Below are 57,671 nucleotides of genomic sequence, written 5' to 3'. Positions count from 1 at the left end.
CTTTCCTTGGTCTCACGACATCCCTCCTCGGGAAGAATTATGCGTCTTGAAACACATCTAAACGATCGATAACGTCCGCGTCAATACTGTGGTAAACTTTTCCGCTATGCGGAAAACTAAAGTCGTCCATCTGGTCCCCTTCGTGCCGGATCCTGCGGATGACACAACTGAGCGAGGGCATAACGCCATGAAAGAAATGAATTATCCGACCATCCAGCACCTCATCGGACGGGACTGGATCGCTTCTCCCACGCCGGAGGATCGTGCAGTCATAAACCCTGCAAACGGGCAAACTATCGGACAGATTCCGCAGGCTAGCGCCGCAGATCTGGACCATGCGGTTCACTCGGCCGAATCAGCTTTTCGCCGATGGAAAAACAGCTCTCCCATGGAACGAAGTGCAATTTTGCGACGGTTTGCCGACCTGCTGCGCCAAAATGACAGACTGATCGCTGGCTGGATCACTCTCGATGAAGGCAAGCCGCTGGCTGAGGCCTTGGCTGAGGTCCGCGCCTCAGCTGACCACGTCGACTGGCACGCCGAGGAATGTCGGCGCATTTATGGGCGCATCATTCCATCGCGCAGCCCGGGGGTACAGCAGCTTGTCGTGCGCGAACCGATAGGCGTCTGCCTTGCCATCACGCCTTGGAATTTTCCGCTGAGCCAAGCGGTACGCAAGGTCGCGGCGGCGCTTGCGTCAGGTTGCACGATGATCTTGAAAGCCCCGGCAGAGGCTCCGGCGGGCTGCATGGCAATTGCGCGCTATCTGCTGGATGCAGGCTTGCCCGAAGGCTGTCTGAACCTTGTCTGGGGTAATGCGGCCTTCATTTCGGAAACTCTTATTGCGCGCCCCGAGGTGCGCAAGATCACCTTCACCGGTTCGGTCGAGGTGGGCAAGCATCTGGCAGAATTGGCTGGCCGCCACATGAAGCGGGCGACGATGGAACTCGGCGGTCACGCGCCCGTATTGGTGTTCGACGACGCCGATGCCACGGCCGCGGCGCGCGCCTTGGCGGGCAACAAGCTGCGCAATGCAGGCCAGGTGTGCATCGCCCCAACCCGGTTTTACGTACAACAAGGCATCTACGACCGATTTCTGTCCGAGCTAGTTTCAGCATTTGAGAGCGTAAAGGTGGGCGATGGTTTAACCGAGGGCACACAGATGGGGCCATTGTGTCATCGCGGACGCGTGAATGCGATGGAAAAGCTCGTCGAGGATGCCCGCGAAAACGGCGCACGGGTGTTGACGGGAGGCAAAAGGCTTGGAAATCATGGTAACTTCTATGCCCCGACAATCGTCGATACGCCCAACGACGACATTGACTTGATGCGCGAAGAACCCTTCGGCCCGATTGCTGTCGTCTCGTCTTTTCGTGACATAGAGGACGGACTGTCGCGGGCCAACGGGCTACCCTTCGGGCTGGCGTCCTATGTCTTTACCAATTCGTTAGAGCGTGCAGATAAAGCAGCTGCGGGTTTGCAGGCAGGTATGGTAAGCATCAACCAGTTCGGCCTCGCTCTGCCCGAGACTCCGTTTGGAGGCGTGAGAGACAGCGGCTATGGGACTGAAGGCGGGACGGAAACCTTCGAAGGCTATCTCATTACCAAATTTATCTCGCGCAATCGCGCGCCAGTGCTGTGAGGATGCCCATGCCTGTTGAATTAAGCTTCTCAAATGACGCAGCAATTCTGACCATAGACAATTCGCCGCTTAACCTAATCAACGCGGAGGTTCGGGCTGGAATACAACACTGTATCTTCAAAGTCCTCGAAACTGGGGCTACCAGGCTGATTATCACCGGCACAGGAACGACCTTCGTCGCGGGCGCGGATGCGAAGGAATTCGGTAAGTTGCCTGTTGATCCACAACTAAATGATGTGCTGATGCAACTTGCACACCTCCCGATTCCTACTATCGCAGCAATCAACGGGGCTGCGCTTGGTGGGGGACTAGAGATTGCTCTGGCTTGCTGCTATCGCATCGCCTCAACTTCTGCCAAACTGGGCTTGCCAGAGGTAAACTTGGGGATCGTGCCTGGCGCAGGGGGAACCCAAAGACTGCCGCGACTTATCGGTATTGAAGCTGCGCTTGACATGATTGTCACCGGGAAGGCTGTTTCCGCCGAGCAGGCACTGAAAATGGGACTGATCCAGCTGCTAGCCGATGACCCGCTTGGCGCGGCCATAGCTCTCGATGACGATGTACTTGAGGCGGCACAGGCACCCGACAATCTTCCTTCACCAAAGCCAAACCACGTCGCAGCGGAAGTCGCCCGAGCGCATGTAGCGCGGCGTATGCCTGGCCAGAATGCCCCGCAGGTTGCGGTGAACCTAGTCGCGACCAGTGCGACGACGCCGCTGCACGACGCACTAGCCAGCGAGCGCTCTGCGTTTTTGGACCTTCGTACCTCGGATCAGGCGCGGGCCCTTAGGCACGTTTTCTTCACCGAGCGTACCGCAACCAACAAGGGGCGCGCCTACCCCCGACCTTCCCGAGATGCTGAAACCGCCATCGTGGTCGGTGGTGGCAATATGGGCGCAGCTATTGCGTACACGCTGGCGACCGCAGGGATCTCGGTGACTGTCGTCGAACGTAGTGCCTCGTCCGCCGAGTGGGCCAGTAAAAACCTGCAAAAGCTGATTGATCAGGGTATCAGTCGCGGTATTCTGTCCGTCGATGCGGCAAAGACGGTTGAAGACCGGCTGGTTACGGTCTCAGGCTATGACGCTCTGCCACCAACCGATCTAGCAATCGAGGCGGCCTTCGAGGATTTTGCGGTTAAGACCGCGATCCTGACCGAACTCGAAGGCGCACTGCCACCCGAGACCATCATTGCCACAAACACATCCTATCTCGATGTAAATCGGCTCTCTGATGGGTTGAAACACCCGGCACGCTTTGTAGGGATGCATTTCTTCAGTCCTGCGCATATTATGAAACTTCTGGAAGTCGTCAGGAGCGACCGAACGTCAGACGGAACATTAGGTGCAGCACTTGTGCTGGCGCACAGGCTTGGTAAAATCCCGGTACTGTCTGGTGTTTGCGATGGCTTCATCGGAAACCGAATTTTGTCGAGCTACCGTCGCGCCGCTAATCGCCTTCTGGTGGAGGGGGCTAATGTCGACGAGATCGACGCGGCTATGCGCGGATTCGGTATGGCGATGGGTCCATATGCTGCACAGGACATGTCGGGGCTGGACATCGCCTACGCGAATATCCGTCGCAAGGCAGTTGCCGAAGGGAACTGCTGTGGTCACGTGCCCTTGGTCGAGCGGCTGGTCGAAAAGCACAAACGCCTAGGACGCAAATCGGGCGCCGGATGGTACGACTATGGGCCAGACGGCAAACCCTCACATTCGGAGCTGGTCGCTAGCGAAATACTCCGTGTCTCAGAAGAAATGAACTTCACTCGCCGCGAGTTCTCAGCTGACGAAATCGTAGAAAGGCTCTTGCTCACAATGGTGGCGGAAGCCTGCGATATCCTTGACGAAGGCGTAGCAGAAAAACCGCAAGACATCGACCTAGTAATGATTCACGGCTACGGATTTCCCCGCTGGCGGGGAGGCCTGATGCACCACGCCAAAAATATCGGCAAGGATCGGTTGACCGCGCTGTTTAGCGCGCTTGTCAAAGAGGACCCTTGCGACTGGAGGGTGCCTCGTTATTTAGAAAGGGTTTTCGCGACCTGACGGTCAAAGTCCCGCGCCATAAGGCGCTGCCCCAGCAACTTAACACAGTGCATCTTCGTCTCGACGCGGCTTAGGCGGTGATGGTCTTCCAAGACTTTGCGTTCTTACCTGGTGGGATAACGGCGTGGACGCCACGGTCCGCAATCGCGTCCTGGCATTTTCGTGTGTCATACGCACCGTCAGCCGTGACACTGCTGGTCTGCCGGGATCTGTTCAAGAAGGTTGGGTAACACTGGAGCGTCACCGATGTGGCTCCCGGTGATCTGAACAGCGCGCACTTCCAACGTTTGCTCGTCGATCCCGAGGTGGATCTTGCGCCAGACCCGTCGCTTGGGGCCGCCATGCTTGCGGGCATGCCACTCACCTTCAAGCTTGATCCCCGTGCTGTCCACCAACAAGTGCAACGGCCCTTTGGAGCCGCGATACGGGATGTTCACGGCCAGGGTCTTCTGGCGCCGGGACAGGGTGCTGAAGTCGAGCACCGTCCAGTCGAGACCGATCAGCCGCAACAGGCTCTCGACGAACCCGGTCGCCTGTCGCAAGGCCATGCCGAACAGGACCTTCATCGAAAGACAGGTCTGGGTCGCGGCGTCGCTGTAACTCTTCTGCCTGTCGGCACGGCCTCCCAGCTCATCTCGGGGTCAAACCAGATCGTCAGCGAGCCACGGCGCTTGAGCGCTTCGTTATAAGCGGGCCAGTTCATGGTCTTGTATGTCGGGGTTGTCGGTCTGCTCATGCACCTCAGCTACCACGCTGGATTCATAAGATGAGTCCGACACGGGATTTGTGCATGCATGCCCCCATTGGTGCAAGTGATTTTTTGAACGGCGCGAGCGTGTGATCGGGTGCGGTCATGTATCAGGCCTCTGTGTGCGGCGCTGATGTAACCGCGGGCCGGTATGGCGATGCGCGGACCAGAGGCATATCAACAAACCGAGCTCGGTGGCTCCTGCACAAATGCTGCTTTCTCTGACCCGGATCTGATCGATCCTTTGCCCTTACTTTTCAGTGACCTCCTCACACTCCCAACTTACCGGGACGTCGTGGCATGCCGTCTTCGCTATGCCATCGCCGCCACCGGATTCCGGTAATCCTCTTGTTTCATTATGATGGCCCAGAGGCCACGCGCCATCTTGTTGGCCAGCGCAATCGCGGCGACCCATGCGCGGCTTGCGGGTTAGTAGGCGTTTCAGCCAGCCATTATTCGGTGTGTCAAACCGCTCGACAGCCTGGAGGACAGCCATAGCGCCAGAGACCAAGAGTGTCCGGAGTCGCGCTGTCGCATCTTCGAGGTCTTCCCGAGCCGGGCTTTGCCGCCCGTCGAGTGCTGCTTCGGCACAAGCCCAAGCCAGGCGGCAAAATCGCACCCGCGCCGGAAGGTGGCCAGGTCACGGGCAAATGTCTCGATCGCAAGCGCCGTGACAGGAACCACGCCCGGCATGGTTTGTGTTCGGCGCACCAAGTCGGCTTTCTTGGCGGCACATCGCATCTTCGCGTCAAGCTCTGCAACACGCGTATTCAGCCCCTCAATCTGCCCCAGATACATCCGGCCGAGGTCACGAACCTCAGCATGCAGCGCGGTGTCATCACCTGCGATTGCGTCCGCGAGTCGCTTGAGATGGGCAGGCCCGCGGGCCGCGACCAATCCGTGTTCGGCGAGGTGGCCGCGTAAAGCGTTGATCATCTGGGGGCGCTGGCCGACAAACATCTGCCGCGTGCGAAACAGCATGGCACGGGCCTGCTGATCTTCCGTCTTCACTGCGAAAAAGCGCATGGTTGGACGCAATGCAGCCTCCAAGATGGCCTCTGCATCGGTCGCATCATTCTTCTGGCGTTTGACGAACGGCTTCACATAGACCGGCGGTATCAACCGCACGTCGCACCCCAGCTTCTCAAATTCGCGGCCCCAGCCATACGCCGTGGCCACGCCTCCATGGCGATCATGCATTTGGGTTGCTGTGCCACGAACGCGAGAAACTGGCCTCGTGAAAGCTTTTTGCGAAACGCGACTGACCCATCATTGTACGCACCATGCAACTGGATAACGCGCTTTGCCAAGTCGACACCGATAATTTTAATTTCGGACATAGATGCTCCTTCCTTCTGTGATGGCTTTTAACGCTCATCATAGTGGCACATTGCGATGCCGTCGGGAGGGGGTATCCACGCCATCAACAGAGCCTAGTAACGGGCATATCTGCCTCACGACAGGCTGAGCACGATCATACTATTTCCAAAGCAGGATTGTTCAATACATGGCGCATTTTTCGCCCTTACTCTGAGATAATTGGCGTATGCCGTTGACCGTTTGACGTCTTCGAGATTGGCGACGTCAGTTGGTGGCTTTGCCAAATGTTATGCTTGGGAGGATAAACATGGAAATCAGTAGAGAAGCGGATACGCTGCGGGCGCTTTATCAGAATTGGACCGATCAGATGGTCGAGAACCCAGACCTGACGATCGCGAACCTGCGCAGCATGTTCGATGAATGGGGGCAGCCCGCACTAGAGCCGGAAAACGTTAGCTACAAAAGCGATCATGTCGGAGGAGTTGAGGCTATCTGGGCCCTACCAGCCGGGGCAGATACCTCGCGTGTAATTGTTTACACTCATGGTGGCGGCTTTGCCGTCGGCTCAGCCGATAGTCATCGAAAAATGGCAGGGCACCTCGCTAAGGTGCTTGGGGTTACGTCGGTGATCCTGCACTATCGGCGCGCACCCGAGCACCCATTTCCGGCGCAGATCGAAGATGCAGTAGCCGCATACAAAGCGCTGCTGGATAAGGGTTTCAAGGCAAGAAATATTCTGACGGCTGGCGACAGTGCTGGCGGCAATCTTGCCATCGCCAGCGTGCTGAAGTTACGCGAACTTGGGTTGCCACTGCCCGGAGCGGTCATCGCCTATTCGCCCTGGCTCGACATGGCGATGCGCGGGGAAACACTGGAAACCAACGCGGAAACCGATGCGCTAGTCGGCAAACCGATCCTCGAAGCGATGGCGGGGATGTTCCTCGGTGAAGGCACGGATCCGCTTAATCCGTTGGCCAACCCGCTGGAGAACGATTTCACCGGTTACCCGCCGCTCTATATCAATGCCGGAGGGGCCGAGACGCTTAAGAGCGATGCCGAACGGTTGCACGAAAAGGCCAAGGCACAGGGCGTAAACGTGACCCTGTCTATCGTCGAAGGCATGCAGCATGTCTTTCCCGCGCTTTCGGGACGCGCGCCCGAGGCAAACGAGGAACTTGGTCGCATCGCCGCATGGTATCGGGCCCTCTGAGACCTGTACTCGCACTGCATTGCGGTGCGGTGCGAGACAAACCCCTACGAAACATTCATCTAGCATCTCACCCGCAATCTGCGGGGCGGAGCGGTCTTACTCTGGGAGGAGTGATATGAACATTCAGACTGAGAATACTAAAACGGTCGGAGCGGATTTTGACGCAGTCGTCATTGGCGCGGGCTTCGGCGGGCTTTACGCTGTCCACAAACTTCGCAACGAGCAGGGACTGAACGTCCGGGGCTATGACAGCGCCAGTGACGTTGGCGGCACCTGGTGGTGGAACCGATATCCCGGTGCGCTGTCAGACACGGAAAGCTATGTCTATCGCTATTCTTTTGACAAAGAGTTGCTTCGAAAAGGCCGCTGGAAAACCCGGTATCTGACCCAGCCCGAGATCCTCGAATACATGAACGAGGTAGCGGATCATCTCGATCTTCGACGCAGCTACAAGTTCGACACCAAAGTGGATGGCGCGCACTATAATGAAAAAACCGGTCTCTGGAACGTGATCACTGATAGTGGTGAGACAGTTACCGCAAAATACCTTGTCACTGGCCTCGGTCTCTTGTCCGCAACGAATGTTCCAAAATTCAAGGGCATCGATGATTTCAAAGGCCGTATCTTACACACAGGTGCCTGGCCCGAGGGAGTGGACTTGAGCAACAAACGCGTGGGCATTATCGGCACCGGCTCGACGGGTGTTCAGGTTATCACTGCAACGGCACCAATTGCAAAACACCTGACTGTTTTTCAGCGCTCTGCACAATATGTCGTGCCGATTGGGAACACCCCGCAAGACGATGCTACCATCGCCGAGCAAAAGGCGAACTACGATAATATCTGGAATCAAGTGAAGAATTCTGTTGTGGCCTTCGGCTTCGAAGAAAGCGCCGAACCCGCCGAAACCGCCTCGCCCGAGGAACGGGAGCGGGTCTTCGAAGCCGCCTGGCAGCGCGGCGGTGGTTTCTATTTCATGTTTGGCACCTTTTGCGATATTGCGACCAGCCAAGTGGCCAATGATGCGGCCGCTGACTTCATCAAGGGCAAGATCAAGCAAATCGTGAAGGACCCCAAGGTCGCAGAGAAACTGACGCCGAAGGACCTTTACGCCAAGCGCCCGCTTTGCGGAAACAACTATTACGAGGTCTACAACCGAGACAACGTGACCCTCGCCGACGTGAAGGCCGATCCGATCGCAGAGTTCACTCCGAACGGCATTCGTCTCGAAAGCGGCGAGGAGCATGAGCTTGACATCGTAATCTTTGCCACTGGTTTCGATGCGGTCGACGGCAATTACGTCAAAATGGACCTCCGCGGACGCGGAGGCGTGACCATGCGCGACACTTGGAAGGAAGGCCCACTCGGTTACCTCGGCATGATGGAGGTAGACTTCCCTAACTTCTTCATGATCCTTGGCCCTAATGGCCCCTTCACTAACCTGCCCCCCAGCATTGAGACGCAAGTTGAATGGATCGCTGACACGATTTGCGCAATGGAAGAAGAGGGGGTTCAAAGTGTGGAGCCAACCGTGGAGGCGCGCGACGCTTGGGTTGGCACCTGCCGTGAAATCGCCGACATGACACTCTTCCCCAAAGCTGAAAGCTGGATCTTCGGCGCAAATATCCCCGGAAAGAAGAATGCGGTGATGTTCTACATGGCCGGGATTGGCAATTATCGCAATGCCATTAGTGCGGTTAAGGAGGAAGGTTATACATCCCTGATCCGCGACCGCACTGCCGAGAAGGTGTAAAGAATTCCGTCGGGCATTAAGAAAACCCGGCGGAAACAATTAAATTTGTTCATGAACACTCAGGAGAGAACTATGGGACGGGTATCCGGAAAAGTCGCACTGGTAACAGGTGGCGCCATGGGCATGGGAAAAGCCCATTGTGAAACGCTGGCACGTGAAGGCGCGCATGTATTTGTAACCGACCGTGATACGGAAGCGGGTGAAAGCGTAGTAAAAGGTATCATTGGAGCCGGAGGGAAGGCGGAATTCATTCAGCATGACGTGACGCTTGAAGAAGATTGGAAGAATGTCATCTCCACGGTGCAATCAAGTGCTGGTCGACTTGATGTGCTAGTGAACAACGCTGGCATTCTCATTCTGAAGCCGCTCCACGAAACCTCGCCTGACGAATTTGACATGACGATCAACGTCAATGTACGCGGTGTTTATCTCGGTATCCGAGCCGCGGTTCCATTGATGAAAGAGACCGAAAAAGCATCAATTATCAATATTTCTTCAATCTATGGGATTGTTGGTGCCGCTTCGGCGGGAGCCTACATTGGATCCAAAGGCGCCGTACGGATGTTGACCAAATCCTGCGCAGTCGACCTGGCCGAAAGTGGCATACGTGTCAATTCGATCCATCCCGGTGTCATCGATACTCCCATGACAAAAGATCTGCTACACGCCGACGAAGAGACCCGGCAGGCAATTCTGGGGGCCACGCTGCTCAAGCGGCCAAGCAAACCTGAAGAGGTTTCGAATGCGGTCCTGTTCCTCGCATCGGATGAGTCATCGTTCGTTCACGGAGCAGAGATTGTAGTAGATGGCGGTTATACTGCGAATTGACAGAGACACATCCCAAGTAACGGCCTGGAACCCGGGCCGTTACTGCCATTGCAAATTTCCAAGACGATAAACGCCAATGAAAATAATTGCACCTATAAAACACCTAATTGATTACAACGTGAAGGTTCGCGTTAAGGCGGACGGTAGCGGAGTTGGTCTCGCGAATGTGAAGATGTCGATGAACCCGTTCGACGAGATTGCGGTTGAAGAGGCGATCCGTCTGAAGGAAGCGGGCAAGGCGGACGAGCTTGTCGTCGTGTCGATCGGCGTGAAACAGGCGCAGGAAACGCTGCGCACGGCGCTGGCGATGGGCGCGGACCGGGCGATCCTCGTCGTGGCCGCCGACGACGTGCACCAAGATATCGAGCCGCTGGCGGTGGCCAAGATCCTAAAGGCCGTGATCGACGCCGAGGCGCCGGGCCTGGTGATCGCGGGCAAACAGGCGATCGACAACGACATGAACGCGACCGGCCAGATGCTGGCGGCGCTGCTGGGCTGGGGTCAGGCGACCTATGCCTCTGAGGTTGCGATCGAGGGCGAGCATGCCGTCGTGACCCGCGAAGTGGACGGCGGTCTGCAGACCATCAAGGTGAAGCTGCCGGCGATCGTCACCGCCGACCTGCGCCTGAACGAGCCGCGCTACGCCTCGCTGCCCAACATCATGAAAGCCAAGAAGAAACCGCTGGACGAAAAGACCGCCGCCGATTTCGGCGTCGATGTCACGCCGCGCCTGACCGTCGTCAAGACGGCAGAGCCCGCCGCGCGTTCGGCCGGGGAAATGGTTGGCTCGGTCGACGAGCTGGTGTCGAAGCTGAAAGAAAAGGGGATCGTGTAATGGCTGTTCTTCTCCTTGCAGAAATCGCCGGTGGTGCACTGGCGCTGGACGCCACCGCCAAGGCGGTGACCGCTGCCAAATCGCTGGGCGATGTGACCGTTCTGGTTGCGGGCCCCGCTGCCGCAGGCGAGGCCGCGTCGAAGATCGACGGCGTGGCAAAGGTTCTGGTGGCGGATGACGCCGCCTATGCCAACGGCCTGGCCGAGCCGGTCGCCGATCTGGTGGTCAGCCTGGCAGGCAATTATGAACATATCGTTGCTCCGTCCACGGCGAGCGCGAAAAACATCCTGCCGCGCGTCGCGGCGCTGCTGGACGTGATGGTTTTGTCGGACGTCACCGCCATCGTGGACGGGTCCACGTTCGAACGCCCGATCTACGCGGGCAACGCGATTCAGACGGTAAAGTCCAACGATTCCAAGAAGGTACTGACCGTCCGCACCACCGCCTTCGACGCGGCTGGCCAGGGTGGTTCGGCCGCCGTCGAGGCCATCGCAGCGGCCGGCAACGCGGGCCTGAGCGCCTGGGTCGAGGACAAGGTCGCGGCGTCGGATCGTCCGGAACTGACCTCGGCCAAGATCGTGGTCTCGGGCGGTCGCGGCGTCGGTTCCGAGGAGAACTTCGCGATCATCGAGGGCCTGGCCGACAAGCTGGGCGCGGCGGTCGGCGCCTCGCGCGCGGCGGTGGATAGCGGGTTCGCACCGAACGACTGGCAGGTCGGCCAGACCGGCAAGGTCGTGGCGCCCGAGCTGTACATCGCGGTCGGGATTTCCGGGGCAATTCAACACCTTGCAGGCATGAAGGACAGCAAGGTCATCGTCGCCATCAACAAGGATGAAGAGGCCCAGATCTTCCAGGTCGCCGACTACGGCCTGGTCGCAGACCTGCTCGACGCCGTCCCGGATATGACAAAGGCACTCTAAGAATGACAAACGTCTACATCTGCGATTACATCCGCACACCAATTGGTCGCTATGGCGGCGCGCTTTCTTCTGTGCGAGCCGACGATCTTGGTGCAATCCCACTCAGGGCCCTGGCCAGCCGAAACCCGAAGCTAGATCTAGCGGCCATTGACGAAGTGATTTTCGGCTGCGCCAACCAGGCGGGCGAGGACAACCGCAACGTCGCACGCATGTCGCTGCTACTCGCGGGATTTCCGGATTGTGTCCCTGGCACGACGATGAACCGGTTGTGCGGATCGGGTATGGACGCCGTAATCACAGCCGCCCGCGCGATCAAAGCTGGAGAAGCCGATCTCATTGTTGCTGGCGGTGTGGAAAGCATGTCTCGTGCTCCGTTTGTGATGCCAAAAGCTACAACTGCATTCTCGCGCGAAAATTCTGCTGAAGACACCACCATCGGCTGGCGCTTCGTCAATAAACAGATGAAGAGTCAATACGGCGTCGACAGCATGCCTGAAACGGCCGAAAACGTAGCGGAAGACTTCAGCATCAACCGCGCCGACCAAGATGCCTTCGCCATGCGTTCGCAGCGAAAGGCGAGAGATGCCATGGCGAACGGTCGTTTGGCCCGTGAAATTGTCCCGGTAGAGATTCCTCAGCGAAAGGGGGAGCCAAAGATCGTCGTACAGGATGAACACCCTCGCGCGGGTACGACTTTGGAAGCGCTCGCCCAACTGAAAACTTTCGTAAAAGCGGACGGCACTGTAACCGCTGGGAATTCTTCGGGCGTGAACGATGGTGCCGCAGCATTGATCCTTGCCACCAGCGACGTCGCAAAAAAATTTGGCCTCACACCGATCGCAAGGGTCTTGGGCGGCGCAACCGCGGGCGTCGCACCGCGCATCATGGGTTTCGGGCCGGCACCGGCGTCGGAAAAGCTGATGGCGCGACTTGGACTGAAACAAGAAGACTTCTCGGTAATCGAACTTAACGAAGCCTTTGCTTCGCAGGGTCTGGCCACACTACGGCACCTGGGGATCGCGGATGATGACGCCCGCGTGAACCCGAACGGCGGCGCTATTGCTCTCGGCCATCCGCTTGGCATGTCAGGTGCCCGCATCACTGGTTCAGCGATGCTGGACCTCAAACCTGGAGAAAAGTCGTTATCGACCATGTGTATTGGCGTGGGACAGGGGATTGCAATCGCGCTCGAAGCTGTCTGAGGTGCCGCGACAACCACAAAACTAACATAAGTTCTCTTATGGGATTTTTGGCCAACCCAAAATTTCCGGTAGAATTAGTCCTCTACAGCCTCCCTGTTGTCGCCTTTCAAATTTTCCCCGGGAGCGACCGACTAGCGGCACCGGTAATGCCGGTGCCGCCCTTTTCCGAAAGAACGATTGAACGGCCCAGAATGTTTGCGAGACGGATCATCCCGTGACCTGCGTATCGGCAGGCATCCCATTTCGGCGACCTCGCGCCGCTACAAGATTTCTTCTCTGCACTTCCGAATGTAACATATATCGCGTGGCGATATTTCGCGCAGCGTGTCCGTTTCGCGGGCATGAACTTGCGGGACCGTGTAGCACTGAACATCCAGGACTTGAGACGCGCCCGCGGCCTCAGCCAAGAGGAGCTTGCTCATCGGGCCGACGTGAGCCGCGGCCATATGGGCAAGGTCGAGAACGCCAAGTTCGCCGCCTCCCTCGACCTTCTCGAACGTATCGCCAAAGCGCTGAACGTAGATCCAAAAGAGCTCTTCACAAAACGCTAGCCATTATTTGCCAGCTCCTGATGCGTCCTGGAGTGGAACGTCTCAAGAGGTAGTCAAATGGAGTGCAGAGAGTTCAATGGGTAAGAAGAAGACAGGCTGGCCCTTCCAAGACGGGTTTCTGAACGATGGTGCGCAGGAGATTCACCTGTTCACCGATTACCGTTGGAATGATGGCTCGGTGAGCCGTCGTTGGCATGTTGATCCAGAACGCTATGACACAGATCTTGCCGACCTTCGCCCGTTCTCCCTGAAGGCATCGGACAGTTCGGATCAGTAGGAAAACCACTCCGAATGACCCATGTTGCCCTCGTAGTCGCCGTATTCGACCATGATGCTGCGGGAGTAGAAGTGCCAGAGGCCACCACCGCTTGGGTAGGCAATCTCCTGACCGCTTTCCGAGATGAATGTCGCGGGCCAGGGCGTGTGGGATCCGTAAACCCGCTGGATGTAGCGGCAGGTCCGGTTTTCGCGATCGCAAGAACGTATCGACCAGTCCCATTGACGCGGCTCGTCACGCGGCTCGTAGGAGCGCCCGGTGAACCAGATCACATGAGTCCGGTTCAGCCATTCGTATTCAGGTAGGTTGGTGTCGAGTTCGCCCTCTCCACCCGGTCCGCCCAGCTCGACCGGCACGTGAGCGAAGGTACAGACCCCGAAGGGCGGCAGGCTGGGCCAGGGCGTGATGCGGCGGATCATGGTGCGATAGGCCCGTGCGCAGACAGCGCTCGGCGGGAAACCTCCCGCCATGCAGAGCATGATAGCGCAGTCGATATCATAGGCCTGCGCCTTCTCAGGGGCTCCGAACACCGCCATCGCCCCCATCGCCGCTGCCATCGCCTGTCGATTCATGTCGCTCTCCCGCAAAAGTTGCGGCAACTATCGTGCAATATGTTTTTTTCCGCAATATGTTGTATTGACTCCATATGACTTTATGGCCTTAGTGTCGTGAAGTAGAAGGGCTCTCGTGGGGAGAGTCCGAACATGCCGATAGCGCGCAACCAGATCCTGATCACCATCGATGGTGTCAAAGACCTTTTTGAAAAGGGCATCGCGTTCCGCTGCCGGTATGAACTCGTGGGGTTCACGGACGATGGCAAGCCGCGCTACCAGTGCATCTACCTGCGCGAGGGCGAGCCGGAAGCCATTCTGGTCTCGACCCGGATCACCCCGCACGGGCCAGAGCCGCGGTATTTCAACATATGGCCGGGCCTCTTCAAACATCATCTCGAGTTCGGTGACGGGCGCGATCTGCGCTTTGGCCCTGACTACAGCATTACCCTCGAGGAGCGCGGCTGACGTCATCGCCTTCGGTCGCGACGGCACAGCCCGGACGTCTGGCTGGACCTTCTACGGAGACCGACCTGCTTGGGCAGGGCTGGATGGTGACGCTGAGGCCGGGGTCGTATTGGCGTCTCGGGATGCCACCCCTCCTTCGGGTCGAGACGACATCCTCGACCTGATCCGCAGGACTGCTGCCCGCCACCAGAGCAACCATGCGCTCCGGAAGGTGGGTCTTGATGCAGGCCACTGGCTCGTCCTGTTCCGCGCCCTTATCGAGGCCGAGAGCAGCTACAACCCGACCGCCGTGAGCCCCAAAGGCGCCTATGGGCTCGGCCAGCTGATGCCAGACACGGCCCGCAGCCTCGGGGTCGATCCGCGCGATCCCTCTCAGAACCTCGATGGCGCCGCACGCTATCTGCTCGCGCAGATCGCCACGTTCAAGGACATCGATCTGGCGCTCGCAGCCTATAACGCCGGCCCGCACCGCGTGGTCGAGCATTCCGGCATTCCACCCTTCACCGAGACCCGCGACTACATCGCGCGCATCCACCGGATCCGGTCCCGACTCGCGGCTACACCTGTTTCCTCGCCGGACATCCGCGTCGCAGCCCGGGTGCCTGCGCGCGCTCCGGTCCTCATCGATCTTCAGTAAAACAAGGGAACTTCGCATGCTCAGACATCGCCTCAGCCGCCTCTTGCCCGTCGCCACAACCCTGGCAGCTTTCGCAACGCCCGCTTTCGCGCAGGACTTGTCACCGATCCAGACCATGCTGGAAACCGTCGAGGCCGCGCTGACCGGTCCGATCGGGATCGCGGTCGCCACGCTCGCGGTCATCGGCACCGGCTTCATGTGCATGATGGGGCGGCTGAACTGGGGCTGGTTCGCCTCGGTCATCATCGGGATCGTGCTGATCTTCTCGGCCGGCACCATCGTCGACGGCTTCTCCTGAGGTTGGAGAATAGAGTTGGCAGAACGATCCCCCCTTTTTCTGGGCCTCGCCCGACCGCCCAAGTATCTGGGCCTCCCTGTCGGATACCTCGTGGTACTGGCGACCGGGGTCGTTCTGCCGTTCATCTGGACCAAGTCGATGGTGTTCTTCCTGATCGGCCTTGTCGCCTATCCGATCCTCTGGTTCGTCGCTGACCGCGAGCCGCATTTCTTCGAAGTGCTGCGCGTCTCCTATGGATCAGTGCGCCCGACGAAGAACCGGGCCCTGCACGGAGGCGACAGCTTTGGCGCTTGATGCGGGCACTCTTTCCACTCACGGAACCGCTCTGCTTCAGGCTGGCGGCGGGGCGTTCGCGCGGGAGAGCTATCTCGCGGAGCATCTGCCGTATTTTGCGCTCGCGGAAGACGATGTCATGGTCCTGCGCGAAGGCGACCTCTTGGCGACCCTGCGCCTTGATGGTCTGAATCCGATGACCTCTGAGGACGCCCGGCTCGACGCGCTCAAACGCGCGGTCGCGGCCATCGTCGCCCAGACTGGCAGTGCCTTCGGCTTCTACATTCACCGGATCTCCGTGCCGCAGGATCTCGGGATGCGCCCCATCGAGGGAGACAGTTTCGCAGCCGCGATCGACGCGCGCTGGCAGGCCCATGTCAAAGACCTCTGCCCCGCCAAGCGCCAGCTCTATCTCAGCGTGATCCGGCGCCCCGACATTTCGGCTCGTATTCCGCTCCTCCGCGCGCTGGCCCGCAAGGCCTGGGTCAAGGACCGCGCGACGCGCCTGCAGGAGCTGAACGAGGTCATGGGCTTCTTCGAGGTGGCGCTTGCCTCGGCCAATCCCGTGAGGCTCACAAAGTCGGGCGGGGAGTGGCTGGGCTACCTCAACACACTGAACGCAGGCAGCTTCTCCCCGATCTCCTTCGGGCAAAGCACCCTGCCCCTCTCGCACACGCTCAGCAACTGCCGCGCGACCTTCGACGGCGACGTGGTCACCCTGACCGACGCCGTGACCGGCCAGGTCAAATACGGCGCTCTCTTCTCGATGAAGACTTATCCGGCGCTTACAGACGTCACGCTGCTCGACGCGCTCGACCTGCCGCTCGACATCGTACTGACGAACTCCTTCAGCCCGATCCCGAACAACATCATGGCTGAGCGCATCCAAAGGATCATCCGCCAGATGCATGCCTCCGACGATGCCGCCGTTTCCCTGCGCGAGCAACTCGGGCAAGCCGCCGACGATCAGGAAGCAGGCCGCATCGCCTTTGGCGACCATCACCTCTCGATCGCCGTCTATGCACCAGACCGCGACACGCTCGAACGGGCCGCCGCCCAGATCAAGCGCGTGGGCCAGGAGATCATGTCGGTGATCGTGCGCGAGAATATGGCATTGAAAGCCACCTACTTCGCGCAGTCCCCCGGCAACTTCGGCTACCGGGCGCGGAAGACGCCGATCTCCTCGATCAACTTCGCGGATTTCGCGGCACTTCACGGCAGCGTCGAAGGGCGCGGGCCGGATCAGTCGCCTTGGGGTCAGACCATTTCGGTCCTGCCGACGGTCGGCACCTCGGGTTATCGCTTCAATTTCCACGAGGCGGGCAGCCCGGGCAAGGAACCGACCGTCGGCCACACCCTCGTTCTGGGACGCACCGGCACCGGCAAGACGCTCACCACCGCCTTCCTCGCGGCGCAGGCGCAACGGGTCGGCGCGCGGCTCTTCTTCTTCGACAAGGATCGCGGCCTCGAGATGGCCGTGCGCGCCCTCGGAGGCCGCTACAACGAAATCCGGGCCGGTGTTCCCACGGGGCTGAACCCGCTTGCGACCGAGACCGATGAGCGTGGCCGCGCCTGGCTCTCGGACTGGCTTGCGACCCTTCTCACGCGCAATGGCACGCTCTCGGGCGAGCAATCCCGCCATATCCAGAGTGCCGTCGGGCAGAACGCCGATGCGGGCGCGGCGCTGCAACGCTTCGTTAGTTTCGAGACGCTGTTTCAATCGCTTGATGATGATGGCGAGTTGCAAAGCCGCGTCGCCGAATGGGCGCCGGGTGGGCGCTACGGTTGGGTCTTTGACGAGCCGGAACAGGGTGCCGGGCTTGAACTGGCCTCCGACATCATCGGCTTCGACATGACCGAAATCCTCGACATGACCACCGAGCGCATGGCGGTGCTCTCCTATATCTTCCGCCAGATTGAACGCGTGGTCGAGGACCGCCGCCCCACCATCATCGTCCTCGACGAAGCCTGGAAGCTCTTGGACGATCCCTACTTTGGGGCGCGACTCGAAAACTGGCTGGTGACGCTGCGCAAGATGAACTGCGTCGTCATCATGATGACGCAATATCCAAGCCAGCTGCGCGACAGCCGCGTCGGCAAGACCATCGTCGAGACAGTACCGACCCAGATCCTCTTCCCGAACGACCGCGCCACAATCTCGGATTACGATTTCCTCCGCGTGAACGCCAAAGAGGCGGCCCTTCTCGTCCAGCCCACCATCGGCCAGCGCATCGCGCTTGTGCGCTCGGCGGGCGACAGCGTCTTCGTCGACGCCGATCTCTCCGCGCTTGGAGACCTCCTTCCCATCCTTGGCGGCGGTGCCACCGGCGAGGCCCGCGTGCCTGCCGATTGGCGCGCCAATCCCGATTTCTGGAGACATGTGATATGAGTTCAAAACCCCTCCTGGCGCTTTGCGCTGCCGCAAGCCTGCTGTCGGCTTGCGAAAAGTACACCGAGAAAACCTCGCCCTGCTTCGGTCGCAATGGCGAGCCGCAGGTGACCCGGTCCGCGCTTTCCTTCTCGACCATGGGCGCAGCGGTTCAGGAGACGGACAAGCCCGACTGCACCTTCGAGCCCCTGCCCCGTCCGGAATGAACCGCGCCGCGATCATATCCGCCGGGCTTTGCCTCGGCCTCGGTACCCTGCCCGCGCATGCCCAAGGGGTTCCGACGCAGGACAATTCCGCGATCGGCCGCGCCATCGCACGGGTGACGGCATTGGCCGAGGATCTGGGCGTGCAGCAGGACAAGGACCGCACCGAGTCCACGCTGGCCGACGTCCAGGCCGACCAACTGCGCGTCCTCGAGGAGATGACCGCCGCGATCACCGGCCCCGGCTTCGATATCCGCGCGCTCGAGGGCAATGCGGATTTCGGGGTGGCGGCGGTCTACCCGAACACCGATGCGAGTCCGATGGTGAGCCGCCTTTTTGGCGAGGGCCGCGAGACCGTCGAGATGATGATCGTCGAGGTCGCGGGCGAGTTCGCAGGCGCGCCGGGTGTGGCCCGCGCCGGCCTCTCCGCCACCCAGTGGCGCTGCCTCTTCCAGGCCCTGATCAAGCAGGAGAGCCGCTTCAACGTCGCCGCCGAAAGCCCGGTCGGCGCCTATGGGCTGACCCAGCTCATGCCTGGAACCGCGTCTGACCTCGGCGTCGATCGCTATGATGTGAAGGACAACCTGCGCGGCGGCGCGCGTTACATCACCACGCAGTTGGGCCGCTTCGGCAACATCCCCCATGCGCTTGCGGCCTATAACGCCGGACCGGGCCGGGTCATCGAATATGGCGGCGTGCCGCCCTTTGCCGAAACCCAGGGCTACGTGCGCAACATCTCGAAGTTCTACAACGAATACCTGGCTGTCGTTGGCGGCGCCGACGCGCTCGGGACGCTCTCGCCCTCGGATTTTGCACTGGCCGAATATGCCAGCATCTCCGAGGCAGGCGTCTATTACGCCGCCGATAGTTCGGCAACGACCGAGCAAGTGATCAACCGCCTCCGCGCGATCATCCTGCAGATCGATGCGCAGCCCAATGCCAAGGCGGCCTGGGAACTCAACACCTACGCCAAGGCCGAGATCGCCCGCATTCTCAATCTTCGTGTCCGGCTGATGGCCGCCAACCAGCAGCGCGAGGCAGCCTACGCGCAGCACCTCGTCGCCGACCGATTGGCCGAGCGCGACTTCATGCAAATGGGAGTTCCCGAATGAGACAGCTTCTCCTGACCGCCGCCGCGGTCACCGCGCTCGGGCTCAGCGGGCCCGCCACGGCTCAGGGCGTGCCGACCTTCGATGGCTCGCAGCTTGGCCAACTCGTCGCCCAGCTCGAACACATGGCTGAGGATCTAAATGTCCAGATGCAGCAACTCGCCACCATGCGGCTGGAACTGGAAACCCAGCTGTCGCAGCTCACAAACCTTGAGGCGCAACTGACCTCGCTGATCGAGGGCAGCGGGTTGGGCGAGCTCTTCGCAACAGTCGAGGAATTCCGCGCGCTGCGCGGCAAGCTCGTGGCTCCTCTCAACACCGCGCAGTCCTTGGCCAGCGGCGATTTCCTCAGCGGCTTCAATCCCGGTGCGGAACTCTCGGCCTCCGTCGAGCGCGTGCTGTCGGGCAGCGGCTTCACCTCGGAGCGCCTGAGCACGCTCTCGGGATCGGATCAGCCCGCCGACAACCGCATAGCCGCCTCCGCCGGAGCCAGCGCCATGCTGTCCGTCGCCGCGCAGGAAAGCCACGAGGAGGCAGGCCAAAGCCTCGAGCGGCTCGAGACCATGGTCGGGCTCATCGATGATCAGGACGGTCTAAAGGCCGCTGTCGATCTCAACACCCGCGTCACCGCCGAGCTCGGCATCATCCTGACCCAAATCTGGCGGCTGGAAGCGGCGCAAGGCGTCAGTGCCGGCCAGCTTGGCGTCGTCGATGCCGCGACCCTCGCGGATGAGCGCAAATTCCGCTCGATGGCGGTGGACCCATGAGGCAAACCATGACTCACAGCTTGGCATCAATTCGGTCTCTTTGCTTCGCCGCACTTGTCGTGAGTACCCTGCCCAGTGTTGCGTTGGCCCAGACCCCGAGCACAGATCCCTCCGGCGACACGACCTTCAACTCGATGGCCATCGCGCGGGACCAGGCCGACGCATGCCGGGTCCCGAAACCGCCCATCGATCTGGCCGAGACCGCATACCTTCGCAATGGTTACCGCGCGATTCTGCGTATCCTGATCGCTGAAGAGGCGCTCGCCTCGGAGAGCTGTACCTGCCTGCTGGGCGACTTCACCTGGGACCAAGCGCTTGACGCCATGCCCCGGTTCCAGACCTCGGACAACCCGCGTCTGCCGTTCAAGGTGCTCGATCTCTACGCGCAGGCCGACGCGCTCGAGGCTCAGGTCGTGGAGGTCTGTGCGGAATAGATGGGAGTAATTCGCGACATACTGGGACAGGTCGACGCCGCGGTAGACACTGTGGCGCAGGACGGCTTTGTCTCTTCGGCAGGCGCTGTCGGCGACGTGATCTCGGCCGGGGCCGCGCTCCTCGTCGTGCTCCTCGGGATCAACGCGGTCATGCAACTCCGCCCCCTGCCCTTCGGCACCGGCTTTGCCTTCGGGATGAAGGTGGCGCTCGTGGGCATATTCGCGCAGAGTTGGGATAATTTCAGCGTCATCTATGACATCGTCACGCGCGTGCCCGACTCCGTCGGGGCCTCGATCCTCGCGCTCACCGGCTCGGGCGATGAGGCCGGGGTCTATGAGAGCCTCGACAACATGGTCGCCCGCATCACCGCCTATGGCGACACGATCGGCGACCGGGCGGGCTGGGTCTTCGGGGCGGTCCTGGGCGCGATCTTCTTCGTCCTTTCAGCCGTCTTTGCCGCCGTCACCGCCGGGATCATCGCCTTCGCCCGCATTGTGTTCGCGCTGATGATCGTGATCGCCCCCTTCATGATCGTGACTTCGCTGTTCAAACCAACCCAGTCGCTTTTTGAGGCCTGGACCCGCGCCACCATCGGCTATGCGCTCATGCCGGTCGCCGCCGCCGGGGCCGCAGGCATCATTGTCGCCATCGCCGAGGCCATCGGGGACGCCTCCGCCGATCCGGGTGATGTCGAGACCGTCAGCCTCATCCTGCCCTTCCTCGTCATCCTGATCCTCAGCGCCGGGATCATGGCCTCGGTCCCCTACATCGCCTCCAACCTCACCGGCGTCGTGGGCATTGCCTCCAACGCCGTGGGTCTGACCGGCCTCGCGCGTCAGGGCTTCGTGAACACGCGCCAGTATGGCACCGGCGCGACCTCCCGCCTCGTCACCGGCAAGTCTCCGCACGAGCTGAACCAGATGGCCAATGCGGGCGTGGTCAAAACCGGCGAGATGATCCGGCAAAGCCCCGGCGCGCTTCTCTCCGCCGCCAAGGCCTTCCGCAAACCCTGATGTGAAAGACGATTGACTTGAAGAAGCTTGTGACCAGTTCCCCCGCGCCCGATCGCGATGCTTTTGAGGCGGATTTCATCTACGGGCCAAGACGGCGCGAGCGCTTCGCGTGGTTGGTCGCGGCGGCCGGTGTGCTGGTCGGCGTGGCCGGCATGGTCGCCGGCGCGAGCCTCTTTCCGCTCAAGACGACCGAAACCTTCGTGGTCGTGGTCGACAAGGAAACCGGCGAAATGGACCGGGTCGCCGCCGTCCAGGCGCTGACACTCTCGGAAAGCGATGCCATCATCCAGGCCAATCTCGTGGCCTATGTCGATGATCGGGAAACTTATGACCTGACCGATGGCGAGCAACGCATCAACTCGGTGCTCGACCGTTCGGATGGCGACGCCGCGCGCACGCTGCGCGATCTCTGGTCCTCCACCAACGAAGACTACCCGATTACCGTCTATGGCCGTGACGCCAAGATCGAGGTGGTGATCAAGTCGGTGAACCAGATCGAGCGCGGCGTGGCCCAGGTCCGTTTCACCCGCACGCTGCGCCGTCCCCGCGATACCCGCACCGTCACTCGGTCTTACGTCGCCACTGTCGGTTACGACTTCCAACCCGAAACCCGCCAGCGCCTTCAGGACGTCTGGGCCAACCCCTTGGGCTTCGTGGTGACCTCCTACCGCGTCGACGCCGAGACCCTGGAGAACTGACCTAAATGAGATCTCTACCTGCGCTCCTCCTGGCGCTTGCCATGCCCGTTGCCGCATCCGCCGAAGCCACGCCACAAGGCGGCCCGCTCGATATCCGCATCCGCACTGCCGTCTACAATGAAAACCAGGTCTACCGGATCGAAACTGACTTGCGGCATTCGACCACGATTCATTTCGGGGCCGGGGAGAGGTTCGAGGCGGTCATTGTCGGCGACACCGAGAGCTTCCAGGTCGATCCGATCCCCGAGCTCGGCAATGTTCTCACGATCAAACCGCATGTGGCCAATGCCTCGACCAACATGACGGTGATCACCAACCGCCGCACCTATTCCTTCCACCTGCGCGAGGGTTCGATCCCGAACCGCACTGGTATGTTCTTCGAGGTGCGCTTCCGCTACCCCGACGAGGAACGCCGCGCGGCGGGTGCCACCCAGCCCAAGGGCTATGAGGCTCCGCGGAACTACAACTACCGCGTCTCGGGCGAAGGTGATTTCCGCCCCAGCCATATCTACGACGACGGGCGCTACACGTATTTCGTCTTCCCGGAGAACAGTCGCCAGCCCGCCCTCTTCAAGGCCGATGACCAGGGTCGCGAGCGGACGGTCAACTGGACCCAGCAAGGCAACACGGTCCGGGTGCTCGGGGTGAACACTTACTGGACGCTGCGCATCGGCGACGAGGCGATCTGCGCCTGGCGCGACGAAAGCGCGATCTACGTGAGCAACTGACCATGGCCGATCAAACCCCTCCCGATCTGCAGGACCGCCTCGACCAGTTCAACCAGCGTGGAAAATCCGGACGCCGGGGCAACAGCCTCGGGGTCGGTGCGCTCGCCGCGGCCCTCGCCCTTGGCGGCGCCGGGGTCGCGTATTTCCTGGCCACTGGTCTGCAGGAAGGTGACAGCGCACTTGAGACCTCCGATGTCGAGACCTTCCAGGACCGCCGCCCCGGCACCGGCGGGCGGCTGGAATTTCCGCCTGACGAGACCGAGCAACGGGTCAACGACGCGCTGATCGCCGTCGAGGAAGCGCTCGAGGTGCCTGCGGCGCCAGCACCTGAGCCGAGCGCCGAAGTGTTGGCCGAGATCGCCAAGCTGCGCGAGGCGCTGGCCGCCAGCCAGGCCGCCCGCAACTCGGAAATCCAGTCCGCCGTCTCAGATCTTCGGGAAGCATTCGACGAGCAAAAGGCCGCGCTCGAAGCAACGCTCGCCGCAAAGGAAACCGAGCTGGCCAATCTGCAGCGCCAGACCGAGACCCGCATCGAAGGTTTGCAGGCCATGCTGGATGCCGAACGCGCGCAGCGCGAGGGGCTCGAGGCCGAGCTCGACCGCGAGGGTCTGATTGCCGATCAGCGCCTTCTCGAAGAACGCCGACGCCAGGAAGAGGAGCAGCGCCAGCGCGAGGCCGAACAGGTCGCCAAAGAGCTTCTGACCGCGCAAATCAAATCCCCCGCCGTGGTCTACGCTGACGGTCCCCGTGGTGGCCAAAGTGGCGCGGCGGTCGCCGATCCTGCTGCCGCTGGAACCGGGGGCCCGGTACTCTCGGGCAATGAGGCGTTCCTGCAAAGCGCGCGCCCACTCGAAGTGCAAGAAGCTGCCCGCCTCACCCATCCCGAACGCACGCTGACGCAAGGGTCCGTCATCCAGGCGGCGCTCCAGACCGCTATAAACAGCGACCTGCCGGGCTCCGTGGTCGCGGTCGTCTCCGAGCCGGTCCCGGCGTTTTCCGGGGACCGGATCCTGATCCCCCGGGGCTCCCGCCTTTTTGGCCAATACCGCTCCGGGATCGAAATGCACCAGAAGCGCATCCTGATCCTCTGGACCCGCGTCCTGACCCCGGACGGCACCTCGATGGAAATCGCCGCTGTGGGCGGCGACCAGCTTGGCCGCTCGGGCCTCACTGGTCTCGTCGACACCAAGTTTGCCGAGCGCTTCGGCGGGGCGGCGCTGATTTCCGTGATCGGGGCGGCGCCTGCCGTGGCGGCGGAGAGTGCCAACAACGAGACGACAAGCATTGTCCTGGGCGATGTCAGCAGCGACCTGCAGGACGCTGTCGGGTCGGTCATCGCCGATCAGGTCTCGATCGCGCCGACGATCTATGTCGATCAGGGCGCCTCGGTCACCGTGCTCGTGGACCGGGATGTGGTGATCTACGGGGGTTCCGGTTCACAATGAAAAAGAAGCATCAGGTTTCGCGTTCGAGCCGCAGGCGAGAGGCAGCGAAACCAGGTTCAATATTACCGGAATCACCGAATTGATGGATCAGGCCTCGCCAGCCTCATACCTCGAGCGTTATCTCGACCCGTTCCGCGATCTCCTGCGGCGTGACGACGTGGTCGAGATCGCGATCAACCCCGACGGCAAGGTCTGGCTCGAGGTCGCGGGGGATGCCAGCATGCGCCACGAAGGTCAGACCGTGGATCGGACCACAGCCCTCAACATGGCCCAGACCATCGTCGGCGATGCCAAGGCCCGCGTCTCTGAAAAGAACCCCCTCGTCTCCGGCAAGGTGGAATATGCGGGCCGCCCGCTTCGGGTCCAGGTCGCCGTGCCGCCCGCCATCGATCGCGGTGCCTCGATCACCATTCGCCTCTTCGCCTCTGGCAGCATTAGGGACTACGCCCCGGCTTATCTCTTCGGCAAGGCCGTCTCGCTCGACGCCCTCCGCGCGGAGAAGATGAAAAACATCGCCAGTCTAGCGGAGGAGAACCTTGAGGCCGCGCTGCAGACTCTGGTCGAGGCGCGGCTCAACGTCCTGATCAGCGGCGGCACCTCGACCGGGAAGACCACGTTCGCCCGCCACCTCCTGACCCATGTGAGCGAGCACGAGCGGCTGATCACCATCGAAGACGCTTTTGAGCTCTTCCCCGGCCAGCCCAACACCGTCGCCCTCCTTGCCGACCGCGGTGCCGGTTCGCAACGCAGCGCCAACGCTCTCCTTCAAGCCTCCCTCCGTATGCGACCTGACCGGATCATCGTCGGCGAGCTGCGCGGTGCCGAGGCCCTGACCTACCTCGAGGCCATCAACACCGGCCATGGCGGGTCGGTTTCCACCATCCACGCGGAAACCGCAGAACTCGCAATCGATCGACTGGCGATCATGGTGCTGCAGGCCGGCACACCACTGACCTTTGCCGAGGTTCGGGAATACATCCGGAAATCCATCGATGTGATCGTCCAGCTCGGGCGGGCCGAGGGGAAGCGGGGGATTACGGAGTTCTATCTGCCGGGGTCGAGAAAACTACCGACATAGACGGCGCGATGCAGCCGTTTGCAACGCTGAACTGAACTTCCGCAAGGCGAAGTGTAGCGTTCACGCCAAAAGGAGACAGCTGACGTATTATCAACGGGCAGCGGTGACACTCCGGACCTTGGGGCGTTGAAGGAGTATCGCACAATTTCTTTGACCGCAGCGCGAAGAAAAACCTAACTATTTGAATTACGTATGATACTCTCTATGCGAGCAGCAGCGGGGTCGGCACAACCACCCTAAAACGAAAGGAGGCGACCACTGACTCAAGTACTTCCAGAAGATTTGGTTAATATAGTTTCGGGCGATCCAGAAGAGTTGGGTGTTCATCTCCAGCTTGTTAAACGGGACGTGCTCTTGAAAGATTGCGTGGCCCGTCTCCACTGTCATTGCCTGACTGTGGATGGGAACGGACGCGTCAAGCCGGAGCGTCTTGCGGAATTTATGCGCAACTCAATTATCGATTATGCCGTCCCGAAATCGCGGTTGGATGATGCGCGGGCGCGGGACGCCAGATTCAAGTCCGGAAGCGCGGTTGCAGCCCTGCACCACGAGGCAATCGGCACTTTTACGGACCTTGCCAATACTGGCGAAGGCGGCGAGATGCTGCTCTTCCTACTCGCAGAGCGCTTTCTCAAGGTTCCTCAGGTGCTCTGTAAGATGGACCTTAAGACCGACTCTCACATGCACTATCATGGTGCGGACGGCGTCTATGCTTCCGTAAACGAAAACGGCCTTCTCAAACTTTTCTGGGGCGAGTCAAAGGTGTATGGCGACCCTACAGCGGCCATAAGAGATTGCCTTTCATCACTTGCCCCTTTCCTCGTGGAGACGGACCACGAAGGCGCTGATCGCGAGCGGGATCTCGTGCTCCTCAGCGACAAAGCCGATCTCAGTGATCCGGAACTTACGGCCGCATTCCGGAAATATTTCGACCGAACCTCACCGCTATCGAACAGGGTCGAATATTGCGGGATCGCGCTTATCGCCTTCGATGCGGATTTCTATCCGAAAGATGATGCAAAAGGCATCGGGGAGGACATCCTGAAGGCGGCGAATGACGAAATGGAAAAATGGGTGAAGAATGTAAAGAACAGACTATCGGTGGAGAAACTCGACAAATTCGACATTCAGTTTTTCTGTGTGCCAGTGCCTTCGGCGGATGGGTTTCGCGCATCGTTCCTTAAGGCGCTGGGTATTAAGAAATGAAAGATACCGAACTCTTTGATTGGCTGTCGGGTGAGGCGCTTCGTGATGATATTATCAGGTTGACTCAGATCACAGTGGCGACTGAGATAACAAATCTGGACGCAATCCATGAATCCGCTGACCCAAAGAAGAGCTTTGACTGGCAGCAGCTTCTTTTGGCCGGAAGCCTTTTGGCCAGATCAACCGAACGAACGCATCAGGAGGCGGCGCTGCGGATCGCAACCGCTGCCGTCACACTCGAAACTTCGCCGGAAGTGCGGGATGCGGGGGCTGTCCTCCTCGAAAAGCTGTCCAATCGCAGGTCCGTCGAGCTGGCAATACTGCGAAACCGGATCGCTCCCGATCTTGAGGGCAGACTGGGCGTGTCGATGCGCCTTGAAGCCAACAGAAGACGTTTCGAGGACTCGATACTCCTTGAATCGAGCGGAAAATGGATAGGCGTCAACGATTTTCAGAAAGAACTATGGGCGGGCGCCTCTTCCGGCGCCGGCTGGCTTTCAGCGTCCGCGCCAACCGCGTCCGGAAAAACTTACCTCGTTTTGCAGTGGCTGCTCGATCACGTTCGCACGAGCAAGACAAAGATCGCCGTTTACCTTGCCCCAACCCGGGCTTTGGTGAGTGAGATTGAACTCAGTCTGAAGGAGCTATGTCAGTCGGACACCGGCATCGAGATCACGTCGCTACCGCTGACGGAAGTTTATTTCTCATCTACGACGGGAGACAAGAAAGCCGTCTTCGTATTCACGCAGGAGCGTTTGCACCTGCTTGTCAATCTTCTCGGGGAGGACTTCAGTGTAGACCTTCTCATTGTTGATGAAGCGCACAAGATCGGAGACAATCAGCGTGGTGTAATACTGCAGGATGCAATCGAGCGGGTGTCTCGGCAGAACCCGATGATGAAGGTCGTGTTTGTAAGTCCTTCGACACAAAATCCCGGAGAACTGCTTGAGGATGCGCCGAACGATATGCCGAAAACGTCGGTCAATACCGATATGCCAACCGTTCTGCAGAACGTGATCCTAGCCGAGCAAGTGCCTCGGAAGCCCAAGGAGTGGTCGCTGGACCTTGTCTGGGGCGATTCACCCATACCACTGGGCACGCTTAAACTGTCAAACAAGCCTGCGGGCCTGAAAAAAAGGCTGGCGTTTATCGCAGCGGCGGCAGGCGGTCGCGGCGGCACACTGGTTTACTGCAACGGCGCGGCTGAAGCGGAGGACGTCGCGCTCCTTATCAGCCAGTTGGAAGGCTCGGAGAAGACAGATGATCAGGAATTGCTGGACCTGGCTGATCTGGCCCGCAAAGGGGTCCACCGTAATTATCAGCTCGCGCCGCTGGTCGAACGTGGTGTCGCTTTTCACTATGGAAACATGCCCTCTCTCATCCGCACCGAGGTTGAGAGGCTGTTCCGCGACGGCAAGATAAGATTTCTTGCCTGCACCTCGACGCTGATTGAAGGAGTAAATCTCTCTTGCAGGACCATCGTTGTGCGCGGTCCCCGGAAGGGCCGTGGGAACCCGATGGAGCCGCACGACTTCTGGAACCTCGCGGGACGGGCCGGTCGCTGGGGAAACGAATTCCAAGGCAATATTATCTGTATCGATCCAAAGGATGAAAAAGCATGGCCCGTCGGCGTGCCGAAGCGCTCACGCTACCCGATCAAGAGAGAAACTGACGTCGTTATATCTTCCACCGATGAACTGGCTGCGTATCTTGAGAACAGAAACATCGACTCTTTGGCCGATCTTGCGCAAGGCGAAGAATTCGAACAGGTCGGGGCTTACCTCCTCAATACATATATTCGTCTTGGTACGCTTTCCGATGCCGCATTTGCGAAACGGCATTCTCCAGATGCGCTCCGGAAACTCGATAGAAGCCTCGAAGGTATTTCGGCGCTGATCAATATTACGCAGGATGTTCTAGTAAGACATCCAGGCGTCAGCGCGGTGGGCCTGCAGCGTTTGCTGGAAGCTTTTCGAAAGTACGAAGGCAATATCGAAAATCTGCTGCTCGCGCCTTCGGAAAGCGTCGATGCGTACGACAGGTACGTCACCGTCATGCGACGGATTAACGCAAATTTGTATCCTGTCTTCCTGCCAGACAGTCTCATTCCCCTGCACGCGCTCGTGGTTGTCGAGTGGCTGAAAGGATTGTCTTTGGCTGCAATTATCAGGAAGCGTATAGAGTATCAGCAACGAAACAACAGATCGTTCAAGCTTCCAGTGCTCATTCGCGAAACGATGAGCATGGTGGAAGAGACAGCAAGATTCAAGGCACCGAAGTATATTTCCGCCTATATGGATGTCCTCCGCCTGTTCTTGACTGAAGCCGAGCGCGAGGACCTGATTGATGAAGACTTTGACATCGGGATAGCGCTTGAGTTTGGCGTCTCCAGCATCACGCTTCTCTCATTAATGGAACTAGGGCTTTCCCGCATGTCTGCGGTGGCCTTGTATGAGAAGATTGCGCGCGACGATCTGGACAAGGAAGGTTGCCTGGCCTGGATTAATCAGCATGGCCCGAATTTCGCCGGGATGGACCTGCCTAACCTTATCGTCAGGGAAACGCTGCAGGTATCGGGCCTTGATGATCCGGAAGCGGGCCACGAATTCAGCGAATAGAGTAGAGAGGAAGCGATTATGCCCGCAAAGCCAGTAGAGATCGGATCGCTCTCATTCGCGAGGAAAGGAGACGCAAACGACTTTTTTAGGGATATGCTGTACAAATATGAACTGGGTGACAAGGTAACCAATGAAGACGCCGAAATACTAACGCATCTCATGCATATGCATCCCGAAGCCGCCGAAAAGATCGGCCCGGGAATTGAAAGCTTCAGTGTAAGAACGGCGGATTACGGAACGCGCTGCTTCTGGGTCAACCGCGTCGATGGAACGACAGAAAAATTCTCCTTTCGAGCGTGTTACTGATCATCAACACAGAGCTGCCATCGGCTATCGCTCATTAATTGGCTCGTATTCGAGTTTATGCTCTTCCTGGTGTGCGGTGACCTGCCACTGGGCTCTGATCCAGCCATGACTGGTGCCCGGTTGGTCTTAAGCTGCCTACGGATTCTGGACCGCCGAAAGGTGGAGGATCCGGTTGCCGAAAACAAACGCGAAATACATGCTATGCGAAATCTTCTTCTCTAAAATTCAATCTTAGTTCTGCGCCACGGCTGCCCTATACCCTCGCTGCTTTTTGCTAGCATGGAGCTTCATGAGCGCCGTGACAGCCTTGCCCTCGTCATCATGAAATTCGATCATCATCTGCCCTCGAAACCCGATACGGCCCCATTCCCGCACGAGGCATGCGCCGCCAAACAGGTCTGGTTGAACACTCATTCTATAGAAGCGCCGCATGTTGATAGACAGGTCGACCCGCTTGAGATCGACTGTCGTCGGGAACACTTCCATTTGCTGCATCGTATCCAACATATTGGGCAATCCCTTCTCATGTGTCACAATATCAGGTAGACATATGTGTTTCCACTATGTTCTAATTTTTCCCGACTCGGGCGAAACATTTCCGCTGCACTCTCTCCTAGCTTGGCAGAACTGCTGCAGGTTTAGGATTTTGACTGTACTTCGTGTTCTTGAATAGGGCGACAAATGGTAAAGAACATCTGCATATTCTCGGACGGAACCGGCCAGATGGGTGGCGCCAGGCCAGACCAACGGCTGTCGAATGTTTACAAGATGTATCGAGCCATGCGTCCCGGCCCAGATTCACCAATTAGCCCTAAGGACCAAGTGGCTTTTTACGACCCGGGCTTGGGAACAGGAGAACGCGGTGGGTTTTTCGGTCGGATCAAGCCCATCCTGGAAAGCGCCGTCGGAACTGGCATCGACCACAACATAATCGATTGCTACGAGCAGATCATCGCCCATTACGAGCCCGGCGACCGTGTGTTGCTGTTTGGGTTCTCGCGCGGGGCCTACACAGTAAGAGCACTTGCAAACGTTATGAACCTCTGCGGTGTCCCGACGCAGATGCCAGATGGTTCGCCGGTCCCGCGTTACGGCCCCGGATTGCGCAAGATCGCCAAGGACGCTGTAAAATTCGTGTATAATCACGGTGCTGGAAAACCGCGCGGACAAGATCCTTACTTCAAGAACCGTGAAGAACTCGGCAAGCGATTTCGCAAGAAGTATTCGAGCTTTCCGCTCGTAGGCGAAGAAAATCAGGGAAACGTTCAGCCAACATTCATCGGGGTCTTCGACACGGTGGCATCACTGCGAACGGCAGTTGTCCGCACCTTGGTCTGGGGCGTCACGTTCGGGGTCGGGGCGGCTTTGGCCGCAGGCGTTGCACTCGGATGGTCTTGGCTTTTGGTTGTTCCGCTTGGCGTACTTCTAGTCGCGCTTCTTTGGCAGCTAGGTTCCCTGTTGCTCGACAACTTCAAGTATTTCTCGGACGATCCCGAGCGCAAACTGAAGCTCTGGCGCCCAACCGATTGGCCGCAGATTCTCAAGACGGGTCATTTCGCGGCTTGGAACAAGCGCAACTACGACAAGTGGCTGGATCCCGATGTCCAACACGCCCGTCACGCCATGGCGATCGACGAAGACCGTGCTGACTTTCCAAGGGTTGGATGGGCATCGAAGGCGGCCGCGATTGAGACCAAAGATCGAGAGCCGAAGTGGTTGAAGCAGGTCTGGTTCCCGGGCTGTCATAGCGACATCGGTGGAAGCTATCCTGAGGCAGAGTCCCGCCTGAGCGATATCGCCCTCGATTGGATGGTCGACGAATTGAAAGACTGCGTGCCGTCGATCCAGATCAACGAGAACGTCTTGAACCGCGCCCCTGACCCTCTGGGTTTGCAGCACCGCGAAGACGCGATGGTAGCATTTGGCCCCCTCCGCATCCGCTGGAAGAAGGGAATTCGCGCAGTTGGCGACGACTTCCCGCTCCATCCTTCAGTCGAAGAGCGCATGCGAGCCAAGGCCGTCGCCCAGTGTGGCGAGGTCAAACCCTACCGACCTGCCCAATTGAAAGAGCGACGCGACTTGAAATTCTACTACGACGAATAGGGGACTAGTCGACGGCGCTCACCCTCCCAACAATTCCTCGATGAAGTCCTCCTGCCGGTCGAGCGCCGCCTTCCAATCCTTCGGCACGGCGGCTTCCCTTTCGAGCGTCTCGGGCTCGGGCTGCCCGCGTCCGGCCTCAATCGGCATCACGCTCATCGCGCGCGCTTCGCGCCGCTGCGATCGATCCCGGACAGGCGCACGTTCGGCTAGTTTCGCCTGGTCGTCTGCGCCGACCTCAAAGTCACCGCCCCAGGGCCCCACGCCCTGCACACTCGGCGGATAGGGGAACGGCTTGCCGTCCTGGCGGGCCAGCATGTCCTTGAAGAACGGATCGTCGTAATACTTGATCCGGCTAGCCTTGATAGGGTGCTGGGGCGAAGCGAGGATTATGACCTCGTCGGGATCCATGAGGCGCGCTTCCGTCTCGGAAAGTAGCGGCCGCTCTTCCAGACGCGCCGAGGTCGAGGTCGCGCCAAGGAAGCCCTTGTTGCGACCGTACATCCGGGTCACCGCCTCGCGGGTGGTGCTGCCGACCGCGGCGGAGACCTCTTTCACCGTGCGCTGGTCCCGCGGGGTGATGTAGAGCTTCAGCCCTGCCCCGTTCTCGAGACTTTCACGGCCCTCGGGCCCGTAAATCCGATCAAGCGAAGCCAGCGACTGCGCGATCATCGCGACGCGGCCGCCATAGCTTGCCAGCGAATGGATCGCCCGCTCGAGATAGGGCATCGCCCCCATCTGCTGGAATTCGTCGATCATCATCATGACCGGCCAGGGCTCGTCCGGGCCGGGCTCGTTCAGCCGGATCGAGGCGATGAGATCGGCGAACATCAGGCGCAAGAGCGGCGCCAGCGTCGCGATGTGATCCTCGGACACCGCGATGTAAAGCGACTGAGGGGTCTTCCGGAAGGTCGAGAAATCGAAGTCGCTCGCCTCGGTGGCCGAGCGCACCGCCGGGTTGTCCCATTGCTTGAGACCGGCCGTCATCAGCGCCTGAATGTTCGAGGTCAGCAGCCGCGACGAGGCTGAGGCCGCATTGGTCCAGAGCTCGCGCAGGATGTCTTCCTCGGCCTCGTCGGCATAGGTCTTGTACTGGGCGTTCTTGTATTCGCCCCCGGCGACGATCTTGTTCACCTCGCCGAGGTTCGGCGTGCCGCGTTGGATCGCCAGCAGACAGGCCGCAACGAAGATCGACTTGCCGGCCTCGGAAAAGGTGTCGAGCGTCTTGTTGTCCTTGTCGAGGAAGAGGTCTGCCAGGATCGAGACCTCGGTGAAGCGCTGCGCGAATGTCGGGGCCTTGGCAATCCGCGCAAGCGGGTTGTACCGATGCGTGGCATTGGCCCAATCAAACGGGCTGAACCGATAGACCTCGTCGCCGTTGAGCGCCCGGAGCCGCGCGGTCTTCTCGAAGTTCTCGCCCTTCACGTCCAGCACCACAACCGAGCCCGCAAAGCTCAGAAGATTCGGGATCACGAAGCCAACCCCCTTACCGGCCCGGGTCGGCGCGACCATCATCACATGCGGGATGGTGGTCGAGGAGATGAACTCAGCTTTGGACGTCGGGGCTCCGAGCTTGCCACAGACAAAGCCCTTGCCAGGCGCTTGAAGCATGTCGTTCTTCTTCAGCTCCGCCTTGGTCTGCCAGTGGGCCGAGCCATAGTCGTCCCGCTCCTTCTTCCAGGTCCAGGCAAGCGCCAGGGCGCCGAGGCCAATCGCCCCGAAGCCTACGGCGCCAAACCCCACCTTGAACGCTTCGGGATGCGCCGCTCGGGTGCCCGCGCTGGCTTTCCAGAGCGCCAGCATGTCAAAACTACCAAACCCGGTTTTCAGGGCCAGGGTCAGGTAGAAGGCGGCGACGATGGTGCCGATGACGGCGCCGCAGATCACCCCGAAGAGGAGCGCGGCCCAAAGGGGGAGTGTCTTGGTCATGGTTGTCATCTCCCCCTTAGAATTCCATCTCGTCATCGAGACCACGATCTAGTGTTTTGTTTCGGGCAAGTTCACGCCCCATTTCCTGCGCCTCTTGCTGGCCGCGCATCCGCGCCACCTCCGTCGCCTTGTCCTGCTGCAACCCGGCGGCGCGGTCGGTGAAGACTTGGTCGCCGGTCTCCTCAAACGTCATCTCGAGGAATTCCTGCGTGACGGTGATCTGGTCGAGCTTGCTCGGAAGGGCCGCGTCCAGCACCTCGTAGTTGCCGCGGCGAAGTGCAGCCAAACCCTCCTCACCCAACTCCTTGAAGAGCTCGGATTGCAGGGTCCGCTCAACCACCTCTTCCTGTTCCTCGGTGAGCTTGCCGTCCCGAAGCATGTCGGCCAGGTCCTGCAGGTAGGGATTGGGCGTCCGGTCGTCTTCGTCGATGAGGGGCAGTGTCGCCTCCTCTTCGTCCGCGAGGGTTCGGCCGATCTCGACGCCCAGTTCCTTCGCCCGCTCCATCAGTGCGTCCATCACGCCGTCGACCTTTTCGAGCGCGGCATCGAGCTGGTCGTCACTCGCGGTCTCCACGCTGAGACCGTCCTTGGCCAGCACCGCGTTCATGTCGCGCTCGACCCAGTCTTGCGCCATGCCGTAGTTGCGCGTGCCGCCGGCAGTGATCCGGGCTACCAGCTCCTCGCTGTCCATGCCCACCTCCTCGGCGCGCTCGAGCACGTAGCGCAGCCCCTCGTCATTGCCGGATTGCAGCGCCGCAATCAGCACTTCGCTGCCCGCCCCCGGCGGATAGGGTTCTTCGAGCTGCTTTCCAAACCGTGCGCGCAGCTCCGGGTCAGGCACCATCTGCGAGAGGTCCGCGATGATCGGCGCGGCCTTGGCCTCGAAGGCGGCGCGCTCGGCCGGGTCCAATTCCTCGGCCTTGAGCCTCAGCGCCTCGATCGTGCGCTCGGAATAGTCGATCGCATCACCGACGGTCTTGATGTCCTTCATGTCTATCTCTCCTTCGGTGAAGTTCCAGGGCGTGCCGGAGCCGAGACCGTCTGCCATGCCGCGCACGGCGCGCGCCATGTGACGCTGGTCCATCCGGTCCAGCAGGTCGGCGAGGTACTTGTAGTCCTTGGCGAAGCCCACCACCTGCGCCTGCGCCATGGCGGATTCCTGGGCCGTCATGACGATCTCGCGCGGAAGGCGGGCCTCTTCCTTGGCGCGGTAGATCTCCTCAATCCCGGCGGGCTTCTCGAAAATGCCGCGCTCGAGCCGGGTGGTGGCGTCGAGCGTCACGCCGTAGCCTTCAGCGATCTCGGCCTGCTTCTCGCGCATCAGCTGCGGCGACATCACGCCCTCGGCCCAGCAAGAGAACCAGGTGCCGTTTTCGACGCCGCGATTGTTCAGGATGATATGGGCATGCTTGTGCGCCCGGTCGTCATGGACCGCGAGGACATAGTCCCACTGATCGCCATATTCCCCGCTCTCGAAGAAATGCTCCGTCCAGTCCATGGCGATGTCGCACACCTGATCGACCGTCACGTCGGTCGGGAACGAGAGCAGCATGTGCGAGGTGAACCCGAGCTTGGTCGAGCCGCGCCAGGTCCCGGCCCAATCCTCGATGATGTCTTCTTTCTGCTCCTCAGAAAGCACCGCCGCATCGGTCAGCGCGTTGGTCATCGTCGAATAGGTGTATACCGCCTTGTCGTTGATGTAGGAAATCTGCGCCCCGAGGCTACACCTCGTCTTGCAGCCTCCTGCCCGGATCCGTTTGAACACCGCAGCCCGGCTCTGCCCTGAAGCCACTTTCAGCGCGTTGCGCGCCGACATGGATCCGACGCGCGAGAAACTTCGCCCCTGCCGACGCCCCGCCAGCCGCGCGTCGATCCGCGCCGCGGCCTGACCCCGGATACGCTCATCCTCCCAGAGCCGGCCCATGACCGAGGCATAGAGGGCGAGCGGATCAGCCATTCCTGACGAGCCTCAAACCTGTCACGGTCTCGCGCGGGGTGCCCTCCAGAACCGCGCCATCCGCCCCCTGCCCTTCTTCCCTTTGCGGCCACTCCTGATGACGCAGCGCTTGCGCCGCATCCTTCATCCGGCCCATCTCACGGCTCATCGACTGCGCAAGATCGAGCAGTTCGATCAGCACTGCGCGATCCGCCGCCGAGACCTCCAGCCGACCGCGATGGACCGCCTTGGCGAGCACCATGCCAGCGTCGCTCACATCCTTCGCCTGTCGCCATGCGGCGCAAAATTCGGCGACCAGATCACGGGGCACATCGAGGAAACCGCACCGTCCGCGCAGCACCGCATTGAGCGCCTGTGACCGGTTGGAAAAACCCCGTTCGCGCCACTCGGCATCGAACGCTGCAAGCTCAGACTGACTAGCCCGGAAAGCCACTGTCTCGCTCGGATCGCGCGCTGCGATCCCCTCGCCCGCCTCCTCTTTCGCGAGCCGGTTCACGTGGCGCGGAGAGATACCGAACGCCGCCGCCAGCTCCTTCGCGCTCTCGCCCGCCGTGAAGCGCCGCGCCACTTCGATGCGCTCTTCAAGCTTCAGGTTTTTCGCTGGCCTCGGCACTAGGGCGTTCTCCCGCTGCCAGAAAAAGATTGCATGCGCAGACGCGCGCGAGGCAGCGATTGCTCGCAATCGCTTTCGCGTGCGGCGGAGCATTCAGCTTTGCGGGAAACGCCCATGACAGACCCCTCGGACAAAATGTGCAAACATTGGCCATATCCTGCCAACGTCTTCCTTCTCTCCTTTGCTTATACTTCAATACATCACATTGCGCAATATTGCATTTTGCATGCTGTGTCTTTTTGCTGGCAATAGGGTGCAGTCAAGACTGCTCCGCAGCGCGACATGGAACGCCGCCGTCCTCATCGATGCGCGGCAATCTGGTCGAATTAATCTGCCTAAACTTGCGCTGGAGCAGCACGCGATGTCAGGCAAACCGAGCGCCCGAGCCGGTAACGGATCGGGCGCGAAGAACACGAAAACGGCCCGCGCGAGATAGCGCGGGTCCCACCATTCGAGGGCGTCACGAAGCTTCTGAGAGACGGTGTCAAACCCCTGCGGATCAGTAGACCCGCAGGGGTGTCTGGGTCAGTGACCCAGTCCCTGAGAGCGCAGGTCGTCGTAGCGGCTGCGGGCGATCAGCGCCTCGGTCTCGAGGCTGTCGAGTGTCTCGGGATGGGCGTCTTCATCAAACGCGGCGAGGTAGGCATCAAAGGCCATGTCGGCTTGCAGTTCGGCGAGGTCGATGGATTGTTCGAGTGTCATGGTGTGATCCTTTCCGTTGATCGTCGTTGGACGGATCGTGGAAAAGACCGGGGGCATGAGAGCGGGCTGCACCCGGCACGGGGCGGAATGAAATGGAGCACGCCGGGGGCAGGTTTGTTGTGAGCGGTGCACCGCAGCGCTCAAGGCGCAGCCGTCCAGAAACCTGCCCCCAGCGTTGCCGGCCGCTCGACCCCGGGCTAGCGATCTGAGAGGCCAACAGGTCGACGGAAAGGCGCGCGACGGTGGCCCTGACGTGAGACGTCGCCCCCCGGACGCATGACGTTGATCTGCGGTTTACACCCTCGCGGCAAAGGGTGAGTTCGGCACCCTGGCAGCCTCGCCAACACGACCCAAGCGCGGGTTGCTCGACTGAGAGAAGGGGTGCGCTTACCTCGCACAGTGGGCTCCCATTTTTCCCCTGCTGACTTTCGGCTCACCCTCGGGTTCGCGCGATCCACTCTGTCCCTCAACAGAACGATCAAAGCTGCTTCTGCGATCGATCCAGTCAGACTATCCGCCTCGGTGTCAGCGTCCGAAATATGCCGCATCCTTCTGACACGGGTTTCGGACCCGAACCGCTGCCATTCCTCATAACGAGAAATAGCCAGACCGCCGGAGCGGTCTGGCCCTTGGCTTAGGCGGCGTCTTTCGGGCCCCAGGGGATGACGGCCTGCAGGGACAGATCGTCCTGGTTCGCGGCCTTGCCGAGGTTGGCGTTGAAGCCGTGGTCGCGGATGGTCAGCGTGTAGTAGTCGGCACCGGTCTCCTTGTTCTGCTTCTTCCAGATGCCGCCGCACTCGACCAGCTTGCCGCGCGGGGAGCGGCCGAGGACGCGGTGCGTGGGGGCCATCGGGTTCGTGCTCGCGACGGGCTCGACCGTGATGTCGAGGTCGAAGGTCAGGGTCGAGATGGAGCCTGTGCCCTTGGCGGTCTCGATGTCGGCGCTGGTGAATTTGATGCAGTTCGTGGTCATTGCTCTTCTCCTTGTTTGCGTTGCAATGATGGTCACCTTGCAGCTGGCCAAGGCCCGGGCACACCGAAGGCGAAGCGTAGCGGAGAGGGGCAGGTGCCGGTCTTTTTGCTCCGCGAGGAATGACCCGCAGGGTCAGGGGAAAAAGATCGGCGGCAACCTTTGTGGACGGGACGACAGCTGCGACCAGCATGTCATGCAACTCAGACAAAGGGAGAAGTGCGTTGGCCGCTAAGGAAGGATGGTGAACAGCCGTCAAAGATGCCAGAGGGCGCATGTTGATGCATGGATCATAGCTGGAGCAGGCATTTTCGGATCCATGTCACTTGCCAGATTCCCGACGCACCCACCTTGCGACGACAGCGAAAACTTGCTGTGACAAAGAAGTGCTACCGGGGGTATCGTAAGAGCGAAATTTTGGACCAAATCGTTTTCGGGCACAGACAAACTAAGCCGAAGTACAAGAAGTGAGGCAAAATAGCTTTGGAACTAGAAGAACTCGCAAAGCAGTGCCAAAACTGTGCACAGCATAGCCCAGTGATAGTCTTGGGCAGCGGGGCCTCGATACCGCATGGCATTCGTGGCATGGGGGATTTGGCCGTTTGGCTCCGCGATAATGTACAGGCCGACGATGGACCGGAAGTCGATGCCTGGACACTTGTTAGAACAGCCTTGGCCGCTGGAGATCATTTAGAAGCAGCACTAGAAAACAAGCCTCTACCCGACTCCTTGGTTGTCAAGATTGTCCGAAGTACCTGGGACTTCATCGCTCAGGGCGATTATAGCCTGCTCAAATCAGCTATAAAGACCGAGACCATTTTTCCGCTCCGCACCCTATTCACAGGTTTATTCCGAAGTACAAACCGCAATATCCATGTCGTAACAACAAACTACGACCGCGTTGCAGAGTATGCAGCCGATTCAGGCGGCTACATCCACAACACGGGTTTCCTTCCGGGCTATCTGCGACGGGCCGATGGGGCGGAGAATCTGATTTTCAAACAAGGGGCCAATTTGGCGCGGACGGTCACAGTCTGGAAAGTCCACGGGTCTCTTGATTGGTTTTCAGACCCGCATGGGGGTGTGATGTCGCTACCGATGACGAGCGAGTTGCCCGATGGTTTGGTTCCGTTGATCGTCACGCCAGGTGTAAGCAAATATCAGCGGACGCACGACGAGCCCTTTCGGAGCGCGATACAGGGCGCCGATCGTGTGTTGAGTGCCGCGACCGCATTCATTTGCATAGGATACGGGTTCCGCGACGGCCATATCCATCCGAAGCTGATGACGCGTTGTCGTGTGCATGACGTTCCCATCCTTGTCGCAGCGCGCACCTTAACGCCCGAAGCCAAGGATTTTCTCAAGAACAACGCCGGGCGTCACTACCTCGCGCTCGAGAACCACGATGAGGGGACGATGGTTTACAACCGTGACAGCCCAGACGGTATTGTTGTTATCGGGGGCAAATATTGGGAGTTGCCTGCATTGAACGAATTGATTGGGTTTTAGGAGGAAGAGTTGGGCATACTTGATTTCAACGATGATGAAAGTCTCGGCAAAATTATTGCCGTCGATACTGCCACTGTGACGGTGCGAGTCGATGAACTTGAACGCCTCAAACGGATTCAGGTCAATCGGTTGACCGCGATCAGAAGCTCGAAAGCCGGGCAGCACTTAATCGGGATAGTTTCGCGCATCACACGCAAAGCAGGTGACGAAACTGCAATAGACGGGTCTGAGGAGGATCCGGAAGCCGCGCTCCCCGAAAACAACCTCGTTCGGGTCGCTCTGATTGGAACACTCGTAGACAAGGAGGGGCTGAAAGAGAACGTCTTTAAGCGCACCCTAGAGACTGTGCCCGAAATCGATGCGGATTGCTTTTCCTTGGAAGGTCAGCGCCTGACAGACTTCATGCAGGTCATTTCGCAGGTTTCCGGCGACGGCCCGCAGCTTGATCTTGGTCGCTATGCTTTGGACGAGGACGCGCGGGCCTTCTTGAACGGCAACCGTCTGTTCCAACGTCATGCCATCGTGGTCGGTAGCACTGGCAGCGGCAAATCGTACACAACTGCGCGGCTCCTAGACCAGATTGCCGGTCTTCCACAAGCCAACGTAATCTTGTTCGATATCCATGGTGAGTACCAGACCCTCGATAGCGACGAGTTTCGGCATCTACGCATCGCTGGGCCGGGGGACATTGGACACGATCGCCGACTGGCCGACGGTGTTCTACATCTACCGTTCTGGCTTCTCGGCTATGAGGCATTGGTCGCTTTGTTTGTAGATCGGTCCGATCAGAACGCTCCGAACCAAGCCATGCTCATGACGCGCTGTATCACCGATGCGAAGCGCGCAATGCTTGATCCGGGAAAACACGCCGACATTCTTGCAAATTTCACTATCGATAGCCCCGTGCCTTTCGATATCGACAGTGTCCACAAGCAACTATCTGACTTGAACGAACAAATGGTTCCGGGCGCTAACAACAAGGATAAGCAAGGACCATACTTCGACAAGCTCAGCCGCTTAATCGCGCGATTTGAAGCCAAACGAAATGATCGCAGGCTTGGGTTCATATTTCAGCCGCCAGCAGCCTGTATGGATATGGCCTGGCTGTCGGAGGTAACGCATTTCCTGATAGGCGGGCGCGGATCGCAAGCTGATGGCAAGGGTGGGATCAAGATCATCAATTTCTCGGAAGTGCCGTCCGACATCCTGCCGCTCATGGTCAGCTTGATTGCTCGGCTGATATTCACAGTCAGCCAGTGGACGCCACCAGACAACCGTCATCCCATCGCATTGTTCTGCGATGAGGCACATCTGTATATCCCGGAGCGTGCATCGTCAGAGTCAGCCGATGAGATCTCTGTCGGGATTTTCGAGAGGATCGCCAAAGAAGGCAGGAAATACGGTGTTGGACTAGTGGTTATCAGCCAAAGACCATCCGAAGTGAACCGCACCGTTCTGAGCCAGTGCAACAATGTCATTGCGATGCGGCTGACCAACGGCGACGATCAATCCGTGATCAAACGGTTGCTGCCTGACAGCCTCGGCGGGTTTGGTGATCTTCTACCGGTCCTCGACATCGGTGAGGCATTGGTGGTCGGCGATGCGAGCTTGCTTCCGACGCGAGTTGTGGTGTCCGAGCCGCGCTTCAAGCCCAATAGCGCGACAGTCAATTTCTGGGATCGTTGGAGTGACGCGGCACCAGTTGCGGGAACGGAAGATGCCGTCCTTTCTTGGCGGAGACAAAGCAATCACTAGCCCTAGGAGCGATGAAAACAGTCAACGAGTATTGCCGCACATATTATGCTGGGACGATTCTACCGACCATCGCGGTAAGAGTATCGGGCGCAAGCTTGGAAGAAATTGCATCCAACTCCAAGAGGGGCTGCGACAGGTAAGGATGAAACTTCTCCGACATTAAATTCCCAGCTCCAGCGAACAGATCGACAGGTTCGCCAGATCGAATGTGCGCTAGTACCGTTTGAAGATCGGGGGTTTCGTCCCCGGCCTCCACCATCAGAAACCCGTCATGCAGTTCGACCGAAAACCCCTCACTTCTCAGTGCTAGCGCGAGGGTTGATGTCTTCACAGTACCGACCCGCGTCGCAATGACTGATGTATGCTCGCCAATGGTGTGTAGGTTATTGGCCCTAAACCCCAGCTGTTCATAGTGAGCACGCGCTTCCTCGAGCATCATCAAAGAGACTGTATCCATGTAAGCTGGGCTGGAATCCCCCTCGAGCACGGCGAACATTCGGTCGATCACTTTGTCATGAATGTCCCCCGCATCGCCGCCGAAGACGGGCGGCACACCAGCCTTCGCGGGTTTGACGACGATGACCTTTTCACGATCATGGATTTCTTGAACAACCCAACGTCGCCCAGAGAATATTAATAGCATCCCAGGGGCAAGAACATTATCGATCGGCAGGGTTCCAAGGTCCCGCCCCTCTGCGACCAACCGGAATTCCTCAGGCGTCTGAAACACCGCATAGAAGCTGTAATGCTCAACCAGTTTTTCGCCCGCGGGTCCCAAAAGCAACAGCCCGCTGCCGACCTGTTCGATCAAGCCGGTTTCTGGGTGGCCGATTGCACGCAACACATCTGCGAAGACTTCGGTTGTGACCTTCCGAAAGGGGCCTTCGCGGCAGAGCACATTGTAGACCACGCTTGCAGACGCACCGCCGCGCTGCGCTATGACTGACAGTATCTGGTGGACGAGCGTCGAGAGATGAAGCGCCTGAGGTTTTGGAGGTTCGCACCAGCCTTCCAGCAGCAAGTCTATCATCGCGATGGACCTGATCAGGCCGAGGCGAAGACGATCCACGAAACTGCTCTCCGGCGTCAACTTGGCTTCGACAGCATACTGCCTGAGAATGGCCGGCTGTCCTTCACGCCGGCCTGATCGGCCAAGCCGTTGTCGCAACGCGGCGACGCTGAATGGCGCACCGATTTGAGCCACGCAGGTCACGTCACCGATGTCGATTCCAAGCTCGAGCGTCGATGTGCAAACGGCTGTCGTCGGTTTCGCAGGGTCCTTCAAGCGCCGCTCAACGAAGTCACGGTGTTCTCGGGAGAGGCTCGCGTGGTGGGGATAGAATTCCTGTGGCAGGTGCTCCCGTTCGCAAAGCTCCCGCAACCGATCTGCGTAAATCTCGACCCGTTGACGCGCTCCGGCGAAGACCAGGTTGTCGCTGCCTCGAAGGTGTTTGAAAAGATGTGCTGCGATCGCGTCCGTTGCGGATGGGCTGTTTTCATCTTCATCGCCGGAAAGGTAACCGCGAAGCTGAAGCTTCAATTCAGCCTCGCCGCCATCTGCTTCGATCAGCTGGACAGCGTTTGCGGCGTCAGGGCGAAGATAGGCCTTAGCGAGGTCCATGTCGCCTAGCGTAGCTGACAGACCTATCCGACGGATTGGGCGCTTTATCGCGAGCTCGAGCCGTGTGAGCAGTGAACGAAGCTGGACACCGCGTTCGCTGTCCAGAACTGTGTGCAGCTCGTCGATCACGACCGCCCGTGTCGCCCCAAACAGGCGGGCAATTTCCAAACCGCGACGAATGAAAAGCGCCTCAAGGGACTCTGGGGTTATCAGAAGGATCCCTTTTGGAGATATCAACGCGCGCGTCTTGATGGATTGCGAGACATCTCCGTGCCAGGGAACAACCGGAAGCTCTGCTTCCTGGCAGATGCCCTCCAGCCGCATGGCCTGGTCCGTGATCAGGGCTTTCAGCGGACCGATGTAGAGCAGGTCGAAGCCGGTGCCGCCCGACGGCTCGTCAAGCACCTGTGAAATCAACGGCAGGAACGCCGCCTCGGTCTTTCCGCCCGCCGTAGAAGCTGCAACGATTAAATCGGCATTGGATTCGCAGATCGTCCGGATGGATCGCGCCTGGATGTCGCGAAGTTCGCGCCAACCTTTCTGGCGTATCCATTTCTGCACAGGCCTCGCCAGTTTGTCGAACGCACTGCTCATCGGCGTCAGAGCTTGAAGCTGATCAGATCATCGTCACCGGGGTCTTGGGCACCAGTCGACTCGTCTACCTCGTTCATGTCTTCGCCGAGGTCTTCGGAGACCTCGATCTTTTCGATCAGATCGCTCCACTCGACACCGGGGTTTTGCTCAAGCACGGAAAGCAGGTTCACGAATGCCGTCACCGTATTGCGCGGGGTGCGGAAGTAAGCTTCACCGATCCGGTCCGAACAATGCGCCATGAAGGCCTCGAGCGCGTCGTCCGGCAGAGCACCGGCATCGTCCTGCATGATCCGCCGCACATTGGCCAGAAGAACGAAGAGATCTTCAGGGGTCAGGCTGGCCAGCCGGACAACCGGTCCTGAAAGGTCGACCAATCCGTCCCGCGCGAAGGTGTTCTCGGCCAAACGCGATTGAAGGGCTTCGTAGCTATAGAGCCCTCGACGGGTGTTCATCAGAAACTCCGGGGTTCCACCCATAAGGAATCCGAGGTTCTCGGCGCTACCCTGCAGCACATCGTTCAGGATCCGGAGGATCTGTTCGTAGTTTGCATTGCGGGCCTGCGACGAAGTGAGCTTGTAGAGGTTCACCATCTCGTCGAGGCCGACCAGCAATCCTTTAAACCCGGCCTCGCACACGAATGCCGACATCAGCTTCAGATGGTCATAGACACTGGCGTCGTCGATGATCGTTCGCACACCAAGTGCTTTGCGCGCGTCGGTGCGTGTCGCGAACTCGCCGCGCAGCCATCTCAGGGCTGCGGATTTCAACTCGTCGTCGCCGGTCTCATGGCCTTCCCAATATCGACGGATGACTTCGGCGAACTCAAACCCTCCGGTAAGTTCTTCAAAGTGGCCAAGGCGTTCACGAATGACGGTCCCCGTGGGCAAATCCCGTTCTTCAGCATCTCGGTGAGCCTGGCTGACAAATCGCTCCACCACGCTGGCCAATGCCCCGCCATCGGGCTTGGTCCGCGTCGAGAGGTTTCGGGCCATCTCGGCATACAGCCCGCGAGCTTGTCCGCCGGTCGCGTGAATGCGCCGATCTGGCGCTAAATCCGCGAACATCACGACCAGGCCTTTCTCCAGAGCCACGAGGCGGATCAGGTTCATGAAGAACGTCTTGCCCGATCCGTACTCCCCGATGATGAACCGGATCGCCGATCCGCCATCGGATATCCGGTCCATGTCCTTGACGAGCTCTTCAATCTCTCGGACGCGGCCAACCTGAATATGGCGCAAACCGAGTTTGGGCACGACCCCGGCCCGAAGCGCCTGTACGATTGCATCGCGTTCACGTGGTTTCAACTTAGACATCCCTGCCCTCCGCACTCATCTTTTCTTTTACCGCCTCCGCAATTTCCAGAGACACGTCATATCCATCATACTCGTCGAGCAGTGCTTCGTTGTAGGTCTCAAAAGCCCATTCATTCACGACTTCCAAAGCCCCGGATGCCATCAACCCATGCGAGGCGCAGATCGTCTCGAACTCGGTTTCAGACCAATGCTCTCGAGTGACCAGTTCGAGGACAAGGGCGCCGTGTTTCGGGTCAAGCCCTACCAGCTGGCTTTGGCTGGCAGGCGCGGAGGCACCACTTTCTTCCTCTTTGACATCGAAAATCTGACCGAGGACGGACGACACGCGCTCTGTGTCCGAACGAATTGCTGCGATCCGTGAAGCGTCGAGTTTCGGTCCGCTGGCTTTTTCGAGCGCGGGTATCGCTTCGCCCGGGCGACCCGGTTGCGACGCGCGAACAGTGCGTGGACCATCCGCAACTTCGCCAGCATGCAGGTCGGTGTAGGCAAGCGCAGGATCAAGTCCCAAAGCCTTGTAGATTTTCTCGATGCTTGCGACTTCGTCGGAGTGAATAATGCCATCGGCATGTGCTGCACCGACCAGCGCTGCCCGCATAGCGGCTTGGCTGTCTTGGCCCACCTCCTTCAGTTTGCGCCGCAGAAGCGTCATGTCCGGTGGCACGGCCAGGAACCATTCAAGGTTTGCACGCAGCCTGCGGCGTTCCTGATCGCTGAGGGCCGTGGCAGAAACCTGATCTTCCAACGCCCTGCGTTCAGGCTCCGCGATGCGACCATCAGCATGGGCGACTAACGACCCAAGTGCCAATTCGATCAAGGCGCTTCGATAGCTGTCGGAAACGTCCTCCAGTCTTTCGATGGGTTCGCCCAGACGAAACAGCACAACAGGCTCCTCCGTCTTGGGCGACCGGAGCGCAAACCGAGGGTCGGGCGCCAGACCGAAACCGAGGCGCGCGAGCGCGTCGGCGGCTCCTGTCATTTGCCGTTTTCCGATCTTCTCGTTCGTTTCTCCCTCCAGTCGTCCGATCACCTCCTCAAGCGGCACCAATCCCCCGCGATCGACGATATCGCTTGCCCAAGATTTCAAGCGGTCCATTTCCTCTGATGGGAAAGCATCCCAAAGTTCAGAGGGTAGCAAGGCATGCGCTTCCACACTTCCGCGGCCGTCAGGGTTTCGGCCCAGGAAGCGACTGAGCTTGTCGAGGTCGTTCATCACCTCGTCAGCCAGCTCTTGCGCAATCTCGACCGGCTTGCGCAAGCCGGAGATGTCGGGCACGGGTTTGCCATCCACGGTCGGATTGACTGACCCCTGAAACTCGCTGGAGGCGGCGCGATAGGATGCCGTGAGTGATTTCCGGGGTTTTGTCACTTTGAGCCCATCAGGAAAACGCCGATCAAACCGCATACGGAAAAGAGCGACGAACTCGTCACGGCACCGCGTCGCGGGAGTTCTCAGATTTGTTTCCGGATGGCAGATGAACCAACTCAGCAACCAGTCAGCCGTCAGGTTCTCGCCTTTGTCGATCCGAGCTCCGATTGCGTATTTGAGTGAGAACGGAAGTTCCCAGCCCTGCTTCTCGAAAATCGGTTCGATAGCGTCGAGGTCGGTTTCGGCAAGCATCGCAATGTCGAGGAACTCACCCAAATAGCGCCTGACGGAGTGGTTGTCAGGGTAAAGTGAATGCAGCCGCCGAACTTCCTGGACGATATCCTTGGCATCTTCGTTGGACTGATCGACGAAGAAGCGACGCTCCAGCCCGTAGAAGTACAGGAACATGTATCCGGGGTTGTAGGAGGCGTCGTTGCGCCCGCTGGCCAACCAGTCGAGGTAGGTCGCCCGGCACTGAGGTGAGATATCCGCGTATCCGGGCCAGTAAGGCATACCTTCACCAGCTTTGTCGGCTCCAGAGCGCGCGACAGACAGAGACGGATCGATATAGGCTCGGCACTTGTCACGATACCCGTAGGTGTTCAGCAAGGGAGCCGTGCCGACATAGACCATCCCGCCGATGTTGCGGCCGGCGACGCTAGCTGTTTCATAAGACGGGACCCACCCGCTTTTCGATGATCGGACCGATGCGCTCGATGCCACTCGCGAGGGCTGATTTCGTTCAGCGGCCGCGGCAAGTGCCGGCGCCGCAGACTTTCCAGCCCGAACGATTTCAGCGTAGTCCTGCTTTGGTGGGGAGTAAGCCTGCACGGCAGCCGGCTGTTTGGACGCGTTGGCTTCGCGAGTTCGTTCGCGCTCACGCTCGATACGCTTGTCGTAGGCACTTGGGCGCGGCACCGGCTCAGGTCGGGGGGGTAGATTTTCGGAACTCCCCTCAGCTTGCGCCTTTGCAGCGACTTTCCGCGATCTCCGTTTTTCTTGCCACCAGACCAGAATGACGGGAACACCAAATGCAAACAACATCTGGCCGCCAATCGGCCAACCCTGAAGCATTGTGGTCACCACGACCATACATAAGAAAAAATACAGGACGAGAAAGAATGTAATTCGGAAAAACTTGATTATTGAAGACATTATCGGAACCCTCTCCGAACCACACTATTTTGCACAGCCATCTTTGCAACGACTAACGTCATGGTTGAAGCACTTCCCATGCTTTATGCTTGATTGGGCCGATGGCCACATACATCTGTTCGCACCGTTGCGGGCACACCCCTGCCCCAGTGACCGTAACCGGAACGGCCGAGATGAAGCGTTGCCACGACCATGCGACGGCTGGTCGGGCTGGCTCCGGAGGAGACGGCCGGGCCAGCGGCACGTCGCAGGGAGAGGCGGCGTTTCAGCTCGGGGAGGGCGGCTGCGCGCAGCCGACCGAGTAGGGCGCGGTCCTGGCCAAAGGGCGGGAGGGGCCAATGTTCCCCTTGAATGCTTCAACTTAAGAATCAAAAGTTACTTCAACGGCAGGGCCATTGAGACAGGCGGAACACACTTTGATTGAGCTGAAAATCGAACTGGTTGGCATCAAACCACCCATCTGGCGCCGTATCGTCGTGCCGAATGACATCAGCTTGGACATCCTGCATTCCGTTCTCCAGGGCGCTATGCCTTGGCAAGACTATCATTTGCATGAGTTCGAGATTGGCGAAGACAGGTTCGAGGCCCGCGACGAAAGTGACGACAGCTGGGACCCTACCGATGGGCGGAAGGACGAGAAGAGGTTTACTCTTGGAAAGCTGGTCAAGAAAGGCAGTCAGTTCACATACACTTATGATTTCGGCGATGGCTGGCGGCATCTCGTCACCGTTGAGAAGTTTAGCAAACCAACCGGAAGACCAGATCTGGACTTTCCCGCCTGTGTTGACGGAGAGCGAGCCTGCCCGCCAGAGGACTGTGGAGGACCCTACTCTTACGAAGAGTTTCTCGACGCGCTGACCGACAAACACCACCCGGAACATCGCGATACAAAGCAATGGGCGGGCGCGTTCGAACCGGAAGTGTTCAGCGTGCAGCAAGCCAATGCTGCCGTCGGTGCGATGTTTGTATGGGCAAAAGAACGCCACAATCGAAAGTGAAACCTGACTCTGGTTTGGCGCAGCGGCTTCGACAGGGGCACATAGCTTCGACTGTTCGATCCGAATGGCCGGATGTCTTCTCAGCCCTCCGAGGGCATCCACGCCCTGCTTTGCTGGTGAGCTTCAGAGCTGACAACCACCAGTCTCTTTGAAAATTCCAGAATTTGTCGATCCTTGACGGACTATCTCACAGGTTATCACAGAAACAAGTGGCGGCATCTTTAAAAATACATCATTATGTCGCCCATGAGTGGACAAGAACACGAAAAACTAAAGAGTCTTCTTGAGGCTGTCCCCACGGGGTTCCTCGTGGACTCCGCCTGGCTGGAGCACCACGGGATAGGTCGGCGTTCGTCCTACGGCTATGTGCAACGCGGCTGGCTAGAACGCCTAGGACGCGGAGTGTTCCGCCGTCCCGCACCAAGCAGCGCCACCACGAATACGCTCGACTGGAAGACCAGCCTGCTCTCGCTCCAGCACATCATGCACTACCCTGTCCATATCGGGGGGGCGACGGCATTGGGCCTGCAAGGCTATGCGCACTACCTCTCACTCGGCGACAAGAGCACAGTCTGGCTCTACGGCTCAAAAATCCCCAACTGGCTCGAAAAACTGCCGCTCAACACCGAACTCCGCACACGCAGCGTATCGCTGTTCTCCGATCCAGAGTTGGGTGTCAATGACGCGCGAAATAATCTCAACGAGACAGCATCGTCCCTGCCATGGGACTGGAAACTGGTGATGTCCTCGCCGGAACGCGCCATCCTCGAAGCGCTTGACGAGTTGCCGGATCAGGAGAGCTTTCACAACCTCGACATGGTGTTCGAAAGCCTGACGACGTTGCGCCCAAGAACCCTCTCGGCACTGCTCAGAAGTTGCAAGAAGATCAAGGTCAAACGCCTGTTCTTCGTGTTCGCCGACCGCCACGACCATGCCTGGCGCAAGCGTCTCGATCCGGAAGACTTCGACCTCGGCAGCGGGGATCGCGCATTGGTCAAAGGCGGCAAGATACATCCACGCTACAGGATCATGGTGCCCGAAGAGTTTGTAAGAAAGGAACGTGGTGATGGCGCGTGAAGACTATGCCGCCCAAGTGGCCCTGCTCGTACGGGTACTTCCATATGTGGCGAAGGAGGAGATATTTGCGCTCAAGGGCGGGACGGCCATCAACCTCTTCTATCGCGACCTTCCGCGCCTCTCGGTCGATATCGATCTGACCTATCTGCCTGTCAAGGACCGCGCCGACAGCCTCGTCGAGATCAACGACGCGATGGACCGGATTACCGCCGCCATCGAAGGCGGCATCGCCGGCGCCAAAGCGCAGCGAATTGCCGGCGGTGGCGGCGGCGCCACGCGTGCGCTCGCCCGCCTCGGCACAGCCGAAATCAAAATCGAAACCTCCCCCGTTACCCGGGGCGTCGTGCATGATCCGGAACAACGCGAAGTCTCCGAAGCCGTCGAGGAGGCGTTCGGATATGCGACGATGAACATCGTCTCCTTCGAGGATTTGTTCGGCGGCAAGCTACATGCGGCCCTAGATCGCCAGCACCCGCGAGACCTCTACGACGTTAAACTGCTCTACGAGAACGAAGGGTTTACCGACGAGTTGTTCCGCACGTTTCTGATCTACCTCGCGAGTTCACCACGCCCGCCGCACGAACTGCTGAATCCAAACCTGATCGATCTAGATCAGCCCTACGCGCGGGAATTCGAGGGCATGACGAAGGAAGCAGTCGACCTAACGGAATTGGTCTCAACGCGCGACCGCCTGATCGGTGATATCCAATCCCGCTTGGATGAGGGCGCGAAGAGGTTTCTGAGAACCCTGCATGACGGCGATCCAGACTTCGACGCGATCGACCGCCCTCAAGCGGCCGAGCTTCCAGCGGTCCGATGGAAGCTCATCAACGTGAACAAGCTGAAAGCAGAAAACCCCAAGAAGCATGCCGCCCAAGGGGAAGAGTTGGAGAAGCTCCTCGGCTGAAGATGGACCAGAGATGACTGATTTCGAGAACGACCCCGACTACGAAGAATGCCTTGTGACCTTTTTTGATGTCCTCGGTTTCAGGAACCTCCTGCACACGCGAAGCGGTGCAGAGATCAGGCACTTGCTTTCGATGTTTCGCAGGGTGTCCGAAGGGGATGCCACGCCGCCCACCCGCTCCGACGAGATGCGGATGATCAGCGAAGTCCATGCAGAGATCGTGTCTGACGCGATCGTAAGAACCAGAACCATTGAAACTCAGTACCAGGCTGGCCCTTTGGTCTGGGAACTCATCGATCTGCTGCACATCCAGATCGAATGCGTGGCGAACGGCATAATGGTGCGCGGCGCGATGACCATCGGCCCTATGCATCTCGGCATCGACTTCAGTGGTCCGGTGTTTGGGCCTGCCCTCGTTCAGGCTTATTTCATGGAAGAAGGCGAGGTCATCTTCCCGCGCATTGCGATCCATGAAGATGTCATCGAACGCCACCGACAGGACCAAACGCTTTGGCGGGAAGGACATTCCTATGAGGATGAAGAGCGTCACCTGAACAACCTCCTGCGCCAGGACGAGTCAGGCCTCCACTACATCGACTATCTTCGCGCCAGTCTGAGCGAGCTCGACGGCGAATACGCCGGCTGGATCGAGTTTCTGGGTAGGCACAAAACGTTGGTGGAGAGCGGTCTCGCCGACAGTCCCAACGCGACGGTGCGGCGCAAATACAGCTGGCTCAAGAACTACCACAACGCAGTCATCGACGAGAACATAGCAAACCTGGAACCGGGCGCGATGACCGAGGATGGGGACCCTTGGGAAGCTCTGTTCAGAGGGCTCAGGATCGAAGCCTGAGTTCTCTCAACAAGTCACAACTGAGAGCGTCACGAAATGTCCACGACATGCCTCACCGTTTGGCCAATACGGGGATCGCCAGCCCGCAACCATTCCTATGACCCGCCATCCAGACCTGCGTCCTCCAACTGCTCCCGCTCTGGCAGATCCGCGAGAGTCTCCAGATCAAATGCAACAAGGAACTGCTCGGTCGTCACAAATGTGTATGGCGCACCGCGGCGCGGCGATCGTGGCCCGGTCCCGATCAAGTCGCGCGCATGCAGCCGACCGATCAGGTCGCGGCTGATCTCCTTGCCGAAGATGTCCTTGAGCCCGTCGCGCGTGATCGGCTGGTGATAGGCGATGGCGGCCAAGACCGCGACGTCGAATTCACTCAGGTCGAGTAGCTGATCCTCGACATCCGCGGCGACCCGGATCGCGGGAGCGTAGGCCGCCCGCGTCCGAAACATCCAGCCGCCAGAGACCTGGGCGATCTCGAAGGCCCGCCCTTCCAGATCGGCGACGAGATCCTCGACCAACAGATCCACCGAGACCCCCTGCCCCACCACGCGCGCCAGGTCTTCGCGCGGCACCGGCGAGGCCGAGGCAAACAGCACCGCCTCGATCCGGCGCATCCATTCCCGCCAGCGCAGCTCAGGCGGCAGGTCGGCCAACTCACGGTCCAGGTCCGGCTCTGAACGATCCTTCGCCATCGCTACACCCCGTAGAGCCGAAACGTGTCTCGCCCTGTCAGCTCGCGCACCGCGCCGAGATCGACCAGTCGGTCGCAAAGCCGCCGCGCGGCGCGATCCGACAAGGGCAAGGCCAAAGGTGCCACGGCATCGCGGGTGAGGAACATCTCGACAGCGGCATCCGCTCCCTTGGCGCGAAGCTTTGGCGCAACGGCCTTTAGGTGTGCCGCCCGACGCGCGAGGTCGGCGGAGAGACGCACAGCCTCGACCGCCGATAAGATGAGTGCCCGATGACAGACGAGACGCAAATCGTCGCCCTGCTTGCGCAGGTCGGCACGTTTCAGACCCGCGGCCAACAACGGCACGAGATGATCCCAACCGAATGTTTGGGCGAGAGCCGCATCCGCGAGGACCAGCGAAGCTACGTCAGCGCGTGGCGCCTCCGTCAGCACCGCCTCCAGCACCATCGCGGCCCGAGTCACCGGCGCCCCCTTCCCTGCATTGAGCCACATCGCGATCTTGCCCGACTCGAAGGCCGGCAAGGCTCGATCCAGAGCCTTGGTCGACACCGGCCGCTCCACCGCGCGCCGCCAGGCGAGGCAGGTCTCGCCAGCCGGTCCCGGCAGATCGCCAGAACGCAACAAATGCACCGCGTCGCGCAGATCCCCTGCTCTCTCCAGGCGCCCCGAAAACGCGACACAGGCCTCCGCTGCGCGCAGCGCGAGCCGATCCCGCAACAAGGCTTGGGGCACCTCCTCGCGCTCCAGCACAACATGCAGGTGGCTCAGCGCTGCGCCCGACAAAAACGCAACATCTTCAAGGCTTTCAGCCCGCGCTGAGGTGACCCAGGCGGGCATCCGGGGTAATGTGTCGAGGTCGCTGGTGTGATCGAGCCGAGCATATGTCATGCTTGGAGCCTACGTCATCGCGGCGCTTTTCACCAGAAAATAGCGTTAGAACCGCCGCAGCCTGCAAGATCGCGCTATGTCCAATAAGTTTGCATTATCGGACACCAAAGAATATGCTCAGCGACATGTCAGAAAACAACGAGAAATCGATCTCAAAGCCGCCAAATGGGCCTTCGGTCAGCGAGAACAACGAGAGAGATCATCCCAGCAGCGAGGCTTTGAGCCTTCCTTCCTTTGTGGCTGGTTCAGGCACGCTCGATCGGCTGGTGGATACCGCGCGCGACTATGCGCGCGCCGCGGCCTCGGACAATACGCTGAAGGCCTATGCGAAAGACTGGGCGCATTTCGCGCGCTGGTGCCGGATGAAGGGCGCGGAGACTCTGCCCCCGTCGCCCGAAATGATCGGGCTCTACCTTGCGGACCTGGCGTCCGGAGCGGGCCCCTCCCCTGCCCTATCGGTCAGCACCATCGACCGCCGCCTGTCGGGCCTTGCCTGGAACTATGCGCAGCGCGGCTTTGCCCTCGATCGCAAGAACCGCCATATCGCCACCGTGCTGGCCGGGATCAAACGCAAACACGCCCGTCCGCCGGTGCAAAAGGAAGCGATCCTGGCCGATGACATCCTTGCGATGGTGGCCACCCTGCCTTTTGACCTGCGCGGCCTCAGGGATCGCGCGATCCTGCTGCTGGGCTACGCCGGCGGCCTTCGTCGCTCGGAAATCGTCAGCCTCGATGTCCACAAGGACGACACGCCGGACTCGGGCGGCTGGGTTGAAGTGTTCGACAAGGGCACCCTGCTCACCCTCAATGCCAAGACCGGCTGGCGCGAGGTCGAGATCGGCCGCGGCTCCAAGGATCAGACCTGCCCTGTCCATGCGCTCGAACAATGGCTGCACTTCGCCAAGATCGACTTTGGCCCAATCTTTGTCGGCACCTCGCGGGACGGCAAGAAGGCGCTGGAGACACGCCTCAACGACAAACACGTCGCGCGCCTGATCAAGCGCACCGTGCTCGACGCCGGCATCCGGTCGGACCTGCCTGAGAAAGACCGCCTGGCGCTGTTCTCCGGCCATTCGTTGCGCGCCGGTCTCGCCAGCTCCGCCGAAGTCGACGAGCGCTACGTCCAGAAACACCTCGGCCACGCTTCCGCCGAGATGACCCGCCGCTATCAGCGCCGCCGGGACCGGTTCCGGGTGAACCTGACCAAAGCCGCCGGTCTCTGAGCCCCTGCCCTATCACGCCGCCTGCCCACTGAGCCTACCATAGAAGCTGCGCTCGAGATGCAGCTCCCCTGCCCCGGCCTTCTCGACCATGCCCCGCAGATAGCCGCCCGGCGAGGCAACCTCGCCCGCACTGTGCTTCTCGAAGACGAGGGCAAACGCGGCCGTGGCCACCTGGGTGCCCATTCGGTCCTGCGCCACGTTCCAGGCATGCTCAGAGATCCCGATCATCGGCCTGAGTTGACCGGCAACCCGGTGCAGATCGCCCCAATCTTTCAGGAATCCACCCAAATTCCGCGCCCAGGATGCGAATTCCGGACAGGCCTGCATGATTGTCGGCAGATCGAGCGCTGTCCGCTTCTTGCGTACCTCGGCAACCCAGTCTTCCAGCTCCCTATCAACCCGCTCTTCGGGTTGGGCATTAGGCACCACACCCGCCGCTTCCTCTTTTTCAGAGGAATTACTAGTTACAGGATTAAGTTGGTTTGTAATTAGTATATGAGGTTCAGAAATGACCTCCCTGGGGTTCATTTCTTGAGTCTTCTTCGTGACTTGGGCGTGTTTATCATCGGTGTTTTCCACAGGTTTTGTCGCAACAGTCGCCTTAAGATAAGCCGCCTCGACCCGTTCTTGGAGTTCCTTGAACCATGCCAATAGCCGCTCCAACTGCTCTGAAGCTTCATGACGGCGCGGAAGTCGTTCCAGAAGCTCCTCAAAAAGCCCCGTGAATTGCCTCCAGGGCCCACGCAGAGCGCTGCTGAGAGCTGCCTCGATCCGGGCTCGGATCATCCGGCGCGCCACAGTGATCTGGCGCTTCAGGCGTAGGCAGAGCTCGCGTTCAGCCTGCAACTCAGCATGAAGCTCCTCGAACTCCTCGACACGGGCTGAGAGCGGCGACAGATCGAAGCCATAGGCCTCGACGATGCGGCCATCGACGTCTCTGCGGCCCCACCGCTTGCCATTGGGGCTATCCTGGAAGGAGATCACGCCGATCTCAGCAAGGCGCCGCGCGTGGCGCTTGAGGGCAGACAGCGAAAAACCCGTTTGCTCCATCAGATAGGCGTTCGACGCCCAGACGATCGGACGCTGCCCCTCCTCCCAGTCCTGGGCCTGGGTAAAGGCCCCGAGCGTGTCGAGGAGCAACATGTCTCCGGCCTTCAAGCCGATATGTGCCCCCACGCGCTTAAGTGCCACGAATGCCCGTGTTTTGGGTACTGCTACCCGTTCACCGGCTTGGGCAAGTTGCTCAGCAACCCCAAGACCCGGTGTCGGCTTGCGCCAACCTGTATGTTTCATGCCTGTATCTCACCTCCGTTTATGTGGAGGCAAAAGAAAGCCGTTCGCTCAGGAGCGTTCGTCGTTGACAGTGAATCCTGCGAGACTTATCTTGAAGGTGACCAAACCATTAAGATCAGCTCTCAGGCCACACCGCTTGGGGGCTTTTCTTTTGCCTTTATTTCGATTGTCGTTCCTTTTTGCTCCTTGCCTCGTCGTTCTGGAGGATATGTCGCTGACATTGTCGTCAGTCGGTTTCCTTCCCCGAACCTTCGGCGCTCAAGTAGTCGGCGACTAAATCTCCGAGCTTCTCGAGACGCTCTTGGTCTATCGGCACACCTGCAACCTTGATGGATAGGTTTCCATCGACTGAAGTCGCCGAAAGATTTCGGTTGCCCACCTTGCGTTTGACCGTGAGCTTTCTGGGCTTTGCCTTCGGTTTGAGCTTGGGTTTGTTCACCCTCTCCAAGCTCGCTAAGGCTCCCTGCAAATCACGAAAGCTCATGTCGTAGACATTCTTGAACGCGTTCAAGATCTGATCCTGCGCAGCGAAAACAGACCTCGCTCGTGAGACTAGGCTCTCATGCACGCCAATTTTCTTTGCGAAGGCCACAGCTGTCAGCTTGTCTGCCCCAGAAGCCAACGTTTCATACATTTCACCAATCGAAACCAAACGCTCAAATGGGCTAAGATTCTCGCGCTCCTCATTCTCGCGGAACCGCAGAAACAACATCTCAAACTTGCTGTTCTCGGCGTTTCGCGCTTCCGGCGAAGCGAGGATTGCACGAAGAGGTAAACCCAACTCCGACGCGGCCGCCAGTCGGCGGCGTCCTGTAAGCATGACAAATGGAACACCAGTGACGTTCGACGGCTCCAACGGATCCGGCTCCCAATCCGGATCCTCGGGCCACACCAGAATGGGTGTGTCCTGCCCGTTCGAGGCAATGCTGTTTACCAGAGACCTGAATGCTTCCTGGGACATCCAGTCTTGACGGCGGTCTGTCCCCATCGGATCTGATATCTGGTCTGGCGACAGGCTTATTTCGTGGCGGCCGTTTAAGATATCCGAACAAAGCTCAGCTCTGCTTCGCTCCACAGCGGCTTGCGATTGCGCAAGCGCCCCTGATTTCCAAGCACTGCCGGCCCCCTTGAAAGGAGTAGAAACAGCGTCGCCCGTTTCTGCCCGGCCTTCGGGACCGGGCGTGCGCTCCTTGGATGTGTCGGGACTAGTAGCCTTGCTGACCAGCGACCTTGGAATACTGCGTTTCATGCTTCACCCTCGCCGTCATCTTCATAGAACTCGTCCATCCATGTATTGGCATAACCGCGTTCGAAGCCCGGCCAGAGTCGCGATACTATGGCGTCGTTAACCGCATCGGCATTCGTGATGAACCGGTTGATCCCCTTGCGTTTTCCCGGCGTGTCCGGCTCATATTCGTATACGGATTGATAGACGTCCGACGCATTCGAGATTGCGTCGGAACGCAGATAAAACACCGGCAGAATTTCCGTGGGGCAGTGTTCCAGCAGGTTTCCGATGTGGTTTAGATCCTGCGCATTGGATCGTTGGACGATCGTCGGCAACAGCATGTTGGCACCAGTTCCTATTTCGATCCGTTCATGGGCCAGAATATGCTGAAGCATCCCCAGCAGGCCGGTCACAAAGGTCGACAGCGTTGCGATGTCAAACCCCTTCATGGTTTGCGGGATGACCAGCGAAGTCGACGCAATCACGTTATTCAGCTGGAAAAGTGTCAACGCAGGCTGATAGTCGATGATGATGACATCGAGGGTCTCGGTCAGCGCAGCGTTCAGTCGCTGCTGATCGACCTTGCCCTCGACTACCAATTCGTTGGGCAGCGTTTTTGGCGGGTGGCCCGCTTTCCAGCGATCAAGGGCATCGCGCAGGTAGCGATAGAAGCTCTTTCCGGCGGGGGCCTCTCGCACAAGGCGCGCAATCTGGATCTCTCCCTCAGACGTTTCGCCATGTGCCGGCAGCAGACGCAGCCCCGGCCAGGAGGTCTTTAGAAAGAAGCTGTCGAGCGTCTGCGCATCGTGATCAGTGTATGGCGCATCTTCCGACTGGAAGAGGCCGGCAAAGTCCACCATGGAGGCGGTGTTTTCGTCGGGCATCTGGGGAAGACCTTCACCCCCGACAAAGTAGAGCGTTATCGTGCTTTGCGGGTCTGCATCCATGACACCAACGCGCATGCCGTAATGCAAGCTGAGATACTGCGCAAAATGCGCGGCGCTCAGGCTCTTAGCCGTGCCCCCTTTCTGGCTGGCAAACGAGATGACGGGTAAGGGGGCGTCGGGTTTGCGCCAGGCTAGGTAGTCGTAGGGCCGCTTTGCCGAGGCCGCCAGAAGGGCCCGCATGTGCATCAATTCGGAAAGCGTGAAAACACGCTCTCTTCCAACATATTCGCCCGCGGGAAAGTCGTCGCTCGAATTGGCGAACTTGGTTAGATACTGAATACTGACGTTCATAAACCTTGCGCACTGGCGCATTGACCACGTGCGCTTGATGCGCTGACGCAAGGTGAGTTCCTTGTTCACTGCCACCATCGTGCGCTCAAGCCCACGTGACAGGTCCGTCAAAAACTGTTCTAGACTACCGCTCAT

51 protein-coding genes and 2 pseudogenes (1 of these 53 running past the window's edge) are annotated in these 57,671 nt (G+C 59.5%); 35 read left to right on the top strand and 18 right to left on the bottom strand.

The window, feature by feature from the left end; genetic code table 11:
- A protein-coding gene (locus tag FIU92_RS22180) for an IclR family transcriptional regulator (protein ID WP_009804224.1) crosses the window boundary here: on the bottom strand, positions 1-16 show its start. The gene continues 779 nt to the left of window position 1, outside the view; 16 of the gene's 795 nt are visible here — the first part of the coding sequence; the start codon lies at positions 14-16; the stop codon falls past the left edge of the window.
- Positions 17-187: 171 nt separating this feature from the next.
- Between FIU92_RS22180 and FIU92_RS22175 the strand changes: the two genes are divergently transcribed.
- A complete protein-coding gene (locus FIU92_RS22175) occupies positions 188-1,642 on the top strand; it encodes an NAD-dependent succinate-semialdehyde dehydrogenase (protein WP_235872047.1) in 1,455 nt (484 codons plus the stop codon).
- Positions 1,643-1,650: 8 nt separating this feature from the next.
- A complete protein-coding gene (locus FIU92_RS22170; RefSeq protein WP_040609072.1) occupies positions 1,651-3,690 on the top strand; it encodes an FAD-dependent oxidoreductase in 2,040 nt (679 codons plus the stop codon).
- Here FIU92_RS22170 and FIU92_RS22165 read toward each other — a convergent pair.
- Positions 3,678-4,426 (bottom strand): annotated as a pseudogene (locus tag FIU92_RS22165) (IS5 family transposase); the annotation flags it as partial. The gene FIU92_RS22170 and the pseudogene FIU92_RS22165 sit on opposite strands and share 13 nt — an antisense overlap.
- A 324-nt stretch (positions 4,427-4,750) precedes the next feature.
- Positions 4,751-5,778 (bottom strand): annotated as a pseudogene (locus FIU92_RS22160) (IS110 family transposase).
- 287 nt (positions 5,779-6,065) lie between these two features.
- Between FIU92_RS22160 and FIU92_RS22155 the strand changes: the two are divergent.
- From FIU92_RS22155 to FIU92_RS22120, 8 genes are all read left to right on the top strand, one after another.
- Positions 6,066-6,968, top strand: coding sequence for an alpha/beta hydrolase (locus FIU92_RS22155; RefSeq protein WP_017468330.1), 903 nt, complete (start codon positions 6,066-6,068; stop codon positions 6,966-6,968).
- A gap of 115 nt (positions 6,969-7,083) precedes the next feature.
- Positions 7,084-8,721 carry an NAD(P)/FAD-dependent oxidoreductase gene (locus FIU92_RS22150; protein ID WP_009804217.1) on the top strand — a complete coding sequence of 546 codons (1,638 nt, stop codon included), beginning with the start codon at positions 7,084-7,086 and terminating at the stop codon, positions 8,719-8,721.
- Positions 8,722-8,793: 72 nt separating this feature from the next.
- Positions 8,794-9,549 carry an SDR family NAD(P)-dependent oxidoreductase gene (locus FIU92_RS22145; RefSeq protein ID WP_009804216.1) on the top strand — a complete coding sequence of 252 codons (756 nt, stop codon included), beginning with the start codon at positions 8,794-8,796 and terminating at the stop codon, positions 9,547-9,549.
- A 76-nt stretch (positions 9,550-9,625) separates the two neighbouring features.
- Positions 9,626-10,384, top strand: coding sequence for an electron transfer flavoprotein subunit beta/FixA family protein (locus tag FIU92_RS22140; RefSeq protein ID WP_009804215.1), 759 nt, complete (start codon positions 9,626-9,628; stop codon positions 10,382-10,384).
- Entirely contained in the window at positions 10,384-11,304 is a 921-nt protein-coding gene (locus FIU92_RS22135; protein WP_009804214.1) for an electron transfer flavoprotein subunit alpha/FixB family protein, read from the top strand. The genes FIU92_RS22140 and FIU92_RS22135 overlap by 1 nt, the downstream gene beginning before the upstream one ends.
- A gap of 2 nt (positions 11,305-11,306) precedes the next feature.
- Positions 11,307-12,506: a 3-oxoadipyl-CoA thiolase gene (gene pcaF, locus FIU92_RS22130; protein ID WP_009804213.1), complete on the top strand. Its 1,200-nt coding sequence runs from the start codon at positions 11,307-11,309 to the stop codon at positions 12,504-12,506.
- A gap of 341 nt (positions 12,507-12,847) precedes the next feature.
- Positions 12,848-13,057: a helix-turn-helix domain-containing protein gene (locus tag FIU92_RS22125; protein WP_133840905.1), complete on the top strand. Its 210-nt coding sequence runs from the start codon at positions 12,848-12,850 to the stop codon at positions 13,055-13,057.
- A gap of 76 nt (positions 13,058-13,133) precedes the next feature.
- Positions 13,134-13,334: a hypothetical protein gene (locus FIU92_RS22120; protein ID WP_133840904.1), complete on the top strand. Its 201-nt coding sequence runs from the start codon at positions 13,134-13,136 to the stop codon at positions 13,332-13,334.
- Here FIU92_RS22120 and FIU92_RS22115 read toward each other — a convergent pair.
- Positions 13,328-13,906 carry a hypothetical protein gene (locus FIU92_RS22115; protein ID WP_133840903.1) on the bottom strand — a complete coding sequence of 193 codons (579 nt, stop codon included), beginning with the start codon at positions 13,904-13,906 and terminating at the stop codon, positions 13,328-13,330. The genes FIU92_RS22120 and FIU92_RS22115 overlap by 7 nt on opposite strands.
- A 132-nt stretch (positions 13,907-14,038) precedes the next feature.
- Between FIU92_RS22115 and FIU92_RS22110 the strand changes: the two genes are divergently transcribed.
- From FIU92_RS22110 to FIU92_RS22030, 17 genes are all read left to right on the top strand, one after another.
- Positions 14,039-14,353, top strand: a complete 315-nt coding sequence (locus FIU92_RS22110) for a hypothetical protein (protein ID WP_133840902.1) — start codon at positions 14,039-14,041, stop codon at positions 14,351-14,353.
- 109 nt (positions 14,354-14,462) lie between these two features.
- Positions 14,463-14,990 carry a lytic transglycosylase domain-containing protein gene (locus tag FIU92_RS22105; protein WP_235872046.1) on the top strand — a complete coding sequence of 176 codons (528 nt, stop codon included), beginning with the start codon at positions 14,463-14,465 and terminating at the stop codon, positions 14,988-14,990.
- A gap of 16 nt (positions 14,991-15,006) precedes the next feature.
- Entirely contained in the window at positions 15,007-15,288 is a 282-nt protein-coding gene (locus FIU92_RS22100) for a TrbC/VirB2 family protein (RefSeq protein ID WP_065335126.1), read from the top strand.
- Positions 15,289-15,303: 15 nt separating this feature from the next.
- Complete coding sequence (locus FIU92_RS22095) at positions 15,304-15,582, top strand: type IV secretion system protein VirB3 (RefSeq protein ID WP_038070148.1); 279 nt, start codon at positions 15,304-15,306, stop codon at positions 15,580-15,582.
- Entirely contained in the window at positions 15,521-17,950 is a 2,430-nt protein-coding gene (locus FIU92_RS22090; RefSeq protein ID WP_235872045.1) for a type IV secretion system protein B4, read from the top strand. Before FIU92_RS22095 ends, FIU92_RS22090 begins: the two co-directional genes overlap by 62 nt.
- A complete protein-coding gene (locus FIU92_RS22085; RefSeq protein WP_133840900.1) occupies positions 17,947-18,156 on the top strand; it encodes a hypothetical protein in 210 nt (69 codons plus the stop codon). Before FIU92_RS22090 ends, FIU92_RS22085 begins: the two co-directional genes overlap by 4 nt.
- Positions 18,153-19,265, top strand: coding sequence for a lytic transglycosylase domain-containing protein (locus FIU92_RS22080; protein WP_133840899.1), 1,113 nt, complete (start codon positions 18,153-18,155; stop codon positions 19,263-19,265). Before FIU92_RS22085 ends, FIU92_RS22080 begins: the two co-directional genes overlap by 4 nt.
- A complete protein-coding gene (locus tag FIU92_RS22075; RefSeq protein ID WP_152460853.1) occupies positions 19,262-20,029 on the top strand; it encodes a type IV secretion system protein in 768 nt (255 codons plus the stop codon). The genes FIU92_RS22080 and FIU92_RS22075 overlap by 4 nt, the downstream gene beginning before the upstream one ends.
- An 8-nt stretch (positions 20,030-20,037) precedes the next feature.
- Entirely contained in the window at positions 20,038-20,463 is a 426-nt protein-coding gene (locus FIU92_RS22070; RefSeq protein ID WP_133840897.1) for a hypothetical protein, read from the top strand.
- Positions 20,464-21,477, top strand: coding sequence for a type IV secretion system protein (locus tag FIU92_RS22065; protein WP_133840896.1), 1,014 nt, complete (start codon positions 20,464-20,466; stop codon positions 21,475-21,477).
- 17 nt (positions 21,478-21,494) lie between these two features.
- The gene (locus FIU92_RS22060; protein WP_133840895.1) at positions 21,495-22,175 is read left to right on the top strand and encodes a virB8 family protein; all 681 of its coding nucleotides are present in this window, start codon (positions 21,495-21,497) and stop codon (positions 22,173-22,175) included.
- Positions 22,176-22,180: 5 nt separating this feature from the next.
- The gene (locus FIU92_RS22055) at positions 22,181-22,903 is read left to right on the top strand and encodes a TrbG/VirB9 family P-type conjugative transfer protein (protein ID WP_133840894.1); all 723 of its coding nucleotides are present in this window, start codon (positions 22,181-22,183) and stop codon (positions 22,901-22,903) included.
- A gap of 2 nt (positions 22,904-22,905) precedes the next feature.
- Entirely contained in the window at positions 22,906-24,348 is a 1,443-nt protein-coding gene (locus FIU92_RS22050) for a TrbI/VirB10 family protein (protein ID WP_133840893.1), read from the top strand.
- A gap of 82 nt (positions 24,349-24,430) precedes the next feature.
- Positions 24,431-25,426 (top strand): P-type DNA transfer ATPase VirB11, encoded by a 996-nt coding sequence (gene virB11, locus FIU92_RS22045; protein ID WP_007120616.1) that lies wholly within the window; start codon positions 24,431-24,433, stop codon positions 25,424-25,426.
- A 258-nt stretch (positions 25,427-25,684) separates the two neighbouring features.
- The gene (locus FIU92_RS22040) at positions 25,685-26,632 is read left to right on the top strand and encodes a DUF1837 domain-containing protein (RefSeq protein WP_037210173.1); all 948 of its coding nucleotides are present in this window, start codon (positions 25,685-25,687) and stop codon (positions 26,630-26,632) included.
- Positions 26,629-29,250 carry a DEAD/DEAH box helicase gene (locus tag FIU92_RS22035; protein ID WP_084353841.1) on the top strand — a complete coding sequence of 874 codons (2,622 nt, stop codon included), beginning with the start codon at positions 26,629-26,631 and terminating at the stop codon, positions 29,248-29,250. Before FIU92_RS22040 ends, FIU92_RS22035 begins: the two co-directional genes overlap by 4 nt.
- An 18-nt stretch (positions 29,251-29,268) precedes the next feature.
- Positions 29,269-29,556 carry a DCL family protein gene (locus FIU92_RS22030; protein WP_007120620.1) on the top strand — a complete coding sequence of 96 codons (288 nt, stop codon included), beginning with the start codon at positions 29,269-29,271 and terminating at the stop codon, positions 29,554-29,556.
- Between the two features lie 231 nt (positions 29,557-29,787).
- On the opposite strand, the gene FIU92_RS22025 is transcribed toward FIU92_RS22030, so the two are convergent.
- On the bottom strand, positions 29,788-30,063 hold the full coding sequence (locus FIU92_RS22025; protein ID WP_007120621.1) for a WGR domain-containing protein: 276 nt from the start codon (positions 30,061-30,063) through the stop codon (positions 29,788-29,790).
- A gap of 174 nt (positions 30,064-30,237) precedes the next feature.
- Here FIU92_RS22025 and FIU92_RS22020 point away from each other — a divergent pair, with 174 nt between their 5' ends.
- Complete coding sequence (locus FIU92_RS22020) at positions 30,238-31,659, top strand: DUF2235 domain-containing protein (RefSeq protein WP_040701697.1); 1,422 nt, start codon at positions 30,238-30,240, stop codon at positions 31,657-31,659.
- 18 nt (positions 31,660-31,677) lie between these two features.
- On the opposite strand, the gene FIU92_RS22015 is transcribed toward FIU92_RS22020, so the two are convergent.
- The 5 genes from FIU92_RS22015 to FIU92_RS21995 form a co-directional block, all read right to left on the bottom strand.
- Positions 31,678-33,585 (bottom strand): type IV secretory system conjugative DNA transfer family protein, encoded by a 1,908-nt coding sequence (locus tag FIU92_RS22015; RefSeq protein WP_084353827.1) that lies wholly within the window; start codon positions 33,583-33,585, stop codon positions 31,678-31,680.
- 16 nt (positions 33,586-33,601) lie between these two features.
- Entirely contained in the window at positions 33,602-35,542 is a 1,941-nt protein-coding gene (locus FIU92_RS22010; protein ID WP_084353828.1) for a relaxase/mobilization nuclease domain-containing protein, read from the bottom strand.
- Positions 35,535-36,248: a helix-turn-helix domain-containing protein gene (locus FIU92_RS22005; RefSeq protein ID WP_232272178.1), complete on the bottom strand. Its 714-nt coding sequence runs from the start codon at positions 36,246-36,248 to the stop codon at positions 35,535-35,537. The genes FIU92_RS22010 and FIU92_RS22005 overlap by 8 nt, the downstream gene beginning before the upstream one ends.
- Before the next feature lie 432 nt (positions 36,249-36,680).
- Positions 36,681-36,914 (bottom strand): hypothetical protein, encoded by a 234-nt coding sequence (locus FIU92_RS22000; protein ID WP_008335615.1) that lies wholly within the window; start codon positions 36,912-36,914, stop codon positions 36,681-36,683.
- 577 nt (positions 36,915-37,491) lie between these two features.
- Positions 37,492-37,830, bottom strand: a complete 339-nt coding sequence (locus tag FIU92_RS21995) for a DUF736 family protein (protein ID WP_037207756.1) — start codon at positions 37,828-37,830, stop codon at positions 37,492-37,494.
- 582 nt (positions 37,831-38,412) lie between these two features.
- Between FIU92_RS21995 and FIU92_RS21985 the strand changes: the two genes are divergently transcribed.
- Positions 38,413-39,336: an SIR2 family protein gene (locus tag FIU92_RS21985; protein WP_152460852.1), complete on the top strand. Its 924-nt coding sequence runs from the start codon at positions 38,413-38,415 to the stop codon at positions 39,334-39,336.
- Between the two features lie 9 nt (positions 39,337-39,345).
- Positions 39,346-41,091, top strand: a complete 1,746-nt coding sequence (locus FIU92_RS21980; protein WP_084353831.1) for an ATP-binding protein — start codon at positions 39,346-39,348, stop codon at positions 41,089-41,091.
- Between the two features lie 43 nt (positions 41,092-41,134).
- Here the strand turns inward: FIU92_RS21980 and FIU92_RS21975 are convergent, their stop codons facing one another.
- From FIU92_RS21975 to FIU92_RS21965, 3 genes are read right to left on the bottom strand one after another with little or no spacing between them, the layout of a single operon-like run.
- A complete protein-coding gene (locus tag FIU92_RS21975; protein ID WP_084353832.1) occupies positions 41,135-43,306 on the bottom strand; it encodes a DEAD/DEAH box helicase in 2,172 nt (723 codons plus the stop codon).
- A 5-nt stretch (positions 43,307-43,311) separates the two neighbouring features.
- Entirely contained in the window at positions 43,312-44,619 is a 1,308-nt protein-coding gene (locus tag FIU92_RS21970; RefSeq protein ID WP_152460851.1) for an ATP-binding protein, read from the bottom strand.
- Positions 44,612-47,140, bottom strand: a complete 2,529-nt coding sequence (locus FIU92_RS21965; RefSeq protein WP_133840909.1) for a TerB N-terminal domain-containing protein — start codon at positions 47,138-47,140, stop codon at positions 44,612-44,614. Before FIU92_RS21965 ends, FIU92_RS21970 begins: the two co-directional genes overlap by 8 nt.
- Positions 47,141-47,556: 416 nt before the next feature.
- Here FIU92_RS21965 and FIU92_RS21960 point away from each other — a divergent pair, with 416 nt between their 5' ends.
- The 4 genes from FIU92_RS21960 to FIU92_RS21945 all read left to right on the top strand — a co-directional run bounded on the left by FIU92_RS21960 (position 47,557) and on the right by FIU92_RS21945 (position 50,975).
- Positions 47,557-48,138, top strand: coding sequence for a plasmid pRiA4b ORF-3 family protein (locus FIU92_RS21960; RefSeq protein WP_235866649.1), 582 nt, complete (start codon positions 47,557-47,559; stop codon positions 48,136-48,138).
- A gap of 246 nt (positions 48,139-48,384) precedes the next feature.
- Positions 48,385-49,215 (top strand): type IV toxin-antitoxin system AbiEi family antitoxin domain-containing protein, encoded by an 831-nt coding sequence (locus tag FIU92_RS21955; protein WP_084353844.1) that lies wholly within the window; start codon positions 48,385-48,387, stop codon positions 49,213-49,215.
- Entirely contained in the window at positions 49,205-50,122 is a 918-nt protein-coding gene (locus FIU92_RS21950; RefSeq protein ID WP_084353836.1) for a nucleotidyl transferase AbiEii/AbiGii toxin family protein, read from the top strand. Before FIU92_RS21955 ends, FIU92_RS21950 begins: the two co-directional genes overlap by 11 nt.
- Before the next feature lie 13 nt (positions 50,123-50,135).
- Entirely contained in the window at positions 50,136-50,975 is an 840-nt protein-coding gene (locus tag FIU92_RS21945) for a hypothetical protein (protein WP_084353837.1), read from the top strand.
- A 95-nt stretch (positions 50,976-51,070) separates the two neighbouring features.
- Here the strand turns inward: FIU92_RS21945 and FIU92_RS21940 are convergent, their stop codons facing one another.
- Both FIU92_RS21940 and FIU92_RS21935 read right to left on the bottom strand, forming a co-directional pair.
- Positions 51,071-51,667, bottom strand: a complete 597-nt coding sequence (locus FIU92_RS21940; protein ID WP_133840908.1) for an SMC-Scp complex subunit ScpB — start codon at positions 51,665-51,667, stop codon at positions 51,071-51,073.
- Positions 51,668-51,669: 2 nt separating this feature from the next.
- Positions 51,670-52,554: a DUF1403 family protein gene (locus tag FIU92_RS21935; RefSeq protein WP_084353839.1), complete on the bottom strand. Its 885-nt coding sequence runs from the start codon at positions 52,552-52,554 to the stop codon at positions 51,670-51,672.
- Between the two features lie 113 nt (positions 52,555-52,667).
- Between FIU92_RS21935 and FIU92_RS21930 the strand changes: the two genes are divergently transcribed.
- Positions 52,668-53,777: a tyrosine-type recombinase/integrase gene (locus tag FIU92_RS21930; protein ID WP_008335646.1), complete on the top strand. Its 1,110-nt coding sequence runs from the start codon at positions 52,668-52,670 to the stop codon at positions 53,775-53,777.
- A 12-nt stretch (positions 53,778-53,789) separates the two neighbouring features.
- Here FIU92_RS21930 and repC read toward each other — a convergent pair whose 3' ends face one another.
- The 3 genes from repC to FIU92_RS21915 all read right to left on the bottom strand — a co-directional run bounded on the left by repC (position 53,790) and on the right by FIU92_RS21915 (position 57,671).
- Positions 53,790-55,070 carry a plasmid replication protein RepC gene (repC, locus tag FIU92_RS21925; protein WP_081940158.1) on the bottom strand — a complete coding sequence of 427 codons (1,281 nt, stop codon included), beginning with the start codon at positions 55,068-55,070 and terminating at the stop codon, positions 53,790-53,792.
- Positions 55,071-55,296: 226 nt separating this feature from the next.
- The gene (locus tag FIU92_RS21920) at positions 55,297-56,319 is read right to left on the bottom strand and encodes a ParB N-terminal domain-containing protein (protein ID WP_037207731.1); all 1,023 of its coding nucleotides are present in this window, start codon (positions 56,317-56,319) and stop codon (positions 55,297-55,299) included.
- Positions 56,316-57,671, bottom strand: coding sequence for a ParA family protein (locus FIU92_RS21915; RefSeq protein WP_009804235.1), 1,356 nt, complete (start codon positions 57,669-57,671; stop codon positions 56,316-56,318). Before FIU92_RS21915 ends, FIU92_RS21920 begins: the two co-directional genes overlap by 4 nt.

The organism is Ruegeria sp. THAF33 (assembly GCF_009363615.1).
Classification (GTDB): domain Bacteria; phylum Pseudomonadota; class Alphaproteobacteria; order Rhodobacterales; family Rhodobacteraceae; genus Ruegeria.
Note: the sequence above shows the minus strand (reverse complement) of the source record. Positions and strands in the feature narration are given on the sequence as shown.

Excerpts from the sequence above, each read along its gene's own strand:
- FIU92_RS22020 (WP_040701697.1), top strand. The coding sequence starts at position 30,238 with ATGGTAAAGAACATCTGCATATTCTCGGACGGAACCGGCCAGATGGGT.
- FIU92_RS21945 (WP_084353837.1), top strand. The coding sequence starts at position 50,136 with ATGACTGATTTCGAGAACGACCCCGACTACGAAGAATGCCTTGTGACC.
- FIU92_RS22155 (WP_017468330.1), top strand. The coding sequence starts at position 6,066 with ATGGAAATCAGTAGAGAAGCGGATACGCTGCGGGCGCTTTATCAGAAT.
- FIU92_RS22135 (WP_009804214.1), top strand. The coding sequence starts at position 10,384 with ATGGCTGTTCTTCTCCTTGCAGAAATCGCCGGTGGTGCACTGGCGCTG.
- pcaF (WP_009804213.1), top strand. The coding sequence starts at position 11,307 with ATGACAAACGTCTACATCTGCGATTACATCCGCACACCAATTGGTCGC.
- FIU92_RS21970 (WP_152460851.1), bottom strand. The coding sequence starts at position 44,619 with ATGTCTAAGTTGAAACCACGTGAACGCGATGCAATCGTACAGGCGCTT.
- FIU92_RS22030 (WP_007120620.1), top strand. The coding sequence starts at position 29,269 with ATGCCCGCAAAGCCAGTAGAGATCGGATCGCTCTCATTCGCGAGGAAA.
- repC (WP_081940158.1), bottom strand. The coding sequence starts at position 55,070 with ATGAAACATACAGGTTGGCGCAAGCCGACACCGGGTCTTGGGGTTGCT.
- FIU92_RS21915 (WP_009804235.1), bottom strand. The coding sequence starts at position 57,671 with ATGAGCGGTAGTCTAGAACAGTTTTTGACGGACCTGTCACGTGGGCTT.
- FIU92_RS22110 (WP_133840902.1), top strand. The coding sequence starts at position 14,039 with ATGCCGATAGCGCGCAACCAGATCCTGATCACCATCGATGGTGTCAAA.
- FIU92_RS22140 (WP_009804215.1), top strand. The coding sequence starts at position 9,626 with ATGAAAATAATTGCACCTATAAAACACCTAATTGATTACAACGTGAAG.
- FIU92_RS22050 (WP_133840893.1), top strand. The coding sequence starts at position 22,906 with ATGGCCGATCAAACCCCTCCCGATCTGCAGGACCGCCTCGACCAGTTC.
- virB11 (WP_007120616.1), top strand. The coding sequence starts at position 24,431 with ATGGATCAGGCCTCGCCAGCCTCATACCTCGAGCGTTATCTCGACCCG.
- FIU92_RS21950 (WP_084353836.1), top strand. The coding sequence starts at position 49,205 with ATGGCGCGTGAAGACTATGCCGCCCAAGTGGCCCTGCTCGTACGGGTA.
- FIU92_RS22085 (WP_133840900.1), top strand. The coding sequence starts at position 17,947 with ATGAGTTCAAAACCCCTCCTGGCGCTTTGCGCTGCCGCAAGCCTGCTG.
- FIU92_RS21935 (WP_084353839.1), bottom strand. The coding sequence starts at position 52,554 with ATGACATATGCTCGGCTCGATCACACCAGCGACCTCGACACATTACCC.
- FIU92_RS21940 (WP_133840908.1), bottom strand. The coding sequence starts at position 51,667 with ATGGCGAAGGATCGTTCAGAGCCGGACCTGGACCGTGAGTTGGCCGAC.
- FIU92_RS22115 (WP_133840903.1), bottom strand. The coding sequence starts at position 13,906 with ATGAATCGACAGGCGATGGCAGCGGCGATGGGGGCGATGGCGGTGTTC.
- FIU92_RS22015 (WP_084353827.1), bottom strand. The coding sequence starts at position 33,585 with ATGACCAAGACACTCCCCCTTTGGGCCGCGCTCCTCTTCGGGGTGATC.
- FIU92_RS22035 (WP_084353841.1), top strand. The coding sequence starts at position 26,629 with ATGAAAGATACCGAACTCTTTGATTGGCTGTCGGGTGAGGCGCTTCGT.
- FIU92_RS22070 (WP_133840897.1), top strand. The coding sequence starts at position 20,038 with ATGACTCACAGCTTGGCATCAATTCGGTCTCTTTGCTTCGCCGCACTT.
- FIU92_RS22120 (WP_133840904.1), top strand. The coding sequence starts at position 13,134 with ATGGGTAAGAAGAAGACAGGCTGGCCCTTCCAAGACGGGTTTCTGAAC.
- FIU92_RS21930 (WP_008335646.1), top strand. The coding sequence starts at position 52,668 with ATGCTCAGCGACATGTCAGAAAACAACGAGAAATCGATCTCAAAGCCG.
- FIU92_RS22170 (WP_040609072.1), top strand. The coding sequence starts at position 1,651 with ATGCCTGTTGAATTAAGCTTCTCAAATGACGCAGCAATTCTGACCATA.
- FIU92_RS22055 (WP_133840894.1), top strand. The coding sequence starts at position 22,181 with ATGAGATCTCTACCTGCGCTCCTCCTGGCGCTTGCCATGCCCGTTGCC.
- FIU92_RS21955 (WP_084353844.1), top strand. The coding sequence starts at position 48,385 with ATGAGTGGACAAGAACACGAAAAACTAAAGAGTCTTCTTGAGGCTGTC.
- FIU92_RS22075 (WP_152460853.1), top strand. The coding sequence starts at position 19,262 with ATGAGACAGCTTCTCCTGACCGCCGCCGCGGTCACCGCGCTCGGGCTC.
- FIU92_RS22005 (WP_232272178.1), bottom strand. The coding sequence starts at position 36,248 with ATGCTCCGCCGCACGCGAAAGCGATTGCGAGCAATCGCTGCCTCGCGC.
- FIU92_RS22065 (WP_133840896.1), top strand. The coding sequence starts at position 20,464 with ATGGGAGTAATTCGCGACATACTGGGACAGGTCGACGCCGCGGTAGAC.
- FIU92_RS22145 (WP_009804216.1), top strand. The coding sequence starts at position 8,794 with ATGGGACGGGTATCCGGAAAAGTCGCACTGGTAACAGGTGGCGCCATG.
- FIU92_RS22080 (WP_133840899.1), top strand. The coding sequence starts at position 18,153 with ATGAACCGCGCCGCGATCATATCCGCCGGGCTTTGCCTCGGCCTCGGT.
- FIU92_RS21975 (WP_084353832.1), bottom strand. The coding sequence starts at position 43,306 with ATGAGCAGTGCGTTCGACAAACTGGCGAGGCCTGTGCAGAAATGGATA.
- FIU92_RS22100 (WP_065335126.1), top strand. The coding sequence starts at position 15,007 with ATGCTCAGACATCGCCTCAGCCGCCTCTTGCCCGTCGCCACAACCCTG.
- FIU92_RS21995 (WP_037207756.1), bottom strand. The coding sequence starts at position 37,830 with ATGACCACGAACTGCATCAAATTCACCAGCGCCGACATCGAGACCGCC.
- FIU92_RS22175 (WP_235872047.1), top strand. The coding sequence starts at position 188 with ATGAAAGAAATGAATTATCCGACCATCCAGCACCTCATCGGACGGGAC.
- FIU92_RS21920 (WP_037207731.1), bottom strand. The coding sequence starts at position 56,319 with ATGAAACGCAGTATTCCAAGGTCGCTGGTCAGCAAGGCTACTAGTCCC.
- FIU92_RS22090 (WP_235872045.1), top strand. The coding sequence starts at position 15,521 with ATGGATCAGTGCGCCCGACGAAGAACCGGGCCCTGCACGGAGGCGACA.
- FIU92_RS21965 (WP_133840909.1), bottom strand. The coding sequence starts at position 47,140 with ATGTCTTCAATAATCAAGTTTTTCCGAATTACATTCTTTCTCGTCCTG.
- FIU92_RS22125 (WP_133840905.1), top strand. The coding sequence starts at position 12,848 with ATGAACTTGCGGGACCGTGTAGCACTGAACATCCAGGACTTGAGACGC.
- FIU92_RS21985 (WP_152460852.1), top strand. The coding sequence starts at position 38,413 with ATGGGGGATTTGGCCGTTTGGCTCCGCGATAATGTACAGGCCGACGAT.
- FIU92_RS22000 (WP_008335615.1), bottom strand. The coding sequence starts at position 36,914 with ATGCCCCCGGTCTTTTCCACGATCCGTCCAACGACGATCAACGGAAAG.
- FIU92_RS22025 (WP_007120621.1), bottom strand. The coding sequence starts at position 30,063 with ATGTTGGATACGATGCAGCAAATGGAAGTGTTCCCGACGACAGTCGAT.
- FIU92_RS22010 (WP_084353828.1), bottom strand. The coding sequence starts at position 35,542 with ATGGCTGATCCGCTCGCCCTCTATGCCTCGGTCATGGGCCGGCTCTGG.
- FIU92_RS22150 (WP_009804217.1), top strand. The coding sequence starts at position 7,084 with ATGAACATTCAGACTGAGAATACTAAAACGGTCGGAGCGGATTTTGAC.